Below are 55785 nucleotides of genomic sequence, written 5' to 3' on the forward strand. Positions count from 1 at the left end.
GTAATCGATGTCGAAGCCCAGAGTTTTCGCCGTCGCGTAGAGATTGGCTCCATCGATGAAGAGCGCGATCTTGTCGGAAGAGGAAGGTGACATTCAGTTTGCTCGCGTAGAGTTCGTGATTGATCGTTTATTGTTGGCGCGGCGACAGCAAGCCGCGCACTTCTAAAGTCCCGCCGAAACCCGTCGAAACCGCAAATCCGGAGAAGTCGGGGCAATCAAGGTATAGTTATGGCCAACTTGCACACTCCCGGCGCCGCCGTCGCCGGCAGCCCGGGAAACCACCCATCTCAGCCCCAATGTGGGGGTAGCAGAGCCGTTTGGCGAGGCCAAATCACAAATTGGCCTTGCGAAACCCTGCCGGCCCCTATAACTACCGCCATTCATCCACATATTTCGTCCCACCCACAACGGAGCGACAGTCGATGGCTCGCGTCACCGTAGAAGATTGTATCGACAAGGTCGACAACCGGTTTGACCTGGTCCTGCTGGCCGCCCACCGCGCCCGCATGATTTCGTCTGGTTCACAACTAACGGTTGATCGCGATAACGACAAGAACCCTGTTGTGTCTTTGCGCGAAATTGCTGAGACCACCATTTCGCCGGAGGACCTCCGCGAGGAGCTGGTGCACTCGCTGCAGAAGTTCGTCGAGGTCGACGAGCCTGAGCCGGACACCGTGCCGCTGATCGGTTCCGCCGGTGCAAGCGTGGATGCAGACGATACCGAAGTCGCCGTTGAGCGCATGACGGAAGAAGAGCTCCTGAAGGGTCTCGAAGGCCTGGCGCCGCCCGAGGAGCAGCCCGAGGAGGACGAGTAATCGTCCCATCGCGCTCATCGACTTCTTTGTGATCTTATCAAAGGCCCGAACCGTTGTTCGGGCCTTTGCTTTTGTTGGCGTTTTCGTGGTTACCATAGCGTGGTCGGTTCGCGCCTGTTCCTGTCACTGAATTGATCGGACACGCGCGCGATCGGAGCTAAGATGTATACAACGGGCTGTGTCGTGGCCCGTTTGAAGGCAGGACGGCATGGTATATCGACGCCGCACACCAGCGCAGATGCAGGCCGCAACCGAATCGGTTGCCGTGGCCCCGACTGCGCCGGTGGCGCGCCCGGCGAAGCCTCGCGCACGCATGATGCGTCAATATGACCTCGTCGAGCGCGTCAGGTCCTACAATCCCAACACCGACGAAGATTTGCTGAACCGCGCCTATGTCTACGCGATGAAGGCGCACGGCTCGCAGACCCGCGCCTCGGGCGACCCGTACTTCTCCCATCCGCTCGAAGTGGCGGCGATTCTGACCGACCTGAAGCTCGACGACGCCACCATCGTGGCTGCGCTGCTCCACGACACGATCGAGGACACCGAAGCGACGCGGGCCGAGATCGACCAGATCTTCGGGCCCGAGATCGGCGCGCTGGTCGAGGGCCTGACCAAGCTGAAGCGGCTGGAGCTGGTGTCGCGGGAGGCCAAGCAGGCCGAGAATCTGCGCAAATTGTTGCTGGCCATTGCCGACGACGTCCGCGTGCTCCTGGTGAAGCTCGCCGACCGCCTGCACAACATGCGCACGCTGGACTTCGTGCCGACGGAATCGCGACGGCGCATTGCCGAGGAGACGCTCGATATCTATGCGCCGCTGGCGGGGCGCATGGGCATGCAGGAAATGCGCGAGGAGCTGGAGGACCTGTCGTTCCGGACCCTCGATCCGGAAGCCTACTCGGTGGTGATGCAGCGGCTCGATGCGCTGGCCGAGCGCAACCGCAATCTGATCGGCGAAATCGAGGACCAGCTCTCCAACAATCTGCGGCACCGGGGCCTGGGGGCGCGGGTCTATGGGCGCCGCAAGAAGCCATTCTCGATCTGGACCAAGATGGAGCGCAAGTCGGTCGGCTTCGAGCAATTGTCCGACATCTTCGGCTTCCGCGTTGTGGTCAACGACATTGAGGCCTGCTACCGTGCGCTCGGCATCGTCCACACGAACTGGCCGGTCGTGCCCGGGCGGTTCAAGGACTACATCTCGACGCCGAAGCAGAACGACTACCGCTCAATCCACACCACCGTGATCGGCCCCGGCAATCAGCGGGTCGAGTTGCAGATCCGCACCGAGGCGATGGATCAGATCGCCGAGCGCGGCATCGCCGCGCACGTGTTCTACAAGGAAGGCGTGGGCTCGCCGACCGAATTTCTCAAGCGCGAGTCCAATGCGTTCGCCTGGTTGCGCCACACCATAGGCATCCTCTCGGAGAGCGCCAACCCCGAGGAATTCCTCGAGCATACCAAGCTCGAGCTGTTCCACGACCAGGTGTTCTGCTTCACCCCCAAGGGCAAGCTGATCGCGCTGCCGCGCCATGCCAACGTGATCGACTTCGCCTATGCCGTACACACCGACGTCGGCAACAGCGCGGTAGGCTGCAAGATCAACGGCCAGTTCGCGCCGCTGTCCTCGGAGCTTCAGAACGGCGACGAAGTCGAGGTGCTAACCTCGGAAGCGCAAGCGGCGCCGCCGTCGGCCTGGGAAACGCTCGCGGTCACCGGCAAGGCGCGCGCTGCGATCCGTCGCGCCACCAGGACCGCGGTGCGAGATCAATATGTCGGTCTCGGCCGGCGCATCGTCGAGCGCCTGTTCGAGCGCGCCAAGATCGAATACGCCGACGACAAGCTCAAGGGCGCGCTGCCGCGACTCGCGCGGACCTCGATCGAGGACGTCATGGCGGCTGTGGGACGCGGCGAGATCAAGGCCTCCCACGTCGCGCGTGCGATGTATCCCGACTACAAGGAGGAGCGCATCGCGCGCTACGGCGTCAAGAAGGGGCTTGCCGGCAAGCTCAAGGAGAAGTCGTCCGAACCGCCGCGCAGCCCGGTCGCGATCCCGATCCGCGGCATCAATTCCGACCTGCCAGTGAAGTTCGCGCCGAACGGTGGCGCAGTGCCTGGTGACCGCATCATCGGCATCGTCACGCCGGGCGAGGGCATCACCATCTACCCGATCCAGGCCCCGGCCCTGAAGGATTTCGAGGAGGAGCCGGAGCGCTGGCTCGACGTGCGCTGGGACATCGAGGACTCCACGCCACAGCGCTTCCCGGCCCGCATCAAGGTCGAGAATGTCAACGAGCCTGGCGCGCTGGCGCAGATCGCGACCGTGATCGCCGAGCACGACGGCAACATCGACAACATCAGCATGCAGCGCCGCTCACCGGATTTCACGGAGACGACGATCGATCTCGAAGTCTACGATCTCAAGCATTTGAGCGCGATCCTGGCCCAGCTGCGCGCGAAGGCGGTCGTCGCCCGCGCCGAACGTGTTAATGGATAGACCCCTTCCGTCCTGGTCTATCCCTGTGATTCCGTGAGTCCTGAAATGCCTGCACCTCCGCTCCGCCTCGGCGTTAATGTCGACCATGTCGCGACCCTGCGTAACGCGCGCGGCGGCCGCAATCCCGATCCGGTGCGCGCGGCGCTGCTGGCGATCGAGGCCGGTGCCGACGGCATCACCGCCCATTTGCGCGAGGATCGCCGGCACATCCGCGACGAGGACATGGCGCGGCTGAAAGCCGAGATCTCCAAGCCGCTCAATTTCGAGATGGCGGCGACCGACGACATGATGCGCATTTCGCTCGCCACCAGGCCGCACGCGGTGTGCCTCGTGCCGGAGCGGCGCCAGGAGGTGACGACCGAAGGCGGGCTCGACGTCGTCGGCCAGCACAATGCGCTGGCGCCCTATATCGCGCGGCTGAACGATGCCGGCATCCGGGTGTCGCTGTTCATCGCGGCAGATCCCGCCCAGATCGAGATGGCGGCGCGGCTGCGCGCCCCCGTGATCGAGATCCACACCGGCGCCTGGTGCGACGCCGTCGTCGACGGTCACACTGATAAGGCCGAGGCCGAATGGCGGCGGATCGTGGCGGGGGCGAAGCTCGCGAAGGAAGCGGGGCTGGAGGTTCACGCCGGACACGGGCTGGACTATGCGACGGCGGAGACGATCGCAGGCTTGCCGGACATCATGGAGCTCAACATCGGTTACTACATGATCGGCGAAGCCCTGTTCGTGGGTCTCGCCGAGACGGTTCGCAGCATGCGCGCAGCGATGGACCGCGGCCGGAGCCGGGCATGATCATCGGCATCGGCTCCGATCTGATCGACATCACCCGTGTCGGCAAGGTGATCGACCGCCATGGCGAGCGCTTTCTCGACCGCATCTTCACCGCGGCCGAGCGGGCCAAGGCGGAGCGGCGCGCCAAGAACGAGAAGATGGTGGTCGCGACCTACGCCAAGCGCTTCGCCGCCAAGGAGGCTTGCTCCAAGGCCCTTGGCACCGGCATCAGGCGCGGCGTGTGGTGGCGCGACATGGGTGTGGTCAACCTGCCGGGAGGGCGGCCAACCATGCAATTGACGGGCGGGGCGCTGGCCCGGCTTCAGGCCCTGACGCCGGAGGGGTTCGCGGCGCAGATCGACCTGTCGATCACCGATGACTGGCCGTTGGCACAGGCCTTCGTCATCATTTCCGCCGTGCCGCTGGCCAAACCCTGACGGTACTCCGATCATTTTATAATTCGCATTCAAAATCAAACGCTTATGCAGTTTTGATGCGATCCTTGATTGCGTGGCCTCCGACAACCGTCTAAAAGTCCGCGGACGCAAATCAGGCTGGGCGAATTCGGCTTTACGCCGGAATTGGCCCTCATTATCAGAATCAGGACAATCTCCTTGGGCCGCGAGCGATGGGCTGCTCGCGCGAGGAGGGCGCTCTGTGACCGCCGGCCGAATTGAGAGAGCAATGAGCGTGACTTCAGGAACGAAAACTGAGAGCGGCGTCGGCGAAACGATCCGGGTCGTGATCCACGCTCTCCTGATCGCGCTGGTGATCCGCACCTTCCTGTTCCAGCCGTTCAACATCCCATCCGGCTCGATGAAGGCGACACTGCTGGTCGGCGACTATCTGTTCGTCTCGAAATATTCCTACGGCTACAGCCACTATTCGATCCCGTTCTCGCCGCCGCTGTTCTCGGGGCGGATCTGGGGCTCGGACCCGAACCGAGGCGACATCGTCGTATTCCGCCTGCCGAAGGACGATTCCACCGACTACATCAAGCGCGTGATCGGCCTGCCCGGCGACCGCATCCAGATGCGGGACGGGCTGCTCTACATCAACGACACGCCGGTCGAGCGGCAGCGCATGAGCGAATTTGTCGGCGAGGACCCCTGCGGCGCTGAAGGCAGCGGCGTCTCCCGGGTGAAGCGCTGGAAGGAAACGCTGCCGAACGGGGTGTCCTACGAGACGCTGGACTGCGCCGACAACGGCTACGTCGACAACACCAATGTCTACACCGTGCCGACCGGCCACTTCTTCATGATGGGCGACAACCGCGACAATTCCACCGACAGCCGCTTCCTCGGCCAGGTCGGCTACGTCCCACAGGAGAATTTGATCGGGCGCGCCCAGATGATCTTCTTCTCGATCGCCGAGGGCGAGCATGCCTGGATGTTCTGGCGCTGGCCGTGGGCGGTGCGCTGGAATCGCTTCTTCAAAATCGTCCGATGAAAGACGAAGCCAAGGACATCGCGACCCTACCGACCGAGGCGCAAGCGGGCCCCGACGGCGAAGCTGCGACCAAGACTCTTGAGAGCAAGACTCTTGAGAGCAAGGCGCTTGAGATCAAGGCGCCTGCAAAGAAGAAGCGGGTGCGGAGCAGCAAGGCCAGGAGCTCGGATGCGAATGCGGGGCTCGAGGCACGCATCGGCTACAGCTTTGCCGATCCGAATCTCTTGATGCAAGGCATCACGCATGTCTCTGCGCTGAAGTCCGGGCGCAAGCGCGGCGACAGCTATCAGCGGCTGGAATTCCTCGGCGACCACGTGCTCGGGCTCGTCGTCTCCGACATGCTCTATCACGCCTTCCCCAACGCCGATGAAGGCGAGATGTCCAAGCGACTTGCCGAACTGGTGCGCAAGGAGAGCTGCGCCGATGTCGCCAAGTCGCTCGGTCTGCTCGACGACATCAAGCTCGGCTCGGTCGGCCCCAGCGCCGACGCGCGCCTGCGCAAGAGCGTGCTCGGCGACATCTGCGAGGCCGTGATCGGCGCCGTCTTCCTCGACGGCGGCTACGCGGCGGCGGCCGACTTCGTCAAGCGCAACTGGACCGAGCGCATGCACAAGCCGCGGCGTCCGTTGCGCGATCCCAAGACAGTTCTTCAGGAATGGGCGCAGGGCAAGGGATTGCCGACGCCCGTTTATCGCGAGGTCGAGCGCACCGGCCCGCATCATGATCCGCAATTCCGCGTCGCGGTCGATCTTCCGGGACTAGCTCCGGCGGAAGGCATCGGCGGCAGCAAGCGCGCGGCAGAGAAGGTAGCAGCTTCAGTGATGATCGAACGTGAAGGCGTTGGCGGCGGCAATGACGGTTGAAGCAAGCGGCGAGGCGCCCACTGCCACGCGCTGCGGCTTCGTCGCGCTGATCGGCGCGCCGAACGTCGGCAAATCCACGCTGGTCAATGCGCTGGTCGGGGCCAAGGTCACGATCGTCTCGCGCAAGGTGCAGACCACGCGCGCGCTGATCCGCGGCATCGTGATCGAGAACAACGCGCAGATCATCCTGGTCGATACGCCGGGCATCTTCCTGCCCAAGCGCCGGCTCGACCGCGCCATGGTCTCGACCGCCTGGAGCGGCGCGCATGACGCCGACCTCGTCTGCGTGCTGCTGGATGCCAAGGCCGGCATCGACGAGGAAGCCGAGGCGATCCTCACCAAGGTCGCCAGCGTCAAGCACGAGAAGATTTTGGTCATCAACAAGGTCGACCTGGTCCAGCGCGAGAAGCTGCTGGCGCTGGCGCAGGCCGCCAACGAGCGCATGGCCTTCGCAAAGACCTTCATGATCGCGGCGATCTCCGGCGACGGCGTCGACGACCTCAGGCATACACTGGCCGAGATCGTGCCGCCGGGGCCGTTCCTCTATCCCGAAGACCAGATGTCGGACGCGCCGATGCGGCAGCTTGCGGCCGAGATCACGCGCGAGAAGATCTTTCGCAAGCTGCACCAGGAATTGCCCTACCAGTCCACGGTCGAGACCGACAAGTGGGAGGAGCGCAAGGACAAATCGGTGCGCATTGAGCAGACGATTTTCGTCGAGCGCGAAAGCCAGCGCAAGATCGTGCTCGGCGCGGGCGGCGCCACCATCAAGTCGATCGGCGCGGACTCGCGCAAGGAGATCGGCGAGATCCTGGGCGTGCCGGTGCACCTGTTCCTGTTCGTCAAGGTGCGCGAGAACTGGAGCGACGATCCCGATCGCTACCGCGAGATGGGCCTGGAATTTCCCAAAGAATAACCAAGAAAAAGATCGGTCAGCGATGAGCGTACCCAGCAACGTACGGCGCTTCGAAGCGTTGCTCTATGCATCGTTGATGCTGGATGCCTTGTCGGTGGCGGTGCAGGACCGCACGCCCAATGCCGAGATGACCGAGCAGATGATCACGACGTCGACGCTGCTTGCCGGCGGCATGATCCTGCTGCTGGTGTATTTCGTCAGGCTGGCCGCGCACGGGCGCAAGAACTGGCCGCGCTGGGTGCTGGCGGCGGCGCTCGTACTGTCGGTGATCTCGCTCGGCCAGATCATCGGCGAGAAAGGCATGGAACTCGACAGCGCCATCGAGATCGTCTCCTGCGTGCTGACGGCAATGGGATTGTATTTCTCGTTCCGCGGCGACGCGCAGGGCTGGTTCAACGCGTAAGGCGTCAGGTGGATTGGCGGCGCGCAATCCCGCCAATCCGCCCTACGATTGAAGACCGGAATCCGCTAGACTTCACCCATGGAATGGACCGACGAAGGCATCGTGCTGGGGGTGCGGCGGCATGGCGAGAGCAGCGCCATCGTCGAGCTGCTGACCCGTGCGCACGGCCGCCATCTCGGTCTCGTCCGCGGCGGCGCCGGCTCGCGGATGCGGCCCTTGCTGCAGCCCGGCAACAGCCTCAGCGTGGTATGGCGGGCGCGGCTCGACGAGCATCTCGGCACCTATGCCATCGAGGGCCTCAAGCTGCGGGCGGCGACGCTGCTGGGATCATCCCACGGCGTCTACGGCATCACCCATCTCGCCTCGATCGCGCGGTTGCTGCCGGAACGCGATCCGCACGAAAACCTCCTGGCGCTGCTCGAACATGCGCTGGACGATTTCGACGACATCGGCAGCGCCGCCGTACACGTGATCCATTTCGAGCTGGCGATGCTCACCGAGCTCGGCTTCGGGCTGGCGCTGGAAAACTGCGCGGTGACCGGAGAAACCAACGACCTGATCTATGTCTCGCCCAAATCCGGCGGCGCAGTGTCACGCGGGGCGGGCGAACCGTGGCGCGACCGCCTGTTGCGACTGCCGCCGTTCCTGCGCCAAGGCGAGGTGCAGGGCGACCTCACCGACGAGGATCTCCAGGATGGCTTTCGACTGACCGGCCTTTTCCTGTTGCGGCACGTGCTGGAGCCGCGCGGGCAGGGCCATTCCGACGCGCGGGCAGGCTTCATCAACGCGCTGGCGCGACAGCAGGCAAAGGGCGCGATTCCCGCGCCATGAACCTGGCGCGGCTCTGCATTGCCCTGGTGGGACAACCCTTGCTGGAACAAAACGGGGTTCCCCGGACTTGCCGTTTTGGGTTCCAACCGGGGATAGCCTCATGCTGATCAAGGGACTTGTGATATCGGCAGCGCTGATCGCGCTGGCGCCGGACGCCCACGCGGGTGAGCAGCCGGGCGTGTTTCGCCGTGCCTCCTGTACCGTCGTCAGATTCTATGTGGCCAAATATTCCGCTGCGGCCGCAGAGGCATGGGCGAGGTCCAAGGGCGCGACGGAGGCCGAGATCGAGACGGCGCGGCGGTGCCTGCCCAATGCCCCGGCCACCACGCAGGCCAAAAACACCCAACCCACCCAGACCTTCACCGCAGGCTGGGCCGGCCAGTAGGCCGCCCACAGGGAACCAATCGATCCTTGCCCGATTCGCTTCCACGGTTTAACCGGGCGGCATGGGAAAACGATTGATTCCGCCGGAGGAACCGGCCGAAATTCACGAGGTGCCGCTGCGTGAGGCGCTGGAAGAGCGCTATCTCGCGTACGCGCTCTCCACCATCATGCACCGCGCGCTGCCGGATGCCCGCGACGGCCTGAAGCCGGTACACCGGCGCATCCTCTATGGCATGCGCCTGCTACGGCTTGATCCGGGCACGGCTTTCAAGAAGTCCGCCAAAATCGTCGGCGACGTGATGGGCTCGTTCCATCCGCATGGCGACCAGGCGATCTACGACGCCATGGTGCGTCTGGCGCAGGATTTCTCCTCGCGCTACCCGCTGGTCGACGGCCAGGGCAATTTCGGCAATATCGACGGCGATAATCCGGCCGCCTATCGCTACACCGAAGCGCGCATGACCGACGTCGCGCGGCTTCTGCTCGACGGCATCGACGAGGACGGGGTCGAATTCCGCCCCAATTACGATGGCCAGTCGAAAGAGCCGATCGTGCTGCCCGGCGGCTTCCCGAACCTGCTCGCCAACGGTGCGCAGGGTATCGCGGTCGGCATGGCGACCTCGATCCCGCCGCACAACGCCGCCGAGCTCTGCGACGCCGCGCTGCATCTGATCGAGAAGCCCGACGCGAAATCCAGGGCGCTGCTGAAATGGGTCAAGGGTCCGGATTTCCCCACCGGCGGCATCTGCGTCGATTCCAAGCAGGCGATCGCTGAAGCCTACACCACCGGCCGCGGTTCGTTTCGCGTCCGCTCCCGATGGGAGCAGGAAGAGGGCGCGCGCGGCACCTGGGTCGTCGTCGTCACCGAGATTCCCTTTCTGGTGCAGAAGTCGCGGCTGATCGAGAAGATCGCCGAGCTGCTGGACCAGAAGAAGCTGCCGCTGGTCGGCGATATCAGGGACGAATCGGCCGAAGACGTTCGCATCGTGATCGAGCCGAAGTCGAAGAACGTCGATCCCGCGCTGATGATGGAATCGCTGTTCCGGCTGACCGAGCTCGAAAACAAGATTCCGCTGAACCTCAACGTGCTGATCAAGGGCCGCGTCCCCAAAGTCGTGGGGCTCGCGGAATGCTTGCGCGAATGGCTCGACCATCTGCGTGACGTGCTGATCCGTCGCACCAACCATCGCAAGGCCGAGATCGAGCGCCGGCTGGAGATTCTCGGCGGCTTGCTGATTGCCTATCTGAACATCGACGAGGTGATCAGGATCATCCGTAATGAGGACGAGCCGAAGCCGGCGCTGATCAAGGCGTTCAAGCTCACCGAGGTGCAGGCCGAAGCCATCCTCAACATGCGGCTGCGAAGCCTGCGCAAGCTCGAGGAGATGGAGATCCGCAGCGAGGACAAGGATCTTCGCAAGGAGCTGAAGGGCATCGAGGGGCTGCTGGCGTCAGAACCCGAGCAGTGGAAGAAGGTCGCCGAGCAGGTCGGCAAGGTCCGCGACATGTTCGGACCCAAGACCCCGCTCGGCAAGCGCCGCACCACCTTTGCGGACGCGCCCGAGCACGATCTGGCCGCGATCGAGGAAGCCCTGGTCGAGCGCGAGCCGGTGACGGTTGTCGTCTCCGACAAGGGCTGGATCCGCACCCTCAAGGGCCATGTCGAGGATCTCTCGGGGCTGGCTTTCAAGCAGGACGACAAGCTCGGGTTCGCGTTCTTCGCGGAAACGACCTCGAAGCTGCTGCTGTTCGCTACCAACGGAAAATTCTACTCGCTCGATGTCGCAAAACTTCCGGGCGGCCGCGGTCATGGCGAGCCGATCCGCCAATTCATCGATCTCGAGCCGGAGGCCGCGCCGGTCACGCTGTTCGTCAACAAGGGCGGACGCAAATTCCTGGTCGCGAGCCACGAGGGCCAGGGCTTCGTCGTCAACGAGGACGATTGCGTCGGCACCACCAAGAAGGGCAAGCAGGTCCTCAACGTCGATATGCCGAACGAGGCGCGCACGGTCACCGAGGTGCTCGGCGACACCGTCGCGGTCATCGGCGAGAACCGCAAGATGCTGATCTTCCCGCTCGACCAGGTGCCGGAGATGGCCCGCGGCCGCGGTGTGCGTCTGCAGAAGTACAAGGACGGCGGCCTCTCCGACATTGCCGTGTTCGACGCCAAGGCTGGCCTGACCTGGAAAGACTCTGCGGGCCGCGAATTCTCCGCGACCATGAAGGAGCTCGCCGAGTGGAAAGGCTCCCGCGCCGACGCCGGTCGTCTCCCGCCGAAGGGATTCCCGAAGTCGAACAAGTTCGGCAGGGTGATCGGGTAGTCCGCGGGCCGTCGCCATATCGACGGTGTCATGCCCCGCGTAGGCGGGGCATCCAGTACGCCGCGACCTCTCGGCTCAATCATAGCTTTCTCTGGAATACTGGATCGCCCGGTCAAGCCGGGCGACGACAGCGAGGGTGTGGCGCGCAAACGCGCGGCAGATAGCCGTGAGCGCATGAGTGCTTCGGCCCTCCGGGCATGAACATTGCTTTTTGTCTGGCGACTTTAACGTCTCCGTTAAAAGGCAAATCCATTCCATGTCCAAACTGAAGGCTTTCATTCCGGCGCTGTTCGCCTTGGCGCTGACCGCGCCGCCCGCGCATGCCGCAGGCAACCTCGTCGCGGTGCTCGAGGCCGAGATCGTCACGCTCGATCCGCATTTCTCCACAGCCTATATTACGCGCACGTTCGGCTACATGGTGTTCGACACGCTGTTTGCGAAGGATTCCAAAGGCGAGATCAAGCCGCAGATGGTGCAGGACTGGAAGGTCTCGGCCGATGGCCTGATCTACAGTTTCACGCTGCGCGAGGGCCTGAGATGGCATGACGGCCAGCCGGTCACGGCCGCCGATTGCGTCGCCTCGCTGCGCCGCTGGGGCACCCGCAGTGCGCTCGGCCGCCGCATCTTCGCGATCACGGCCTCGCTCGAACCGACCGACGTAAAAACCTTCGTGCTGACGCTGAAGGAGCCGTCTGGTCTCGTCATCGACGCGCTCGGCAATCCCGTCAGTCCGGTCGCTTTCATGATGCCCGAGCGCATTGCCAAAACGCCCGGCGACCAGCGCATCACCGAGATCGTCGGCTCCGGCCCGTTCGTCTACAGCAAGGCCGATCACCGCACCGGCGATCGCATGATCCTGAAGAAGTTCGCCGACTATGTGCCGCGTCCCGAGCCCGCCGATTTCCTCGCCGGCGGCAAGCGCGTCAACATCGACACGCTCGAGATCCGTGTCATCCCGGATGGCGCGACCGCAGCCTCCGCGCTGCAGGCCGGCGAGGTCGATTTCATGCAATACGCGCCGTTCGATCTGCTGCCGACCATGGAAAAGAACTCACGGGTCAAACTCGTCAATTTCACCGGCGGCAACATGTTCGCGGGCGCCTATCGCCTCAACGCCGCATCAAAGCCGTTCGACGATCCCGCCATCAGGCGCGTGCTGTGGAAGCTGGTCGATCAGCGCGAGGTACTGGACGCACTCGGCCTGGACGCCAAATACGCCGCTCCTTGCGCGACATACTTCACTTGCGGCACCACCTATGACAGCAAGGCTGGGACCGAAGCCGCCGCCAAGCCGTCGATCGAAGCGGCGAAGGCCGCACTGAAGGCGACGAAATATGCCGGCGAGCCGGTCGTCGTCATGGAGGCCAATGACCTCGAAGCCCCGCGCGTCTCGGCGCAGGTGCTGGCCGAGCGGCTGAAGCAGGCCGGCTTCAACGTCGACCTCCAGGTGATGGACTGGGCGAGCGTGCTGGCGCGTCGCGCCAAGAAGGAGGGCTGGAGCGTCTATGGCGTCCACGCCGGCGGTTTTGACCTCGGCTCGCCCTTGACCAACGTCATGGTCGCCTTCAACTGCGCCGATTTCACCGGCTGGCAATGCGATGCGCGCATCACACCGCTGATGGAGGCCTTTGCCAAGGCGCCCGCCGAGGAGGATCGCAAGAAGATCGCAGGCGAGATCCAGACCGTCATGTACGATCAGGCACCCGCGATACCGTGGGGCCAGTTCGCCCAGCCCGCCGCCTCTCGCGCCACCTTGCGCGGTCTGATACCGTCCGCCATCCCGGTTTTCTGGAACGTCGAGAAGTAGCGCGATGTACGATGTCATTGTTGTCGGCGGCGGCTCAGCCGGCGCCGCTGTTGCGGCACGGCTCTCGGAAGATCCCGCGCGGCGCGTCCTGCTGCTCGAGGCGGGCCTCGATTGGCGCGCCGACGAGGCGCCTTGGGAAGTGATGACGCCAAATCCCATCCCGATCATCCACAAGCGCGAGTACCAGGAGAAATGGCAATGGCCGGATCTTCTGACGCGCCGTGTGGCCGGCCAGGAGCCGCGCTTCTACTGGCGCGGCAAGGGGCTCGGCGGCTCCTCGATGATGAACGGTCAGATCGCGATCCGGGGCGTTGCGGACGCGTTCGACGAATGGGCCGCCAATGGCTGCACCGGCTGGTCGGCCAAGGACGTGATGCCGCTGTTCTCTGTGATCGAGGACGATCTGGAATTCGGCGACGAGGCCTGCCACGGACGCGGCGGACCGCTGCCGGTCTATCGCGCGCCGCCGGACAAATGGGGACCGATCGATCGCGGCTTGCGCGATGCGGCGCTGGCGAGCGGCTATCCCTGGTGCGCCGACGTCAACGGCCCGGACGGCGAGGGGGTCGCCTGCTATCCCATCAACAGCCGCAACAGCCGCCGCATCACCACCAACGAGGGTTATCTGGAGCCCGCGCGGGGCCGCGCCAATCTGGAAATTCGCGGGCATGCGCTGGTCGACCGCGTGCTGATCAGTAATGGACGGGCGACCGGCCTTCGCGTTCACATCGAGGGGCAGGGCACCAGCGAGATCAGCGCGCGCCAGATCGTGCTGTGTGCCGGCGCCATCCACAGTCCGGCAATCCTGCTGCGCTCGGGCATTGGACCTGCGGATGAGCTGAAGGCGATGGGGATCGCGGTCGAGCGCGACCTGCCGGTCGGCAAGCACTTCTTCGACCACCCGCTGTTTCGCGCCACGATCCAGCTCCGCGAAAATCTGCGGCCCACAGATCCCGACACCCGCCACACCAATTGCTGCGTGACCTATTCGTCAGGCCTCGCCGACGGCGGCAAGCGCGACATGATCCTGATCGCCTTCAACCACCGCGGCATCGGCGTGCCGGGCGCGATCGGCGCCGGGCTGTTCAATGCCTATTCGCGTGGCACGCTCAAGCTGGCCTCGACCGACCCCGCGATCGATCCTGTGGTCGAGGAGAACATGCTGGCCGATCCCCGCGACATGCTGCGTATGAAGGATGCGGTGAAACGGCTGGCCGTGATCACCGTCCAGCCGGCGCTATCGGGCATCACGGACTGGATCCGGCTCGCCGACACGGATTTGACGCTGCCGCAAGCTGCTGCTTTGCCCGATCACGAGCTCGAAACGCTGCTGCGCCGTGAGACCGGCGACATCCAACACGCCGCCGGCAGTTGCCGCATGACCGGAGTTAACGACGCCCACGGCGTGGTCAACCCTGACGGCACGGTGAAGGGCATCGCGGGCCTGCGCATCGCCGACGCCTCGATCATGCCGTCGGATTGCCGGGCCAACACCCACTTTACGACGGTGGTGATCGGCGAGGCGATCGCGCGGTTGATGATGCGTTAGAGGGCAGCATCGAGCGCCGGCGTGCGGACGAAGACCTACCGCTCGACGGCCAGGCCGAACAGCGGTCGGAGCTGTGTTCCCAGAATGTTGCCAACGAAAGCCGCGACCAGCCAGCACCAGCCGTGCAGGCTGCCCGATGCGATCCCGCTGAAATAAGCGCCGATATTGCAGCCATAGGCGAGCCGGGCGCCATACCCGAGAAGCAGGCCGCCGATGATGGCGGCGAGGAGCGAGGATGCGGAGATGCGCCATGTCGGATGGAATTTGCCGGCGAGGCCTGCGGCCAGCAAGGCTCCCAGGATGATGCCGAAATCCATGACGGACGTGATGTCGGCGAAGATACTTTGGTGCAGCGAGGCCACCCGAGCGCCCTGCCAATAGGGCCAAGACGCGACGTCGACGCCGAGGCTCATCAGGATCTTCGATCCCCAGAGCGCGAAAGCGGAGGTGATGCCCCAGGGACGTCCCGCGAGATACAGCGTGGCGAAAATTCCGATCGCGAGCAGGATCGCGCCCCACAGGAGCGGCCACGGCCCCTGCATGAAGCGGCGCGCGCCGCGCAGCTTCGTCCGCGCTCCCGGCTCAAGTTGGCCGTGCCGGCCGATCTCGGCCCTGAGCGTGATGAGGTAGATCGCAGCCATGACGGCCCAGCAGAGCACGAGCGCCGGCAGCCAGCCGAGCCGTTCGATCAACGAGACCGCGCCGATGTTCGGCAGCGCGCTCCACCACGGCAGATGCAATGCACCGAGCGTCGATCCGGCGATGAAGGCCGCCAGTGTCACCAGCATGCGGGTGTTGCCGCCGCCGGCGGTATAAAGCGTTCCCGACGCGCAGCCGCCGCCAAGCTGCATTCCAAGGCCGAACAGAAACGCCCCGGTCAGCATGCCCACGCCCACCGCGCCGAGCTCGCCATGCACGGCAACGCCGAACAGCGTGCCTTGCGCCAGGGCCGGAAAGAAGAGGGCGGTTGCCAGCGCCAGCATGACCATTTGCGCACGGAGGCCGGCGCCTCGTCGCGCGACAATGAAGACGCGCCAGGCCGAGGTGAACCCGAACAGCGCATGGTACAGCGTCAGGCCAAGTGCACCTCCGAGAAGAAACAACAATCCCTGCTGCCAGGAAATCGTGCCCGACAAGGCCGCGGCGCCCGCCAGAAGAATCGCCGCCGCGACAGCAACGACCGTGAGATTGGCGCCGTGCCGGTCATTGTCAGGGGCAAGCAGCCGCGCATCGATAGATAGATCGGTCATGGCTCATCCAAAAAGCGGATTTCCTCGCAGTGAGAGCTAACCGGGGCGAATTCTCCCCGTTCCAATCTTTCCACCTTGGAACTGATGCGATAGCGCTAGGAAACGTCTGTCATGCCCCGGCTCGACCGGGGCATCCAGTACGCCGCGGCTTCTCTTCTCAGTCACGATCGTCTCGGAGTACTGGGTCGCCCGGTCAAAGCCGGGCGACGACATCGAGGGTGAGGCAAGACTAGTCGTCGCACCGATATACGTTTCAAACAGCGGACGAAAGTTCGCGATCTCGCGGCGCGTTCGGCCCGAGTTTTGCGTCGTCGCATCGCCCTCGTAGAGACAAGGGCGCAGCGAAGGCCGGGCGCCGGCTGGCACCCGCAGATCCGTGGGCGATAGAAATGCACACGGGGTGGATCACAGGTTCGCCGGATCGCCCGGCCTTCCCTGCGCAATGGTTTTAACGTGTCCTTCGTGCTCTCCCCGGGGAGCGATGCACTATTGCCCCCGTCGCCATGCAGATGACTGACGCGCGCGCCCGGTCGGGCCGCACATCACCGCAGGACTTGACGCGCAGACCGCGGGCGTCAGGACCACACGACTTGTTCGTCCGCGCACGTCCTCGCTGGGACTTCGAGTGCTGGCGTGTGCTCATAACCCGAAGCATGCCAAGGCGCTGGCGGCATCGTGTCGTAGGCACGAAGGCATTGCTCACCGCCGAAGCGCCCTGCAATGCCTGTTATGCCCGACGCCGTCGCGTCCATCGCTGCCCGGCCCGCGGTCGTGACGATCGCGATCCGCCCCTTGTCTCGGGCCGGGGGTGTGTCGTTTGTACGTCGAATCCGAATTTCGGTAAAGTAGAATGTTTTGCGAGGGTTTGAGAGGCGGTGTGGCGTAGGCTCTTCAGCGCAACTTCGGCGACCCGGCACCTGATAGGACAAAGTTATGACCGAAAGCGAAAAGAAGCTCCTGATCCACTCGGACATGGATCGCGCGGCTCGTCTGACGTCGGCTTACGCCAGTAGACGCACTAGCTTCAACCGAACTGGAACAATCTCGAAGCGATCTGATTGAAGTTTGTTACGGCTTAGCTGGGATAGACACGGAGTATTCCTGGAGAAGCGTGTTGTTTAAGGGAAGGTGCTTCACATGGATGACAAACGAAAATCATCAACAGCTGGGGAACGGGCCGCTGAAGGCTTGCGCGAGGCGACTGCTAAGGAAGAAGCGAAAAACGAGAGCAAGACGGGACACGATTTAGCTAAGGGCGCTGATCGCTTCGAAGAACGTTCTGAAAGCTCCGATGGAAGAAGCGCAAAAGAGAAGCAAAAAGGGTGAATGTATGCAGCAGATCCGGCGCTGCGTTTCCGTGGATGACCTCAAGCGGGCGAACCGGACCCCATAGCTAGCTGAGATGACCAACTGGCCCACTGGCTCGGGCGAGGATGTCTGAGGTTCGCCATGCAACCCTGACGGCTTAGTGACGCCTTCCATTGGCAAACCGGACGTGACGAACCAATTAGTCCATGTTCTAAATCACCCCCGCCAACCTTAGCGCCACGCCCGCAGCGCAGCTGCCGGCGAGCGCGGTGAGCATGCCGAGCTTGAACCGGAAGATCGCGGTTGCCGCCGCGATCGACAGCACGAGCGCGGAGAGCTCGACGCTGGTCAGCACCGGCATGTCGAAGGCAAACGGGAAGCTGTGCACCGGCACGGTCTCGCGGAATAGCGTGTGCAGCGCGAACCAGATCGAGAGGTTGAGGATCACGCCGACGACGGCAGCCGTGATCGCACTGAGCGCACCGCCGAGACCCTTGTTGCCGCGCAGCCGTTCGACGTAGGGGGCGCCGACGAAGATCCAGAGGAAGCAGGGTGTGAAGGTGACCCAGGTCGCGAGCAGTCCGCCGAGCGTGGCCGCGAGCATCGGCGACAGGCCGCTGGCGTCGCGGTAGGCGGCCATGAAGCCCACGAACTGGAGGACCATGATCAAAGGGCCGGGCGTGGTCTCGGCCATGCCAAGACCGTCGAGCATCTCGTGCGGCTTGAGCCAGTGATAGTGCTCGACCGCCTGCTGGGCGACATAGGCCAGCACCGCATAGGCGCCACCGAAGGTGACCATCGCCATTTTTGAGAAGAACAGCGCGATGTGACTGAAGACATTGTCTTGTCCGACAGCGAGCAACAGCGCGATCACCGGCACCAGCCAGAGCGCAAGCCACAACACGCCCACGCGAATTGTGCGGACGGTGTTGGGGCGGACATGCTCGGGCACGGCGTCGCCGAGCATGCTGTCGATCACGGCGCTGCTGCCGGCAGGGCCGTGACCGGCCGGCGCGAATTCCGGACGGCCCTGTTTGGCGCCGATATATCCGACGACGCCGGCGGCGATGATGATGATCGGGAAGGGGATCGCGAAGAAGAAAATCGCGACGAAGGCGATCGCGGCAAGCGCGATCATGATGCGGTTCTTCAGCGCGCGCTTGCCGACGCGCACCACGGCTTCGACGACGATGGCGAGCACGGCGGCCTTCAAGCCGAAGAACAGCGCCTCGACGAAGCTGACATTGCCGTAGGCGGCGTAGACGTAGCTCAGGCCCATGATGGCAATGATGCCGGGCAGAATGAACAGCCCGCCCGCCATCAGCCCGCCGGCGGTGCGATGCATCAGCCAGCCGACATAGGTCGCAAGCTGCTGCGCCTCCGGGCCCGGCAGCAGCATGCAGTAGTTCAGGGCGTGGAGGAAACGGGCTTCCGAGATCCAGTTCTTCTCCTCGACCAGGATGCGGTGCATGACCGCGATCTGGCCCGCGGGCCCGCCAAAACTCAGGCAGGCGACGCGGAGCCAGACGCGAAAGGCTTCGCTGAAGCTGACGCCGTGACCGGCATCAGCTCCTGCTTCGATCGTACGGGTATCCATCAAGCCTTCGCCTTGTTGGTCGGCCAGTTGTGGGTCTCGGACGTGGCGTCACGGCACCAGCGATAGAAGGCGTCGTAGAGCAGCATGCCGGCCTCGAGCTGTTCGAGGTCGTCATCATACATCCGCGACAGCCCGAGCGAAGCTGCGAGCAGGCCGGAGGCCTCCGGCGCGAGGTCGGGCCGCCCGGTGTCGGCGCCGCGCACCAGCGTTGCGAGCCGGAGCAGCGCCGGCGCGGCAATCCCAAACTCCTCGATCATCACGTCGAAGGTGCAGAGCTCGCCACGGTGGCTCCAGAACACGTTCTCGATGTCGAAGGGGGCTGCGTTGAAGCGTTGCCCGACCGCCACCACTTCCGAAGGCGCCACGAACAGGAATACGGCCGTGGGGTCGACGAAGCGGCGGATCAGCCAGGGGCAGGCGATGCGGTCGACCTTGGGCCGCGCCCGCGTTACCCAGACGGTGCGTCCCTTGGCGTCGCGCGGCGGCAGCTTGCGGGTATCGAGCAGCGGCAGCTTTGCGTCCTTCCAGCCCTCGAATCCGCCTTCCAGCGTCTCGGCCTGGACCCCAAGCTGCCTGAGCCATGCCGCCGTGCCCTGCGGCAGCTTTGCGCCGCGCAGGCAGGAGACGATGGCGGTGCGGCCGGCGAATTCGGCACCCCATTCCGGAACATTGTCGTGGCTGAGCTTGATCGAACCTGGGATCAGCCGCCGGTCGGCGGCAAAATCCTCGTCGGTGCGCACGTCGATCAGGGCAGGGGCGTTTGCCGTGCCGATCAACCGTGCCAGTTTGTCAGATGATATCGTCGTGTAGGAAGACATGATGCGCCCTCGTGAAAAACAACGGGACGCGATACTTGGGCATGTCGCCTCGTGGGGAGATCGCTCAAATCCCCATGACCTTCATTACACCGAAACGGCACCTACCTGTCAATCGGCTCATTCCGGGGATTTTGCCCAGAAGACTCGCAGGTCTATATTAGGGGTTAACGGCCCGGGCCTTTCGGAGACTTCGCGATGCATTCCCATTCCATCGAACAATGGACCCATGACCACGCCTTTCTGGGCGACAAGCACGACGAGAACGAGCGGCGCACCTGGCTCGTCGTCATCCTGACGCTGGTCATGATGGTCGGCGAGATCGTCGCGGGCACGCTGTTCGGCTCGATGGCGCTGCTCGCCGACGGCTGGCACATGGGAACGCATGCGGCGGCGCTGGGAATTGCCGCGTTCGCCTATCGCTTTGCGCGACGACATCTGGGGAGCTCGCATTTCAGCTTCGGGACCGGCAAGTTCGGCGATCTTGCCGCCTTCGCCAGCGCGATCATCCTCGGCCTGATCGCGGTCGAGATCGCCTATGAGAGCGTGCTGCGGCTGATCAATCCGGTGCCGATCGTCTATGGCGAGGCCATCGTAGTCGCTGCCCTCGGCCTGTGCGTCAATCTCGCCAGTGCCTGGCTGCTCCGCGATAACCATGGTCATCACCATCACGGCCATGCGCATGATGATCACGACGATCATGACCATGATCACCACCATCACGACAACAATCTCCGCGCGGCCTATGTCCACGTCATGGCGGACGCGGCGACCTCGGTGCTGGCGATCGCCGCGCTCGTGGTCGCCATGTATTCGGGATGGGCCTGGGCCGATCCGGCGGTCGGCCTGATCGGCAGTGCCGTGATCGCAAGCTGGGCGTTCGGTCTGATCAAGACATCAGGCGCGGTGCTGCTCGACGTCCGCGCCGACGAGAAGCTGGAGCGCGTGATCCGGGCGCGCATGGAGATCGGCGACGACCGCGTCACCGATCTGCATCTGTGGCAGGTCGGCCCCGGCCATTGCGCTGTGCTGGTCTCGGTGGTGTCGGACCAACCGAAGCAGCCGGCCGTCTACAAGAGGCGGCTCGCCGGGTTGAGGGGGTTGAGCCACGTCACGGTCGAGGTCGAGACCTGCCCGCATTGAGGCGGGAATTCTGCGAACTGGCCGGGGTTGACCCTCGGTCACAGCCGACAATGGCTGCAAGGGAGGAACGAATGACGCCAAGGATCACGCTCGCTCTCGCCGTCGCCGCGCTTGCTCTGTGCGGCCATGCGGCGCTGGCGCAATCGGAAAAGACCGGTGTCGAAAAGCTCTACGTGCTCAATTGCGGGGAGGGCACCGCCGGCGACATCTCGCGCTGGACGCCCGGCCTCAACGAGGGCAAGACGATGGACTTCGTCGACAGCTGCTATCTCGTCAAGCACGCCAAGGGCTGGTTCCTGTGGGACACCGGCATCGCCGACGCAGTCGCCGCGATGCCGAACGGCCTTACGCCCGCCGATCCCAAGGCCGTAACCTGGCGCCGGCCGAAGACGCTTGCCGCCCAGCTCGAACAGCTCGGCCTCAAGCCCGGTGACGTCAAGATGATGGCCGTCTCGCACACCCATCCCGACCACACCGGCAATGTCGAGCTATTCCCGCAGGCCACGCTCTACGTGCAGAAGGCCGAGTATGACTGGCCCGGCGCCAACAACGAGCCGCGATTCAAGCCCTCGCACCCGGTCGAGCTGCTTGCGGGCGACAAGGATGTGTTCGGCGACGGCAGCGTGACCATCCTGTCGACGCCCGGCCATACGCCGGGACATCAATCGCTGCTGGTGAAGCTGCCGAAGACCGGCGCCGTCGTACTGTCGGGCGACGCCGTGCATTTCAAGGACAATTGGGACAACCGCCGCGTGCCCAGCATGAACGCCAACAAGGACCAGAGCGCGGCCTCGATGCAGAAGATCGCCGACACGCTCAGTAAGGAGAAGGCGCAGCTCTGGATCAACCACGACAAGGTCCAGCGCGACAGCCAGAAGATGGCGCCTGAGTTTTACGACTAGCTTCCCGCGACGCCCCTGTTGCCACTACGGTGGCAGCAGGGGCGTGCTAGCGCCCTCAACAAGCTCCGCAACGGGAGACGATTGTGGGTGAGTGGGCCGGGGTTGCGATCGCGCTGGCGTCGAGCAGCCTTGGCGGCACTGCCGCGGCGATCACCCGCTATCTGGTCGGCGGCGCCGATCCGATCCTGCTCGCGATCCTGCGCTGGGGGATCGGCTTTCTCTGCCTCCTGCCGTGCGCGGTTCTGTTCGGCGTGCGCTGGCCGCAGCGGTCCGATTGGCCGGCCGTGGCGCTGCTCGGCATCTGCTTTTTCGGCCTGTTCTTCATCCTCTACAACATCGCGGTCTCCTACACGACCGCCGCGCGCTCCAGTCTCGCGCTTGCGACGCTGCCGCTCCACACCATGGTGGTCGGCGCCATGCTCGGCGTCGAGCGGCTGACGGCGCGCAAGATCATTGGTGTCGGCATCGCCGTGCTCGGCGTGGCGGCGGCGCTGGCGGCGGGCCTGGCGCAAAGCCCGCCGGGCGCCTGGCGCGGCGAGCTGATCATGAGCGGTGCCGTGTTCTGCATGGCGTTCTACAACGTGCTGTCGCGGCCGCTGATGCAGCGCTCCAGCCCGCTCGGTTTTCTCACGGTCGGCATGGGTGCGGGCGCCGCCGTGCTGGTGCTCGCGGGTTTCGTGAAGGGCAGCTTTGCAGCGCTTGATCATTTCACGATGGGGCAGTGGATTGCCGGCGTCTATCTCGGCATCGGCGGCGGTGCGCTCGCCTTCATCCTCTGGGTCATGGCGCTGGCGCGGGCAACGCCGACCCGGGTCGCCAATACGATGACGGTCAACCCGATCGCCGCCACCTTGCTGGCCGCGCTGCTGATCGGCGAGCCGATCACGCCCAACCTTCTGATCGGGCTGGTCGCCGTGTTCGCCGGCATCTGGATCGCGACCGGCGAAACGAAGCCGGCCTAGTTGCGCGGTGCGGTCACGGGGGGCGGGCTCGCTTCCGGCGCCTTCTTCGGCTTCAGCGAGCCGGCGTAGAAGGAGATCAGCCAGACCAGGATGATGGCGAGGAGATAGACACCCCAGGCCTGTGGCGGCGTGGTCGCCCAGCGCAGGAGGCCCTTGAATGTGCGGGGCGGGCGCGTGTCTTCGGTCATGCTTCGCTTGTGCGCGAAAGCTCCGGCCCGGTCAATCCGGCCGCGGTTGCGCGCGGATCATGAACAGCGCGGCCAGCGCCGAGAGGCTGAGCGCGGATGAGACGATCAGCACCTTGGCGCCCATGACGTCGATGAGCAGGCCAAAGGCCAGCGGCGCCACGGCTTGCGCCATCCGTGCCGGCGCGCCGATGATGCCGAGGCGATAGCCGAAATCCTTGGGGCCGAAGATCGACAGCGGCAGCGTGCCGCGCGCGATGGTCAGGATGCCGTTGCCGGAGCCGTGGAACAGCGCAAACGCACTGGCCGCGGCGCCGCCGAAGATCGCAACGACCACGGCGCCGATCGGGTGGGTGAGGCAGGCGAGCCGCGTCGACCACAGCGGATGAAAGCGGCTGAGGAAGCCTGCCTCCAGAACCCGCGCGGCGACTTGTGCGGGGCCGATCAGCGCACCGGCCGCGATCGCCTCGACCGGCGTCGCGCCGGTGGTCTCCAGGATGCGCGGGAAATGCGCGGCCATCGCGCCGGTGACGGTCCAGACTGCCGCAAAGATGAAGGCGAGCAGCACCATGGTGCGGTCGAGCGGCAGATGCGGCTTCACCGCTGTCGCCGCAGCCTGCCTGGCGCCCTTGATCGTCGGCAGCAAGAAGAAGTTGAGCGGCAGGCCGATCAGGATATTGGCAGCGGCCCAGGCAAAGCAGGTGTCGCGCCAGCCGATATGGGCGAGGCCCCAGGCGGTGAGCGGCCAGCCGACGGTCGATGCAAAGCCCGCCATCAGCGTGATGCCGGTGATCGGCCTGCGCGCCTCCGTGCCGTAGATACGGCCGAGCGCGGCGAAGGCGGCGTCGTAGAGCCCCATCGCCATGCCGATGCCGAGCACGAGCCAGGCCATCGCCATCACCGCCACCGATTGCGAGAGGCCGAGCAGAACGAGGCCGGCGGCGATGGTCAGGTTCGACACCGAGAGGACCTGCCGGCCGCCGACCAGATCGATCTGTCGGCCGATGCGCGGCCCGAGCAGCGCCGAGATCACCAGCGAGGCCGAGAACGCGCCAAACACCCAGTTGGAGGAGATGCCGAGATCGCGCGCCATGGGATCGGCGAGCAGCGCCGGCAGATAGTAGCTCGAGGCCCAGGCCAGGGTCTGCGTGGTACCGAGCGCCAGGATGATCGGAAGCTGGCGCTGGCTCATATCCCCGAATTTCTGATCGGCGGTGTCATCATTCGCATTTGCGGCCCGAGGCGGCAGCGCGTCAACAGCGTCAACGACATATGCGACCTGCCGCGGGTGGGAGCCTTGGCTGCGGGCGGGAGCCTTGACGTCGCAAGGTCCGCGCGCCGCCTTTCGCTCGTCACGAATGCACGGCATAATGGCGCATGCAATTGACCTCGCGCCTTGCGCTGATGAACTGGTTGGCCGGCCAGGGGCTCACCGGCCTGCCCGAACCCGAACTGCTGCGCGGCTTCTGCGAGCGCTGCCGCGCCGAGGGGCTGGAACTCTCGCGTGGGCTTGTCGTGATTGATACGCTGCACCCGATCTACGAGGGTCGCGCCTTCCGCTGGAGCGATACACCGACCAACGAGAGCGACGTCGTCGAATACGGCTCGACGGCCGAGGGCGACGCGGCCAACAATTGGCGCCGGTCAGTGTTCTATCATTTGCTCGAGCATGGTCACGACGAGATGGTGATCGATCTCGCCGACGCGCCCTCGCTCGATTTTTCGCAAATCGGCGAGCTCGCCGAAACCGGTCACCGCCATTTCCTGGCCTTTGTGCACCGCTTCGGGGAGACCGGAGCGCTCGGGCAGATGGACTGCCTCTACTCCTCCTGGACAACGCGACGCGACAGCGGCTTCGCCGAAGGCGAGCTCGCGGCGCTGCGCGACCTCGTGCCGGTGCTGGGGCTCGCGATCAAGTCGGCGCAGCAGGTCGACATCGCGCGCACGCTCGGCCGCGTCTATCTCGGACGCGATGCATCAGAGCAGGTCTTGAGCGGACGTATCTCGCGCGGCGTCACCGAGCGCATCAACGCCGTGCTGTGGTATTCGGATCTGCGCGGCTCGACCGGAATCAGCGAGAGCATCGGCCCCGACGAGATCATCCCGTTCCTGAACGACTATGCGCAAGCCGTGATCGATGCGATCCACGACGCCGGCGGCGACGTGCTGAAGTTGATCGGCGACGGCGTGCTCGCAATGTTCACCGGTGAAGACATGGCGCATGCCCGGCGCGCCGCGCTGCGCGCCGAGCATTTGTTCCGGAAGAACGTTGCAGCGCTGAACCTGAGGCGGGGCGCCGAAGGCCGTCCCACCACGTCCGCCTATATCGGCCTGCATGTCGGCGAGGTCTTCTACGGCAATATCGGCAGCGAGGACCGGCTTGATTTCACCGTGGTCGGTCCGACGGTGAACGAGGTCAGCCGCATCGCCTCGATGAGCCGTTCGGTCGATCGCGAACTGCTGGCCTCGGCGGAGTTCTACAAGGGCCTCGACGCCGCCGGCCGCCGCTACCTCGTCTCCACCGGCCGCTACGCGCTGCGTGGCATCGGCCGCGCGCAGGATCTCTACACGCTCGATCCGGAGGTGGACGCGAACGAGCCGGTGACGGGGAGCTACGAGCGGTATCTGGCGGGATAGGCTAGCTGTTACAACATACTCCGTCATTGCGAGGAGCGCTTGCGACGAAGCAATCCAGACTGTCTCCGCGGACGGATTCTGGATTGCTTCGCTTCGCTCGCAATGACGGTGCAGCTAACACCGCGCCGCCACCTCATCGCCCACCATGTCCGGCTGCCGGTCCAGCGCCACGGCGGGCGAGAGCCAGATCACTAGCGCCTGCACGCCGAATACGGCGGCGGCGAGATAGAGGCACGCTTCCGCGCTCCAGAGGCCGCCGACGACCGCACCCAGCGCCGAGCCGACCGGGCGGGCGCCGTAGCTCATGATGTTGATGGCGGAGACGCGGCCGAGCAGGCGCGGCGGCGTTACCGATTGACGCAACGTCGTGGTTGAGATCACCCACAGGATCGGCCCGACGCCGAGCAGGAAGAAGCTCAAGGCCGCAAGCCAGGGCGAGGGGACCAGCACCGTCAGCGCCATCACCACTGCCGCGACGAAGCCGGTGACGGGGCCGAGGCCGACGACCGTGCCGAACGCGATGCGCTTCATCACGCGCGTGGCCAACAGCGCGCCGATCACCATGCCGACACCGTACATCGTCAGCACGGTGCCGATGCCGGCGGCGGTCAGGCCGAGGTGACGAACGGCGTAAGGCACGAACACCGCGATCTGCAGGAACCATCCGGTGTTGAAGATGAACTGGGTGATGAACACCGGCCGCAGCAGCGGATGATGAAACACGAAGGCCGCGCCCTCGCGGATGTCCTGGAACGGATGCCGCCGTGGCGCCGGCGTGCGGGCGGGCTCGTAGATGCCGGAGAGCAGCACGACGGCGATAGCCGAGAGCGCGGCCGCGAAGCCGAAGGCCGGGCTCGCGCCCCACCACCCCACCAGCGCGCCGCCAAGCGCAGGCCCGCTGGCGAAGGCGATGGTGCGTGCGAGCTCGATCCGCGCATTGGCCGCCGGCAACAGGTCCGAACTCACCAGCGAGGGCACCAGCGCCGGCGCGGCCACGCTGTAGACGACGGTGCCGCAAACGGCGGCAAAGCCGAGCAGCGCCAGCAGCGGCAGGTTGAGCGCGCCGAGTGCGAGCAGCAACACGATCGCTGCAAGGGCCGCGGCCCGCAGCGCCTCGGCGCCCGCCATCAGCGAACGGCGGGAGATGCGGTCGGCCAGCAGGCCGGCGGGGATGGCGAACAGGACGAAGGGCAGGGTCAGCGCGGTCTGGAGCAGGCCGGTCTGGCCTTCGGCGACGCCGAGCGTCAGCACCGCGACGATGGGGGCCGCGGCCAGCGCGATCTGTTCGGCCGACTGTGCCGCCAAATTGGACCAAGCGAGGCGGTTGAATGTCTCGGGGAGGCGCGGGGGATTTGACATGGCTCATTTCCTGCAAAGTCGAGTCGGCGCCACTATCCGCCTCTGATGACGGCCAAACCCACCCGCTTCCCGACAGGGGCGACACATAGCGACCGCCCAGAGACCGATGCGGCTAGATGCAGTTGCAAATGAGTTGCAATAAGGCTCGACTTCGGTATTCTCGCTCCATGGATGCTCGCTCTCCCGATCTGACCCGAGACGCCGCCGGCTGGCGCAATGACGCGCCTGCGACCAAGAGCCTTGCCGAGGTGAATGCCTCGGTCGCCCTTCCCATCGCGGGGGTGTGGTGGCGGCGCCTGCTCGCCTTCGTCGGCCCGGGCTATCTGGTCTCGGTCGGCTACATGGACCCCGGCAATTGGGCGACCGACCTCGCCGGCGGGTCCAAGTTCGGCTACACGCTGCTCTCGGTCATCCTGCTCTCGAATTTGATGGCGATCCTGCTGCAATCACTGGCGGCACGGCTCGGCATCGTCACCGACCGCGACCTCGCGCAGGCCTGCCGCGGGACCTATTCGCCGGCCGTGAATTTTCTGCTCTGGCTTGCCTGCGAGGCGGCGATCATCGCCTGCGATCTCGCCGAGGTCATCGGCACGGCGATCGCCCTGAAGCTGCTGTTCGGCATTCCCCTGATCGGCGGCGCGCTGATCGCCGCACTGGATGCCTTCTTGCTGCTCATCCTGATGAACCGTGGCTTCCGTTTCCTCGAAGCTTTCGTCATCGCACTGCTCGTTGTGATCGCGGTCTGCTTCACGGTCCAGCTTGCCGCGGCCGCACCACCGGTGGCCGAGATGCTGAGGGGATTTGTGCCGAAGACCGAGATCTTCACCAACCCGGAGATGCTCTACATCGCGATCGGCATCATCGGCGCCACCGTGATGCCGCATAATCTCTATCTGCATTCCTCGATCGTGCAGACGCGCGCCTATGAGCGCAACGACGAAGGCCGGCGCGAGGCGATCAAATGGGCGACGACGGATTCCACCATCGCCCTGATGCTGGCGCTGTTCATCAACGCCGCGATCCTGGTCGTGGCTGCCGCAACCTTCCACAAGAGCGGCCATTCTGACGTTGCCGAGATCGGCCAGGCCTTCGAGCTGCTGTCTCCGCTGCTCGGGCTCGGCATTGCCTCGACACTGTTCGCGGTGGCGCTGCTCGCCTCGGGCCTGAATTCAACGGTGACGGCGACGCTTGCCGGCCAGATCGTGATGGAAGGCTTTCTCGATTTGCGCCTGCCGAGCTGGGCGCGCCGGTTGCTGACGCGCGGCATCGCGATCATTCCCGTGATCGTCGTCACCGCGATCTATGGCGAGCGCGGCACGGCTGATCTGCTGGTATTCAGCCAGGTCGTGTTGTCGATGCAGCTGCCTTTCGCCGTGATCCCGCTGGTGCGGTTCGTCTCGGACCGCCGCAAGATGGGCAAGTTCGTAATCCCGGCGTGGGTCGCGGCGATCGCTTGGATCGTTGCCGGCATCATCGTGGTTTTGAACCTGAAGCTGCTCGCGGATACGCTGTTCGGGTGATGAATCAGGGCCGTGACGGCGTTTCGGCTTGTATGGGCTGAGCGGATTGAAGTCGAGGTCGACCTCTTTCACGCATTGCTGACTTTCGCGATGACTCGAGCCGGCGTGCCACTTGCCTGAACGAAGCTCGACCTTCCTCATCTCGGCGATCTTTAGGCACTTCCAGTCGCCTGCGCGAGGAAGTCCTTTGCTGGAGCCGCCAGAGAATTGGAAGGCAAGTGTGTATTCCTCGCCGTTCGTATGGCCAAGCAACGCGGGACAAATGGCGCGCGGGTGACCCTGATACGAGCAGTGCACCTGAAGTCGTTCGATAATGGCCTGTGCGATTAAATCGTAAGTCCGGGACAAGGATGCCTCCGTAGTCTCTTCTGCTTACGGCCCTTGCATATTGGTCGCCCGCAGGCGAACGGCTATGCCGATCAATCCTGCGGCTCGGACGTCGCATCGCCTTGCGCGTCAATGCGCAGCCAGCCTGACGGCGCGAGGCGCTGCTGGGGCAGGAAGCGGGCCTTGTAGTCCATCTTCTTGGAGCCCTCGATCCAGTAGCCGAGATAGACGTAAGGCAATCCCTGCCGGCGCGCCCGAGCGATGTGGTCGAGGATCATGAAGGTGCCCATCGAGCGGCTGACTTCGCCGGGCTCGAAGAACGAATAGACCATCGACAGGCCGTCGCTGAGCACGTCGGTCAGCGCGACCGCAATCAGCTCTTCGCCCCGGCCGGTGATGCCGCTGTCGGGACCGCGCTTGCGGTACTCGATGATACGGGTCTCGACGTGGCTGTCCTCGACCATCATGGCGTAGTCGAGCACGGTCATGTCGGCCATGCCGCCATGGCGGTGACGGGAATCGAGATAGGCGCGGAACACAGAATATTGCTCGGAGGTCGGCACCGCGCTGCGCTGCTCGCCGATGATGTCGGCGTTGCGCGCGATCACTTTGCGGAAGTTGCGGGAGGGGCGGAACTCGTTGGCGATCACCCGGACCGAGACGCAGGCGCGACACTGGTCGCAGGCGGGACGGTAGGCGATCGACTGGCTGCGACGGAAGCCGCCGTGGGTCAGGAGGTCGTTGAGGTCACCGGCGCGCTCACCTACGAGGTGCGTAAACACCTTGCGCTCGTGCCGGCCCGGCAGATAGGGGCAGGGGGAGGGCGCCGTGAGGTAAAATTGTGGGGTGTCGCGCGAGTGCTGGGTCAAGGGACGTCGTGGGCCTCCAAAATGTGCATCAGCATCGCGCTACGAAAGCCCCCGGTCAATCGGTCTACTCGGCAGGTCAGATCGGACAGCATAGCGGGTCCAGGTTGATAGGTTCTTGATCCAGGTTGGTTGATCAGTAGGTCCTTGATCGAAAGGTCGCTGATCAGTAGGTCCTGGCGCCTTGAGGCACCGGCGCACGAACGGAATTGTTGATCACGACCGTTCCCAACACGAAATCCTGCAGCAAGCGCCTGCGGCCGTTGAAGAGGCCGACCAGGACGACGAAAGGCGACAGGAACGAGACGGTCACCCAGAACAGCACGGCGTGGGTGGCCCCGAGCACGAAATAGCCGGGCGCGCCGTACCAGGTGCGCAATTCAAGATCCATCACGCGCATGCCGATGGTCGCGGACGACGGACCCCCGATGCAGGCGCCGTAATAGACGATGGCCCAGATCACGGAGGCCGGCCAGGCCAGCCAGAACAGCGCCCAGCCGATGCCGAGCGTGACCACGCCGAACACCGCGATGAAGAGGTAGCCGAGGATCACCGGCACCGAGATCACGACCATGTCGATCAAGAAGGCGAACACCCGCCGCGTCGCAACGCCGCGGAACAGTTCCGGGTGCAGATAGGGATCGTAGGCGTGCGGCTGCGCCCCACCGTCATTGCGCCAGGCATTGCCCGAGTCCGAATACGACATGACCATTCTCCCGAGGGAAACTCCCGTGGCAGGACTCCCGTGGCAGGACATGGGAACAGGCCATCCGCGTGCCAAGGGCGCCGGGATTAACAAGCCGAAATATTCCGGCGATTCGGGGGCGGCGGAGGTGGTCGTGGCACACCCTCGGTGTCGTCCTGGCGAAAGCCAGGACCCATTACCCCAAGGAGATGTTTGGCGAAGATTGATCGTCGGTACTGCGACCGATCGGAATCGAGAGATCACGCGGTATGGGTCCTGGCTTTCGCCAGGACGACGATGAAGAGACACATGTGCCGGCCTTCGCCGGGACGACCTTGGGATCTACCCCTGAGCGCGCAGCTTCTCCGCCGCCTTCGGTGCGAAATAACTCAGCACACCGTCGGCGCCGGCGCGCTTGAAGGCGAGCAGGCTCTCCATCATGGCGCGGTCGCCGTCGAGCCAGCCGTTGTTGGCGGCTGCCGCGATCATCGCGTATTCGCCGGACACCTGGTAGGCGAAGGTCGGCATTGCGAACGTGTCCTTCACGCGGCGGACGACGTCGAGATAGGGCATGCCGGGCTTGACCATCACCATGTCGGCGCCCTCGGCGATGTCGAGCTCGACCTCGCGCAACGCCTCGTCGGTGTTGGCGCTGTCCATCTGGTAGGTGCGCTTGTCGCCAGTGAGCGTCTTGGCCGAGCCGATCGCGTCGCGGAACGGGCCGTAGAAGGCGGAGGCGTATTTTGCGGCATAGGCCATGATCTGCACGTCAAGCAGGCCGGTGCGATCCAGACCCTCGCGGATCGCGGCGACGCGGCCGTCCATCATGTCGGAGGGCGCGATGATGTCGCAGCCGGCTTCGGCCTGCACCAGGGCCTGACGCACCAGCACGGCGACCGTCTCGTCGTTCAGGATCTTGCCGTCGGAGATCAGGCCGTCATGGCCGTGACTGGTGAAGGGATCGAGCGCGACGTCGCAGAGAATGCCGATCTCCGGAAACTCCTTCTTGATCGCGCGCACCGCCTGGCAAACCAGATTGTTCGGGTTAGTGGCTTCCGAGCCCTCCTCGTCGCGAAGGGACGGGTCGGTGTAGGGAAACAGCGCGAGACAGGGAATGGTGAGCTTCATCGCGCGCTCGGCGTCGCGCACGGCCTGGTCGACGCTGAGACGCTCGACGCCCGGCATCGAGGCAATCTGCTCGCGCTTGTTGTTGCCGTCGATCAGGAACAGCGGCCAGATCAGATCGTCCGTCGTGAGCACGTTCTCGCGCACCATGCGCCGGGCCCATTCGGCCTTGCGGTTGCGGCGCGGGCGGACGGTCAGATCGAGGGCAGGAGAGGCCCCAGTGCCATCCCGGCGCGAGACTTCGCGCAATTCGATCGGACGCCCGTATTTGATCGCCATCACTCTTCCTCCGGCTGGAATTATTCTTATACCAGCTCACATGGTTCCCGTCACCGCGGCTTGACGTGCCGCAAGGTAAAGAACTGGCTTGGGCAGCCGATTGATTTTGCGGGGCAAAGCAGCCAGAAGGGGGCATGTCCGAGATCTCCACCCGCGATGCGGCCCGCGACAGTGCCAGGGACGCCGTCCGAGACAATGCCAGAGACAGCGCAATGTCGGTGGCGGCGATCTCGTCGGAGCGAGCTGAGTCCGACGACAATGTCTGGACGCGCCGGCTCGTGCTGTTCCTGCGGGTGATGGCGCTGCTCTCGATCCTCAAGGGCCTCTACCATTGGGCGCAGGTGACGGGCTTCGTCGGCGGTGAGGACGAGGCGTTCGAGAACCAGTCGATGGCCTGGCAGGCCTCGACCATCTACTTCGCCGTGATCGAACTCGTTGCTGCGGTCGGGCTGTGGCTGGCGACGCCTTGGGGCGCCGTGGTGTGGCTGACGACCGTGGTGTCGATGGCGGTGATCGAACTGATGTTCCCGGGCATCTACGGCGGCAGCCTGATTGTGGTCGGCGTCGAAGCCTTCATGCTGGCGGCCTATCTCGCACTCGCCTGGATGGCCGCACGCGAACGGCCGCCATAGCAAACTCTCGTGTCCCGGCTCTGCGCTCCGCTTCGCTGTGCTGGTCCGGGACAGGAGAATGTCGCGCTTGGTTGACGGTTGGTTGCGTAAAATTCGACGTAAGTTTTCGCTAACCAGCGTGTTCCGCCACAGCTCTTACGCGGCCGTTTCGAAACGGGGCGGGGCTGTTCTGGAATGCGACAATCGGGGCGGACGGAGGGTGAACAGGACCTTGCGAGAGTCAACAGAGAGTTGCGAAAAGTGCTTGTGGCACAGGCTTAATCCGCAATTCACTGTCTTAAATTCATGATCTCTTTATTCTCTTATTTAAGCCGATCTTCAAACGAGCCCCTTAAGTTGCACCTATCAGACGGGACACAAGTTTCGTCGAATGAGTGTCGATAAAAACGACAACAGGGGAAGTGTCATGATGAAAGCCGTCGCAACTGCGGCAGATACCGCAGAGCGCGTCTCCGGCCAGCAGGGTTCGGTGCAGACGCTCTATCTGGAAGCTTTGACTCTGGTGGAGCGGCTGCATCGCCGGTTGCTCGACGTCATCAAGGACGAGTTTGATCGCCGCGGCCGTGCGGACATCAACTCGGTGCAGGCGCTGCTGCTCTACAACATCGGCGACAAGGAACTGACCGCGGGCGAACTGCGCACGCGCGGTTATTATCTCGGCTCCAACGTCTCCTACAATCTGAAGAAGCTCGTCGAGCTCGGCTTCCTCGATCATCAGCGCTCGCGCGTCGATCGCCGCTCGGTGCGCATCCGCCTGACGCCGCAGGGCCAGGAAGTTCGCCGTATCGTCGACTCGCTCTACCAGAAGCACGTCAAGACGGTGGAGCAGGTCGGTGGCATCTCGGGCGAGGAGTTCTCGACCCTCAACAAGTCGCTGCACCGCCTCGAGCGGTTCTGGACCGACCAGATCCTGTATCGTCTCTGAGCTCTTTCGACGGGACTTGGCCAAGCCGGCCCACAACAAGACCGGCAAGCCTCCCTAACGTGCCTGAGCTTCCCCAAGCGCGCCGGCCCGGCTGTGTCCGGACCGGTGCGTTTTTCCATTTCGCGGTTGCGAAAAAAATCCCCGATTCCATGGAACGAGTTCCCGGTTCGGCACTTATCTCCTCCGGATCGGAGGCTGACGATGCTGGTCGAGCGTGGCGTGGGGGTGATGAACGTGGAACTCGTGAGCGAGGCCTATGCCATCGCCGCGAACTATCTTCGCCGCTCCGGCGCGATCCGCGACACCCTCGTCACCGACGAAAGCCTGCTCGAGATCGTCATCCAGCTGCTCCAGCACGGCGAATTCAACAAGATCAGGTTGGCCAACAAGGCCATCGTCAGGTTCGAGGCGCAGTCCGAGGCCAAAGCGGTTGCCTGATCTCAACCCCCAAACGCGGCAAAAACCAGAGGGTGCCATGGAAGCTGCCATTGACCGGATCATGCATACCTACGATTTGCTCGCCAACCGCACGTCTGCGGCGAGCGCGGAGGCGCGGGAAAAGGTCACCAACTATCTCAATACGTTGATGGAAGCCGGCGAGAAAGACACCCACAGGTTGACGGTTTGCGGCCTCACCTATCTGCGGCAGCTCGACGGCAGCGTGGATCCCGTGAAGGCGGGGTATACCGGGCTTTAGAGGCTGGCTCGCACCCGCGCGGCCTTTCAAGCCCAAAGGAGGTCTTTCAGGACACGGACGACCGGATACCGCCCCGTCGTCCAAATCCTCTAATCCCACTATATCTTGCATAAATCACCGGTCCGACCCGCAACTACTTGGCCTGTTGCGGGCGATGTGGTAGATCGCGCTCGCCGCTTCCGATCGCCACACCAGACCCGCCCGTAGCCCGCCAAAAGGCTGCGGCGGTGGAGATATTCGCAAGATGACCTTCGCCAAAACCGCCTCCGCGCCCGATTCGTTTTTCACCGCCTCGCTCGAGCAGGCTGACCCGGAAATCGCAGCCGCCATCAAGGGCGAGCTCGGCCGCCAGCGTCACGAGGTCGAGCTGATCGCCTCCGAGAACATCGTCAGCCGTGCCGTGCTGGAAGCGCAGGGTTCGGTGATGACCAACAAATATGCGGAAGGCTATCCGGGCGCGCGCTACTACGGCGGTTGTGAGTGGGTCGACGTCGCCGAGAACCTCGCGATCGATCGCGCCAAGAAGCTGTTCGGCGCCAACTTCGCCAACGTGCAGCCGAACTCCGGCAGCCAGATGAACCAGGCGGTGTTTCTGGCGCTGCTTCAGCCCGGCGACACCTTCATGGGCCTCGATCTCGCGGCCGGCGGCCATCTCACCCACGGCTCCCCCGTCAACATGAGCGGCAAGTGGTTCAAGGCCGCGCACTACACCGTGCGCCGCGAGGACCAGATCATCGACATGGACGCCGTCGCCAAGCAGGCCGAGGAGGTCAAGCCGAAGCTGATCGTGGCCGGCGGCTCGGCCTATTCGCGCGCCTGGGACTTCAAGCGCTTCCGCGAGATCGCGGACAGCGTCGGCGCGTATCTCCTGGTCGACATGGCGCACTTCGCCGGTCTCGTCGCCGGCGGCGTGCATGCCTCGCCGGTGCCGCATGCTCACATCACCACCACCACGACCCACAAATCGCTGCGCGGTCCGCGCGGCGGCCTGATGCTGTGGAATGACGAGGCGCTGACCAAGAAATTCAACTCGGCGATCTTCCCGGGCCTGCAGGGCGGCCCCCTGATGCATGTGATCGCGGCGAAGGCAGTCGCCTTTGCCGAGGCACTGCGGCCGGACTTCAAGGTCTATGCCAAGAACGTCGTCGAGAACGCCAAGGCGCTGGCCGAGGCGATGAAGGGCCACGGGTTCGATATTGTCTCCGGTGGCACCGATAACCATCTGATGCTGGTTGACCTCCGGCCGAAGGGCCTGAAGGGCAACGCCTCGGAGAAGGCGCTGGTTCGCGCTGCCATCACCTGCAACAAGAACGGTATTCCTTTCGACCCCGAGTCGCCGTTTGTCACCTCCGGTATTCGGCTGGGCACGCCTGCGGCAACCACCCGCGGCTTCGGAGTCGCTGAATTCCAGCAGGTCGCCGGTATGATCGCCGAAGTCCTCAACGCGATCGCGCAGTCCTCCGACGGCAAGGCGCCGCTGGTGGAAGCCGCGATCAAGGAACGGGTCAAGGCGCTCACCGACCGTTTCCCGATCTATCAGTAAGGTCCAAGAAAACCGGTCAAGGTCAACGGATGCGCTGCCCGAACTGCAACAGTCTCGATACGCAGGTGAAGGACTCGCGTCCGACCGAGGACTCTTCCGTGATCCGCAGGCGACGCGTGTGCGTCGCCTGCAATTTCCGCTTCACCACCTTCGAGCGCGTGCAGCTGCGCGAGCTCACGGTGATCAAGCGCAACGGCCGCCGCGTGCCGTTCGACCGCGACAAGCTGATGCGCTCGGTGTCGATCAGCTTGCGCAAGCGGCAGGTCGAGCCGGAGCGGGTGGAGAAGATGGTCTCCACCATCGTGCGCGAGCTCGAGACCGGGGGCGAGGCTGAAATCTCCTCCGAAGTGATCGGCGAGACCGTGATGGAGCATCTGCGCACGCTCGACGATGTTGCCTATGTCCGCTTCGCCTCGGTCTACCGCAATTTCCGCGAGGCCAAGGATTTCGCCGACGTGCTCGGCGAGCTCTCCGGTGAGGAGGAAGCGCGGCTCGCCGCGATCCGCAAATGATCTTCCGCATCCTGGAGGATCAATTCGCGCAGAAGGCGCGCGAGTCCAGGGATGCCGACCGGCGCTTCATGGAGCTTGCGCTGGCGCTCGGCAGGCGCGGGCAGGGACGTACCTGGCCCAATCCCGCCGTCGGTGCCGTCATCGTCAAGGACGGCGTGATCGTCGGCCGCGGCTGGACCCAACCAGGCGGACGACCGCATGGCGAGCCTGAGGCGCTGCGGCGCGCAGGCGAGGCCGCGCGCGGCGCCACGCTCTACGTCACGCTGGAGCCGTGCTCGCATTTCGGCAAATCGCCACCGTGCGCCGACGCCGTGATTGCCGCCGGCATCAAGCGTGTGGTGGCCGCGATCGAGGATCCCAATCCGGAAGTCGCCGGTCAGGGCCATGCGCGCCTGCGCGCCGCCGGAATCACGGTGGATGTAGGTCTGTGCGCGCGCGAAGCCGCCTTCGACCACGCCGGGCATTTCCGTCGCATCAGGGATCATCGCCCGCATGTGATCCTGAAGCTGGCGGTCTCGCCCGACGGCAAGATCGGCGCGGCCGGGGGCAAGCCGGTCGCGATCACCGGCGAGGCGGCGCGCAACCGGGTGCATCTCCTGCGCGCGCAAAGCGACGCCATCCTGGTCGGCATCGGCACGGTGCTGGCGGACGATCCGCAGCTCGACTGCCGCCTGCCGGGCATGGCAGCGCGCTCACCGGTGCGCGTGGTGCTCGATCAGAGCCTGCGCATTCCCGGCGCGAGCAAGCTCGTGGGCTCCGCGCGCGAGATTCCGCTGTGGGTGATGGGTTCTGAGCTCGCGGAGGCCGCGGCCGCCACGCGGCTCGGTGCTGCCGGCGCGCAGGTGATCCGCGTGCCGCCCGGCAACGCCTCGGGACTCGATCTTGCGGCAGTGCTGCATGCATTGGCCGGGAAGGGCATCACGCGGCTGATGGTCGAGGGCGGCAGCCGCGTTGCGGCGTCCTTCATCGCCGCTGACCTCGTTGACGAGATCTGGCTGTTCCGCGGTGCAGAGGCGGTGGGCGCCGACGGGGTGGATGCGCTCGCTGCATTGCCGCTGTCGAAAATCACGCAGTCGCAGGCCTACAAGGTTCATGCTAGCGAGACCTTCGACAAGGATACTCTCACCATCTACGAGCGCGCGTAATGTTCACCGGCATTGTCACCGATATCGGCGAGATCGTCGGCTTCACGCCGACGGCGCAGGGCCAGCTGCACCGGCTGCGCATCGCCTGCCGCTACGACCAGACCACCATTGCGGACGGCGCCTCGATCGCCTGCAATGGCGTCTGCCTGACGGTGGTTGCTTCTGGTGTCGAAGGCGGCAAGGACTCTGCTCAGAGGTCCTGGTTCGACGTCGATGCCGCGGCCGAGACGCTGGCGCTGACGACCGCCAAGCACTGGAGGGTCGGCACCAGGCTCAATCTCGAGCGTGCGCTCAAGATCGGCGACGAGCTTGGCGGGCATATCGTCGCCGGCCATGCCGATGGCATCGCGACCCTCGTCAGCCGCGAGGACCTGCCCGAGATGGCGCGGTTCGAGCTCTCCACGACGCGCGAGCTGGCGCGGTTCATCGCGACCAAGGGCTCGATCACGCTCGACGGCGTCTCGCTGACGGTTAATACGGTGAAGGACGTGACCTTTTCCGTGCTGATCATCCCGCACACCCTGACGGTCACGACGATCGGCGGCTGGAAGGCGGGGGATGAGGTCAATATCGAGGTTGATTTGATGGCCCGCTACGCGGCGCGGCTGACGGAAATGAAGTGACGGCGTCTTTAAACTTGGCTTACCCGCTGGTGGCGACTACATAGCGCCAACCCCTGTGGAACGGATTTGACGATGGCAGACGCGCGGCGCGCACCCCTGAAGGACCAGACCGACATTTCCGGCGCACGCGCGCTGATTGTCGAGGCACGGTTCTATGATGATCTCCAGGACGCGATGCTCGAAGGCGCGGTGGCCGAGCTGAAGGCGGCCGGTCTGACCCACGACGTCATCACGGTTCCCGGCGCACTGGAGATTCCTGCGGCGATCGCCATCGCGGTTGATGCCGCGGCCGCCAATGGCAAGCCCTACGATGCCGCGATCGCGCTCGGCTGCGTGATCCGTGGCGACACCATCCATTTCGAGATCGTTTCGCAGGAATCCTCCCGCGCGCTGATGGACTTGGCGGTGGCCCGCAAGCTGCCGCTCGGCAACGGCATCCTCACCGTCAACACCGAGGCGCAGGCCTGGGCGCGGGCGCGTGCCAGCGAGTTGAACAAGGGCGGCGATGCCGCGCGGGCCGCGATTGCGATGCTGCGCATAAAGCGCCGGCTGGCGCGGGCTTGATCATGGCCGACAACAGCAAGAAGCCGCCGGCTGGCACGGAGAAGAAAGCGAACCGGCGCGGTGCGGCGCGGCTCGCAGCCGTGCAGGCGCTGTACCAGATGGATATCGGTGGTGCCGGCATCAACGACATTTTTGCGGAGTTCGAGAGCCACTGGCTCGGCAACGAGGTCGAGGGCGATACATATTTACCGGCGGAAGCGGCGTTCTTCCGCGACGTCGTCTCCGGCGTCGTGCGCGACCAGAAGAAGCTCGATCCGCTGATCGACGAGGCGCTGTCGAAGGGCTGGCCGTTGAAGCGCATCGAAGCGATCCTGCGCGCGGTGCTGCGGGCAGGGGCCTACGAATTGGAACATCGCAAGGACGTGCCGGGCCGCGTCGTCGTGTCCGAATATGTCGACGTCGCCAATGCCTTCGTCGACCGCGAGGAGACCGGCATGGTCAACGCTGTGCTCGACCAGATCGGCCGCCAGTTTCGCGGCGACGAGTTCGGGCGGGGGTAGATATCCGCGAGGGCGGTGAAGTGATGCGATACGGCTGCCCCATATTCCGCTGTCATCACCCGCGAAGGCGGGTGATCCAGTACGCCGCGGCCTATCGATGTCCCACGATCGTCTCTGGAATACTGGATCGCCCGGTCAAGCCGGGCGATGACAGCGATGTGTGTGGCTAACGCTAATGACCAGCCCGCACGATCCCTCCGCCGAAGACTCCCTCATCGCGCGCTATTTCAAGCCGCTGGCGACTGATCCCGGCGCGTTGGGGCTGGTCGACGATGCCGCCATCCTGCAGGCGCTCGGCAGCGACATCGTCGTCACCACAGACGCGGTGGTCGAGGGTGTGCATTATCTTGCCACCGATCCGCCCGACACCATCGCGCGCAAGGCGCTGCGGGTGAACCTGTCCGATCTCGCTGCCAAGGGGGCCGTGCCGGCCGGCTTCGTGCTGACACTGGCGCTGCGCAGCAGGGAAGACGGCTGGCTCAGGCCGTTCGCGGACGCGCTCGGCGAGGATGCGAAAACCTTCGCTTGTCCACTGCTCGGCGGCGATACGGTGTCGACGCCGGGGCCGCAGATGATCTCGATCACCGCCTTTGGCCGCGTGCCGCAGGGGCGGATGGTCGGCCGCGCCGGCGCCCAGCCGGGCGACCGTATTCTGGTGACGGGGACGATCGGCGACGCCGCGCTTGGCCTCGATGTGCTCAAGGGCGGCGCGGTGGCGAATGCGCTGGCCTCCGATCCGCACGCGCGCGAGACGCTGATCTCGCGCTATCGCGTGCCGCAGCCGCGCAATGCTCTCGCGCACGGCGTGCGTGACCATGCAACGGCTGCGATGGATGTCTCCGACGGGCTTGCAGGAGACCTGACCAAGCTCTGTGCGGCGTCAGGCGTCTCGGCCACGATCGAGGTGACCAGCGTGCCGCTCTCGGCCGCTGCCGCCGGCCTGATCGCGGGCAACGTCGTTTCCGTTGAGACGCTGCTGGCCGGGGGGGACGATTACGAGGTGCTGTGCACCGTTCCGCCGGCGCAAGGCGACGCACTGATTGCCTTGGGGCGGGCGGCCGGCCTTGCCGTCACGGCCATCGGCACGATCGTCGCGGGCCATGAGCGGCCGCGCTTCCTGGACGGGCAGGGCCAGCAGCTGGTCTTGAAGCGACTGTCCTACAGCCACTTCTAGGAATTGCTCCAAACCGGCGTCCGGGCTGCCAAGACTGGCTAAATACCTGCCGAGATCGGCTTTTCGGGCTTATCTGGCGTTGCACCCTCAATTTGATTTTGGCAAGGTCGTGACCGACTAGGGCCGCGCCTTCGGGCAAGGGGCGGCCCTTTTCAAATCAAGGCGCCGCACCGCACGACGGAAAAACAAAAGGCGCCGGGGGTACGTTCATCAAGGATCTGAGGCAAAAAATCACATGACAGCATTATGGTTGATTGTGCTCTGCGGAGTGCTTTCCGTCGTCTACGCGATCTGGGCGACGTCTTCGGTGTTGAGCGCGGATGCGGGGTCTCCGCGCATGCAGGAAATCGCGGCGGCGGTGGCCGAGGGCGCGCAGGCCTATCTCAAGCGACAGTACATGACGATCGGCATGGTCGGCGTCGTGATTTTCGCCCTGCTGGCCTACTTCCTCGGCATGCTGGTTGCGATCGGCTTCCTGATCGGTGCGGTGTTGTCGGGCGCGGCGGGCTTCATCGGTATGAACGTCTCGGTTCGCGCCAATGTGCGGACCGCGCAGGCGGCGACGACGTCGCTTGCCGGCGGCCTCGAGCTCGCCTTCAAGGCGGGCGCCATCACCGGCATGCTAGTCGCGGGTCTCGCACTGCTCGGCGTTACCATCTATTTCGCCTATCTCACGCACGGCATGGGGCTGAAGGCCAACGACCGTGTCGTCGTCGATGCGCTGGTGGCGCTCGGCTTCGGCGCCTCGCTGATCTCGATCTTCGCCCGTCTCGGCGGCGGCATCTTCACCAAGGGTGCTGACGTCGGCGGCGATCTCGTCGGAAAGGTCGAGGCCGGCATTCCTGAGGACGATCCGCGCAACCCGGCGACCATCGCCGACAACGTCGGTGACAATGTCGGTGACTGCGCCGGCATGGCGGCCGACCTGTTTGAGACCTATGCGGTGACTGCGGTCGCCACCATGGTGCTCGCCGCGATCTTCTTCGCGACCTCGCCGCTGCTGGTGAACATGATGACCCTGCCGCTCGCCATTGGCGGCGTCTGCATCATCACCTCGATCATCGGCACCTTCTTCGTCAAGCTCGGCGCCAGCCAGTCGATCATGGGTGCGCTCTACAAGGGCCTGATCGCGACCGGCGTGCTGTCGATCGTGGGCGTTGCCGGCGTCATCTACTGGCTGATCGGTTTCGGCCCGCTGGAAGGCGTGAAGTATACCGGCATGGCGCTGTTCGAGTGCGGCGTCGTCGGCCTCGTCGTTACCGGGCTGATCATCGTGATCACCGAATACTATACCGGCACCGATTATCGTCCGGTCAAGTCGATCGCGGCGTCGTCGGTTACCGGTCACGGCACCAACGTGATCCAGGGCCTGGCGATCTCGATGGAATCCACCGCTGGTCCGGCGCTGGTGATCATCGCCGGCATTCTCGTCACTTACAGCCTTGCCGGCTTGTTCGGCATTGCGATTGCGACCGCCACCATGCTGGCGCTGGCTGGGATGGTCGTGGCGCTCGACGCTTTCGGCCCGGTCACCGACAATGCCGGCGGCATAGCCGAAATGGCCGGTCTTCCGAAGGAAGTCCGCAAGTCCACCGACGCGCTCGACGCGGTCGGCAACACCACCAAGGCGGTCACCAAGGGCTATGCGATCGGCTCCGCCGGTCTCGGCGCGCTGGTGCTGTTCGCGGCTTACAATGAAGACCTCAAATTCTTCATCGCCAACGCCGCGAAGTATCCGTACTTCCAAGGCGTACTGCCCGACTTCTCGCTCAACAATCCTTACGTCGTCGTCGGCCTCTTGTTTGGCGGCCTGCTGCCGTATCTGTTCGGCGCGATGGGCATGACCGCCGTGGGCCGTGCGGCCAGCGCGATCGTCGAGGAAGTGCGGCGCCAGTTCCGCGAGAAGCCCGGCATCATGCAGGGCACCGACAAGCCGGACTACGGCAGGGCCGTCGACCTGCTGACCAAGGCGGCGATCAAAGAAATGATCATTCCGTCGCTGCTGCCGGTGCTGTCGCCGATCTTCGTCTATTTCGTGATCTACGCGATCGCAGGTGGCGGTGCCGTCGGCAAGTCGGCCGCGTTCTCCGCCGTCGGCGCCATGCTGCTCGGCGTGATTGTGACGGGCCTGTTCGTCGCAATCTCCATGACCTCGGGCGGCGGTGCCTGGGACAACGCCAAGAAGTACATCGAGGACGGCCATTACGGCGGCAAGGGCAGTGATGCCCACAAGGCGGCCGTGACCGGTGACACCGTCGGCGATCCCTACAAGGACACGGCAGGTCCCGCGGTGAACCCGATGATCAAGATCACGAACATCGTGGCGCTGCTGCTGCTGGCGATCCTCGCGCACTGAACCAGAGGCAGCTTTCCTGCGACAAACCCGCGGTGCAAACCGCGGGTTTTTGTTATCCGCTTTGCGGGAGCGTCGCCATGAAGTTCGAGACGACCAGATGTATCCGGTGCGGCTGCGACATGTTGGCGGCCGACAGTGTTTGTCCAACTTGCGGCAAGACGCAAAGGGGCTCCCGGCAATCCGGGCCTCGCACAATGTTGGCAGTCGCGCTGGCGGCGGCCGTCCTCTTAGCCTTCAACTGGTTCAAATCCCCAGCGCCACAAGCAGGGCCTACTGCACGTCCATCTGCAGCCCTTCCTTCTGGATGACGCCGGCGAACTTCTTCGTCTCGGCGTCCACGAAGGCGGCAAACTGGTCGGGCGTGCCGTAGTCGGCGCGGGCGCCCATGGCCACGATGTTCTTCTTGATGTCGTCGCGCTCGAGCATCGCCTTCACTTGAAGGTTGAGCGCTTCGACAACGGCGGGCTGCACACCCTTCGGCAGGAACACCGAGAACCACGACGAGACGTCGAAAGCCGCAAGCTCCGGCGCGCTCTCGCGCATGGTCGGCAGGTTCGGCGCAAGGTCGCTACGCTCGGTCGTGGTGACGCAGAGGCCGGTCAGGGTGCCGTTCTGCACCTGCGGCAGGCTCGGATAGAGATTGTCGAACAGGATCTGGATGTCGCCGGCGAGCGCCGCCTGGAGCGCGGGACCGGCGCCGCGGAACGGGATATGCGTCATCTTCAGGCCGGTGAGCTGCAGGAACCAGGCGCCTGTGAGGTGAGGGCTCTGGCCGACGCCGGAGGAGGCGTAGCTGAGCTTGTCCGGATTGGCCTTGAGATAGGCGACCAGCTCGGCGATCGACTTGATGCCGGTCTTGGGATGAGCCGAGACGATGTTCGGGATCCGGATCATGTTGGAGACCGGCTGGAGCTGGTCCGGCTTGTAGGTGAGGTTCTTGAAGATGCTGTAGGCGATCGCGTTCGGACCGGGATTGCCGATCAGGATGGTGTGGCCGTCCGGCTTGGCGCGGACCACCTCGGCCGTGCCGATCGTGCCGCCGCCGCCGGAGCGATTTTCCACCACGGCCGATTGGCCCCAGGCGGTTTGCAGGTGCGCGGCCAGAAGCCGCCCCATCACGTCGGTCGAACCGCCGGCGGCAGCCGGCACGACGAGGCGGACGTTCTCGGTGGGCTTCCAGTCCGCCAGGCTCGATCGCGGCAGGATCGCTGCGGCCGAGAGGGCGGCAGCACCCGTGAGCACGCGACGGCGGGACAGCAATTGTTTGGGCACGAATCCACTCCCTGCATCTTGTTTTGCAGGGAGCGTATGGAACAGGACGCGCAACGGCAAGCCGCACGAAGCCGCAGGCTGAAGGCTCAGTTAAAGCTGAGCAGCTTGAAGATCGGCGTGAGGTAGCTCATCTCCTGGCCCGACGTCGGCGTGGTGCGGCTGATGAAGTCGAAGATCTTGCCGTCCTGCAGGCCGTAATTCGCAAGCCGGCGCACGCGCCGGTTCTTGTCGAAATAGACCGCGATGACGCGCTGATCGACCACCTTCTGATTCATGAAGGCGACCATGCGCTCCGAGCGCTGCGAGATGTAATAGAACACCTCGCCGTCGAGGGTTGCGACGGTGGAGGGGGTGCCCATCACGATCAGCACCTGGTCCTGGCTCGCGCCAATCGGGATCTGCTCCAGCGCGTTGGGCGGCAGGATGTAACCCTTCTGGAACTGCTCGCCGGTGCAGCCCGCAAGCGCAGCCCCAACCAGGGCCGCGGCCGCGAACAGGCGCAAGCCGCGCCAACGTGCTTGAAGGCCGCGCCGCTTGTCTGCACGCAGGCTGGTCTGGTTCGTTATCGTCATAGCGGAACTGATTCCGTCCCCTTGCGTCGCGCGAGGCGCTGAAGTACCGGGCGGAGGCTCTGAATGCAACACGCGCGCGCCCGCTTGCGGAAACCACAATGCTTTGGCCGTTCAATCACTTCAGGAAACCCCGCCTAGCCTCGCCGGGCACCATTGAAGCCATCTATGGCATGATCGTGACGCAGGCGCGAGAACCCATATTTTACCGAGACTTGGGCGTGCCGGATAGCGTTAACGGGCGTTTCGATCTGTTGCTGCTGCACCTCTGGCTGCTGCTGCGCCGTCTGCGCACGGTTCAGGGCGCCACCGAGCTGTCGCAGGCGCTGTTCGACCGCTTCTGCGAGGATATGGACGACAATCTGCGCGAGATGGGGATAGGCGACCAGACCGTGCCGAAGCGGATGCGGGCCTTCGGCGAGGCATTTTACGGCCGGGTCCAGGCCTACGATCAGGCCATGGAAAGCGGAGGCGAGGCGCTAGCATCGGCGATCTGCAAGAATATCTTGAATGGGGCCGGCATGGACCAGGCGCAGCGGCTCGCGGCCTATGCCAGGGCTGCCGAGGCCGACCTCGGCCGGACCGGCGAGGCCGCATTGTTGGCCGCGTCTTTCAAGTTTCCCCCAGCGCTCCCTGAGGATGTCACGCCATGAGCCGACCGATTACCGCATCCGGGCCCGATCCCTGGCAGGTGCCCGTCATCGTTGCACAGATCCCGGATACCGGCCTGCATCGCAAGCTCGAGGCCTCGGCCGCCGAGCGGCAGGCTATGGCCGAGACGGCAGGCTTGCGCGAGGTTGTCTCTGCCCAGGCCACCTTCGATGTCGTGCCGAGAAGCGGCAACCAGATCCAGGTCACGGGGCACGTCCGCGCCCGGATCGGCCAGACCTGTGTGGTCACGCTTGACCCGATGGAGAGCGAGATCGACGAGGAGGTGGACCTGATATTTGCCCCCGAGGCCGAAGTCCGCCGCCTGGCCGAGCTGATGGAGGAGGGGCACGACGATCAGGAGCAGGTCGCCGACCCCCCGGAGGCGATCGTCAATGGCATCATCGACCTCGGCCGGCTCGCCACCGACGCCCTATTCCTGGCGGTGGATCCCTATCCGCGGAAGCCGGGGGTGGTGTTTGAGCCCGAGGTCACCGCCCCCGATCCGGAGGACCATCCCTTCGCGGTCCTGAAGGCACTCCAGGACAAGAAGAAAGACCAATAGGTGCCGTCTTTCCCAGAGACCGCTTTGCTACCGGGCGCGAGGTGTTTGCGATCGTGGTTTGAAAGGTCGAATTATCTGTTTGATTTTGATGTACTTCTCGTGAATTCCGCCGTCTGCGGCCGGATCGTCCCGAATGCAAAAGGCTGGGGGCAAGAGGTTGTTTCGGGATAACAAAACGCTATTGTCGCGCCCCGGTCCGGGTGCGGCGTGGCGCTTGACCGACCGCCATGTTCGTGGCGAACCCATTTGCGGCCCCGCTCGTTCAAGACCGCACCAGACCAGGTTTCCAGGACTTTTATGCCAAGCAAGGTTCGCATCGCGCTTGACGCCATGGGGGGCGACGCCGGCGCCGCGGTGGTCATCCCAGGCGCCGCCATCTCGCTTGCCAGGCATCGCGAGATCGAATTCCTGCTGATCGGGGACCGCGCCAAGATCGAGCCCGAGCTCGACCGCCACCCCGCGCTGAAGGCCGCCTCGAAGATCATCCATACCGATGTCGCGGTCAGCGGCGAGGACAAGCCGAGCCAGGCGCTGCGGCGCGGCCGCAGGACCTCCTCCATGTGGCTTGCCATCGATGCTGTGAAAAAGGGCGAGGCGGATGTCGCGGTCTCCGCCGGGAATACCGGCGCGCTGATGGCGATGTCGCGCTTCCACCTGCGCACGCTGCCGGGCGTCGATCGTCCGGCCATCGCCGGCATGTGGCCGACCAGGCGCGGCGATTCCGTGGTCCTCGACCTCGGCGCCAGCATCGGCGGCGATACCCACCATCTGGTGTCGCTCGCCATCATGGGCGCGGCGATGGCCAGCGTGTTGTTCAACAAGAAGCGTCCCACGGTCGGCCTGCTCAATATCGGGGTCGAGGAGATCAAGGGGCACGAGGAGATTCGCGAGGCCGGCGAAATCCTGCGCGCCAGGAACCTCCCCGAGCTCGACTATCTCGGCTTCGTCGAGGGCGACGGCATCGGCAAGGGAGTGGCGGACGTCATCGTCACCGAAGGCTACAGCGGCAACATCGCGCTGAAGGCCGCGGAGGGAACCGCACGGCAGATGGCGGAATTGCTCCGGGACGAGATGAAACGGGGCTGGCTGTCAAAGCTCGGCTATCTCTTTGCGCGCAACGCCTTCCAGGCCCTGCGGAACAAGATGGACCCGAACAAATCCAACGGCGGCGTGTTGCTGGGGTTGAACGGGATCGTGGTCAAGAGCCATGGCGGAATCGCCGCCGAAGGCTTTGCCTATGCGATTGATGTTGGCTATGAGATGGTCAAATTCGATCTCCTCAACAAGATCAATCAGATGCTCAACCGCGAAGGTGGTGCACTCAATTCCGTGCAAGCCGCGCAGGAGGCTGTTTCGTGACTCAAATTCGTTCGGTCGTGCTGGGCTGCGGCTCTTATTTGCCGGAGCAGGTGGTGACCAACGCCCAATTGGCGGCGCGCATTGACACGTCCGACGAGTGGATCGTGCAGCGCACCGGCATTCGCGAGCGGCACATCGCGGCCGAGGGCGAGTTCACCTCGCATCTGGCGCTCAAGGCGGCGCAGGCTGCGCTCGCCGATGCCGGCGTGGACGCGCAGTCGATCGACCTGATCGTGCTCGCGACCTCGACCCCTGACAACACTTTCCCCGCCAGCGCGGTCGCCGTGCAGCATGGGCTCGGCATCAACCATGGCGCGGCCTTCGACCTTCAGGCGGTGTGCTCGGGCTTCGTGTTCGGGCTCGCCACCGCCGATAATTTCCTGCGCACGGGCGCCTTCAAGCGCGCGCTGGTGATCGGCGCGGAAACCTTCTCGCGCATCCTCGACTGGACCGATCGCGGCACCTGCGTGCTGTTCGGCGACGGCGCCGGCGCGGTGGTGCTGGAGGCGCAGGAGCAGCCGGGCAATGCCGCGACCGACCGGGGGATCGTGACCACGCATTTGCGCTCCGACGGCCGCCACAAGGCGAAGCTGTTCGTCGACGGCGGCCCGTCCTCGACCCAGACTGTCGGCCATCTGCGCATGGAGGGCCGCGAGGTCTTCAAGCACGCGGTCGGCATGATCACCGATGTGATCGTCGATGCCTTCAAGGCGACCGGGCTCAATGCCGACAGCATCGACTGGTTCGTGCCGCACCAGGCCAACAAGCGAATCATCGACGCGTCCGCGCACAAGCTCCACATCGCGCCGGAAAAGGTGGTGCTGACGGTGGACCTTCACGGCAACACCTCGGCGGCCTCGATCCCGCTGGCGCTGTCGGTGGCGCGCAAGGACGGCCGCATCAAGCGCGGCGACCTGGTTCTGCTCGAAGCCATGGGCGGCGGCTTCACCTGGGGCTCCGCGCTGGTGCGCTGGTAAGCCACAGTCGATAAAATTTTGCCCGAATCAGATCGGATTATCGATGCGCCTGCATTGATGAGCGCTGTTGACCGCCGTATCGTAAGCTCATAATTTCAGACAACAATTGTTCGCCGTGATGTGGGGCAGGGCGATGACCGATCAAAGTAAAACCGTAACGCGTGTCGATCTGTGCGAAGCCGTCTACCAGAAGGTGGGGCTGTCGCGCACGGAATCGTCTGCCTTCGTGGAACTCGTGCTGAAGGAGATCACCGATTGCCTTGAGAAAGGCGAGACGGTGAAGCTGTCCTCGTTCGGCTCCTTCATGGTCCGCAAGAAGGGGCAGCGCATCGGTCGCAACCCGAAGACCGGCACCGAGGTGCCGATCTCGCCGCGCCGGGTCATGGTGTTCAAGCCGTCCGCAATCCTGAAGCAGCGGATCAACGCCCAGCACCGCACCAATGGCGACGCCAGCAAGGCGCAACCCGAGGCGTAATCCGCCTTCCGGATAAGGATTTGGCATTTGGACAAGGCGCCGGATGCGTTCCGAACCATCAGCGAAGTAGCGCAGGAACTCGACATTCCGCAGCACGTGCTGCGGTTCTGGGAGACGCGTTTCTCCCAGATCAAGCCGATGAAGCGCAGCGGCGGCCGCCGCTATTATCGCCCCGACGACGTCGACCTGCTCAAGGGTATCCGCCGTCTCCTCTACGGCGAGGGCTACACCATCCGCGGCGTGCAGCGGATCCTCAAGGAGCACGGCGTCAAATCGGTGCAGGGCCTCGCCGACAGCGCGGCCGCGGTCTCGTTCGGGGCTATCGAGGACGCCGTCGGCGCCAGCCTGATGGAGCCCGAGGAGGAGACCGGCGTCCGCGGCGCCCGCGATAGTGACGACGACGATTACCAGGGCGAGGAGGAGGAGGGCATCGACTTCCGCTTCTCCGAGACCGACGACGAGGAAATCCTCACCACCTTCCGCAAGGGCGGCACCCCCGCCGCGCCCGCAGGCCCCAGCGCCATCGACCGGGAGCGCCTCGGACGGGTGCTCGCCGAACTCATCGCCTGCCGCGAAATGCTGGATCAGGCGCTCAAGGACGCCTGACGCCGGATCTCCTCGGCTTTGGGGGCAGTTCCGGTGCCTTTCGGCAGAGGCACCAAAATCCAAAATGGTGTGACCTCGCCTTGCGCAAACCGGCGATCCTAGCTAATGGAACGACGTTCGGAGCGTGGCGCAGCCCGGTTAGCGCACTAGTCTGGGAGACTAGGGGTCGGAGGTTCAAATCCTCTCGCTCCGACCAATACTTAGCCGGAATTCAGGGCATCCGGATTTCTTAAAAGGTAACGTGCGGGGTAACGGCGTTTTCCGCGAGGGGGCTTTGAATGAGCTGGTTGGATCGGTGGAAGCGACCAAGCACTCAACCGCCCCCGTTGGACAGCCAACGCGGCCTGGATTTCCATCTCACCCAAATCGAGTTCTCAGATGGAAGAAGCATCTCGCTGCGGCACGATTCGATTTTGGTGCTGACGGGTGCAAACAACGTCGGCAAAAGCTCAACGTTGACAGAAATTTTCGATCACGTGGTTGATGGACACGCTCTTGGCCCGCTCTTGCGTTCGGTTTCAGTCCGAGCGAAGGGCCCGACTAACGCATTTGTCGAGTACGTAAACTTGAAATCTCTTCCAGCCGACATGGGCTATGTGAACTTAGATGGAAGACCCTACCGCATTTCTGATTTTGAAGATGATATAAAGAGGAGTTTTGTCGGTTCACGCGCAGCTATTTCTTTCTTTAACCACCTCACCGCCATCAAGCGACTCGAGGCCGCAAATCCTTCGACACGTGAAAATCGGCCGGAGCAATCTAAGAAGCCGATTCAGTGGCTGGAATTTGATAGCGAGACTGAGAGCAAGATCAGTTCGCTATTCGAACGCATATTCGGGGTTCACCTAGTTCTAAACCGGTTAGCCGGGGATAGACTAAAGCTTCATATTAGCAAAAATGGTCCGCACACAAATACCCCTAGCTTCACCCGGGAGAGTGTAGCGCGGCTCGCTCAACTCCCGCAGCTTGAGCGGCAAGGCGACGGGATGCGGAGCTTTGCAGGAATGATGCTCAGTCTGTTAGTGAACCCAAAAAAGGTGGTTCTAATCGACGAGCCAGAGGCGTTTTTGCACCCGCCGCAGATACGTAAACTGGCTGACGTCATCGCGCGAGAGACACCGGAACAAACTCAAATAATCGTCGCGACGCACAACGACGAATTTATAAGAGGTCTGCTTGATGTCTCGGGCGACCGTGTAACGGTTGCGAGAATAGTTCGCAAAAAAGATGATGCCACTGCCGTATCTGTGTTGGACTCCACTCAAATAACAAATCTTTGGACAGACCCGCTGTTACGAACCTCTGATGTCCTCTCCGCCCTGTTTCACGAAGCGGCCATCATTTGTGAGGGAGAATCAGATGCCCGATTTTTCAGGGCTCTAATTGATGCGATCACGACGGAACAGCGGCGGCCTGACATTCGATTTTATCATTTCGGCGGAAAAGATAAAGTGACCAGCATCGCCAAGGCTTTGAAGCTTGTGAGCGTCCCCGTCGTCGCGGTGGTTGACATTGATGTACTCTCGGACAAAGCAAAATTTTTAGCGCTTTTTTCTACGATGGGCGGAAATGCTGCCGAGATAGAAAAAGATTTGACGCTTCTTGTTAGTCGAGTTCAGTCGAAACGAAAAGATCCGACCAGCATAGAAGTCGCGCTGGAGCTGGAGAGGATCGCAAATGAACTGCGCAATACCTCTTCGATTACGGATCAATCTCGGAAACAAATAGCGGATATCGGAAAGACACCATCTCCATGGCAGCGCATCAAAGAAGATGGCTACCGAGGATTCGCCGACGCCACCCTCATCAATGCGTTTCAGAGGATATCTGCGGCTTCGGAGGCGGTCGGTCTACTGATTTTGAAGGAGGGCGAATTAGAGGGCTTCTGCAGGAGCTTTTCCCGGAAACACAAATCCGAGTGGTTAGCGTCGGTACTGCAACTCAATCTAGAAGAAGACGAAAAGCTCGCTGAGGCTCGGAGTTTTGCAACGAACCTATTAACCGTCGTTTCTCACGTGATCGACGACCTCCCCCAGCCTAAAGCCTCAACTCTTCCCGGTGCCACGTCGGCCTGTTCGTCGCGATGAACAGCGCGATGCAGATCGCTAGGATCAGGTCGTCATGGGCGCCGGACCGTGCGTTGTAGGTGACGCGTCCACTTTCGGAGACCTTGCGTCCAAAGTCCCGCAATTCCTCCTTGAGCGCCGTCGACTCCATCAGATCAGCAGCGATCTTTAGCTCTCCCGAGTGCATGCGCGATTCTAGGCCAGAGACGAGAAATCCTTTCGGCACATGGTGCGTGTTGCCGCCGTTCATCGTCACTTCGTTGCCGGCGGTGATCAAGACCTTTTGCGGGCGCAAGCCGGCCCGTTCGAATTGATCAGCGACGGGGCGGCCGCAACCGGTGAAGTCGAGCGCGAACGTCGCGCCGACCAAGGGTTCACGTCCCAACAGATTCGCCACATGCTCAATTTGCTGCGGGTACGGCATGCCCAGCGGCAGGCGCTCCAAATGCCGCACCAGAAAACGTTCGGTCTTGGTTTGGCGCAACACGCGGTTCTTATCGTCGCGCACGTGCTCACCGGGGATAACCTTGTAATTGAGCGCGCAGATCGCGCTTGGATCGATGGACTGGCCGACGTCGAGACCCACGATCCATTCGTCGCGCGGGCGCACGTCGGCGCGTCGCCATCCAGACGGGTCCACCATCGTCATCATTTCCATAGCGGCCTCACCTCAGGGTCAAACATCATTTCCACTAGGCTCGAGTTGAACGCTGCGATGTCCGAGTCTAGGAATTCGCAAAGGTATTCTTCGCGGAATTTCGTCTCACCGAGATTCTTCCTCTCACGGGCCAAGAATTCGGGCGTGATGCGGTCGCACGATCCCAACTCGACGTGGATGCGATGCCAGTCCGGGTCATTGCTGGTCCACGTCTCGTAAAAAACGCCGCGCTTGCCTTTGGGCGTGGACAAATAGACGAGCTGGCCGCGGGTGTTCGTGGCGAGCATGGGCCGGACGGCGGTAATTAGCGCGTCCGAGCACCGACTCGTTTCGTCGATAATCGCGAGGCGCACGTTGGCCAGGCCGCGGAGCGTGTCGCCGTCATTGTCGCCGGGCAGCGCCAGGATGCGGCTCCTGTTCTCGAGTTCGATGCGGCGCGCGGCGTCGCCGATCAGCGCGGGGGCATTCGCGATACGACCGTAGGCGGAGCGCGCCCGTCGCACGAATTCATCGGACAAGCGTTGCGCCGGCGAAACGATCAGAACCAGGCTGTCGGGCTCTGCCGTGGCCACCGAAAGCGCCTTCATCACGGCCGCCTCAGTTTTCCCGTGCTGCCGGGGTATCAGCATTGCGACCTGCGGCGCATTGGAACGCACAAAGTCGGCCTGCCACTGGTCTAGATCAATGTCCGCGTCCTGTGCGAGCAGCGCAGGATCCAAGGCGCGGGCGAAGTCCGTGGCCATCAACATGGCGGCGGCACTGGACAGGGCGGGGGCGTGATCGCCTGGGCATCGATTACCAAGAGGGGCTTGCCGGCGCGCCGCGTGATGTCGTGGGCAGCGTCGCTTTCCAGCCGATGCAGGGCCGCACCGACTGCCTGCGAGGCCGCGGGGAAGGGGCGCAGGGCGTTGACGATCGCCTGGCGCACCGCCAGGTAATCGGCGCTGATCAGGAGCGACGTCGACCGCACGTCGTGGCGCTGCACGATCATGCCGAGCAGCTTCCCGACCAAGGCCAGGTTCGCCGTAATGGCCCCCTCCGCACTGATGGCCGCTTTGATGTCGGCGAAGTCTATTGCGGTGGCCACGTGCTGTTGCAGGCGCGCGCGCTGGTGCACGAGCTGCGACAGCAAGCCTTCCTGCTCGCTCGTCTGTAGCGCCTCGAGGTCAATCTCGGTGGGCTTCTGCGCCGTCAGGATCGCCGCCCGCATAGCCGGGCTGACGTGGTTGGCAGCATGGCGACCGACTGCATCGGCGCTCACATTGAAGCGGCGGGCGAGCGCGTTGTGCGCGATGCCATGCGCGAGCCCAATCTCGATCTGGTGCCGAGACTTGTGGGAGCAGATAGAACACTTCGGGCCGGTTTTGCCCATTACTCAACTCACCTGCGATCTGGCCACGCGAATTCGCGTTTCGATACCCTGATGTTTACCCCGGATAAGGAAAAAATCAGTGAATTATCGAAAGTGCTGCAACTGTAGTAACGAAGGCTAACAGAGCACTAGTCAGTAGAACTAAAGCTCATCGCATCCAACGAACAATGCGACGCGAACTGGTGCCAGAGAGCACGCGAATTAACAAAAGCGTCCGCATAAGGACACTTCAACTTGTAAGTGCTCCCGGATAGAATTCCTTTCCTGCGTTGACTGAGGAAATTGCCAGCCGCGGAGACCGCAATGCTCTCAAAAGAAATCGTTCAGACGCTTGGCGGCTATCTCAGTTATGGAGCCATTGGCCTTGGCCTCGCTGTCGCGGTATTGGCAACGATCCTGCTAATTTCGAAAAGCGCCGCCGCTGGCCGCTTCATGCAGTTTGCGCTCGTCCTTGTAGTAATTGGATCAGGTGTCGAGCTGTTGAGAATCTACGCCGCGAATGCCGCGACGTGGCGGGTCTTCGTCGCTTCGCAAAATCTGCCCGATGAGTTCTGGAACGATTTCCTTCTCTCCAGACAACAAAAGATGTTTGGACTCGCAGAGCCGACTGACGAATACACAAGCGGCTCCTTTAAGGAGGGGGACACGAAGACGGTGCAAATCCACATTCCGAAGGGAGAATGTCGGTACTATTTCGCAGCCGTTCGGCCGCCCGCTAAAGTAAGTGTTCAAATCAGTGATAACGAAAGCAACGCGAGGACCCTGAGGGCGACCGACTATTATCGAACGGGAAAGATCTGCGTACCCAGCGCAAGCTCGACACATGAGATTGGCGTACAGGTCCAAATGACTGATAGTGATGGCCAGTTCTCGATATCAGCGTTCAAGGCTCCTCCGGAGGAAGAGGCGCCGCCAGCTTCCGCGTCGACAACGTCTCAAACAACTCCCCAAGCCAATCCGTCACCCGTTCCAACCCCAACTCCTACGCCAGCTCCGCAGACGAAAGTTGCGAGGCGAGTGGTCTGTACGGGAGAATTCGAAGCCAATTGCGCGGGGCCGCACGACGCATTCTTCACATGCGGTTTTTTCGGGGGCGACGATCAGATCGCATCGCAAATGTGCAAAGGGTCGCCATCTAATGGCGTACGTATCAACACAAAAGGCGGGAATAAGTGCGGATACTCCTTAATTGAGGTGACTTGCGGTTAGCCAAGTTCACTTTTCCAGTTCATTTCCATGTTGACGACGCGCGTTGGTTCACTGGTTCACCTATAGGGATATGACTGAACCGAACCAGACGATGATGGGGCAGAAATGCCCCCCATCGTGTCGTCCGTGGTTCACGGAGTGGTTCAGGCGAACCAGCTTGAATCCAGGGCTTTTGGCTCTCATGGTTCGGTTTTGGTTCGCCCCGTGGTTCGTTCAATTTGGACCTGGAAAACGCGCCGGCGGTAGCGGTGGTTGGTTCACCCCTGAACCACGCGAATCCATGCTGTTTAGCTCCCGCTGGCCGACGGCCGTCAACGTCCAGCCATTGCGCTCCGAGCGGATCAGTTTCTGTTGTTCGAGCTTTTGCGCCAAGCGGTACACGCGGCTGTCGCTCATTCCGAGCAACTTCGCCACTTCCCGGCGGCTTTTGCGGGCATGCTGATCGATGGTCCGCAAGAGCGCGTCCTCGTCCCGCTCATTCGCTCGCTCGCGCTCCACGAGGCCCATGTCCGAGACGGGCCGAGCGACAACGGTCGGGATTGGGCGCCCTTTGGTGTCCCGCAGCTTCGGGTGCTGCACGACCACCAGTTCGAAGTGTACGGGCTCGAACGATGGTCCGCGAAACTTCCCAAGGGCTTCGAAGGCAATCAGTTGACCGTTCCGGCGCAAGGCAACGTTGCCGTCCACCTCGTTCAAGAACGCCCCGCCGCCCTTCGGGATCAGGTCGTCGTCGGCCGCGCGCTTAGTCGGATGCGCTAGGGCGAGCACGCATGGCCCACCAGGAAGGTTTGTCATAGAGCGCAGTAGGCGGGCGTAGTTGCCCATTTGGACGTTGTCATTGTCGTCGTCGCCCTCGAAATACGCGGCTACGGTGTCGACGATGATCAGGGTTGGCTTTAGGCCCTTGGCAACCACTTCAGTTTCGATGTTCGCAACGTTCTCCGAAATCTTCACTACGCCGTTGATGAAATGGACGTCCACGGCGTCGGGGTCGATGCCCATCTCTTGGGTCACCCCCAGCCATCGCGCTTGGACGTCGGTGGGATTTTCGCCGGCCGCGTATATCACGGTCCCTTTCTCGACCTCGATGCCCCCGATCGAACGACCTGTCGCCACGTGTGCAGCGAGGCGCATAGCTGCCGCGGTCTTGCCGCCGCCCGTTTTGGCGGTCATCGAGTAGCAAAAGCGCCGCTGGAAGATCCGGTCGACAACGTAGTCTGGCGGCACGAAATCGCAAACGAACTGACCCGACGACTGAATCAGGTTGGTGGGTGCAGCCGGCTTCGGAAACGGGATCACGGGCATCGCTTTGGTTTTCTCCAGCAGTTCGCGGAAGTGGCGATCCCGCCAACGTTCGAATTTCAGCCCATCGCCCCAAGGGCGCGTGTCCGCTTGCCACTGGGCATAGCCGGCGTCGTCGAGATCGAAAAATTTCTGAACCCGCTTCCGGTGGCGCTCAACTCGGGCATCTCGTTCTGCTTGATCGGCCGCGCGCTTCGCCCCCACCTTGGCGGCCAAGTCGTTCAGGATTTTCTCCGTGCGCTCCCACGCGTCGCCGCATGGCTCGTAACCACGCTCGCGTTCGTAGTGCATCACGTCGATAATGAGTTGATCTAACCAATGCTTGGGGCGGTCGTAGGCTGCCCACTCGTCGACTAGGGCCGCTTCGTATTGCTCTATGGTCACGGGCTGGCGCGGGTCGCCGGGGCCTAGCAGATGCTCGGCGAGCAGTGGCGATTCGTACTCATGCATGAGATCACGCCAGATCT

54 protein-coding genes, 1 tRNA gene and 1 pseudogene (1 of these 56 only partly in view) are annotated in these 55785 nt (G+C 63.8%); 40 read left to right on the top strand and 16 right to left on the bottom strand.

What is annotated here, in order from left to right; translation table 11 throughout:
- Window positions 1–93: pseudogene (locus IVA75_RS25120) on the bottom strand (NYN domain-containing protein); the annotation flags it as partial.
- A 329-nt stretch (window positions 94–422) separates the two neighbouring features.
- Between IVA75_RS25120 and rpoZ the strand changes: the two are divergent.
- From rpoZ to IVA75_RS25185, 13 genes are all read left to right on the top strand, one after another.
- The gene (rpoZ, locus tag IVA75_RS25125) at window positions 423–815 is read left to right on the top strand and encodes a DNA-directed RNA polymerase subunit omega (RefSeq protein WP_007603391.1); all 393 of its coding nucleotides are present in this window, start codon (window positions 423–425) and stop codon (window positions 813–815) included.
- A gap of 208 nt (window positions 816–1023) precedes the next feature.
- Window positions 1024–3309: a bifunctional (p)ppGpp synthetase/guanosine-3',5'-bis(diphosphate) 3'-pyrophosphohydrolase gene (locus tag IVA75_RS25130; RefSeq protein ID WP_247289315.1), complete on the top strand. Its 2286-nt coding sequence runs from the start codon at window positions 1024–1026 to the stop codon at window positions 3307–3309.
- Between the two features lie 45 nt (window positions 3310–3354).
- Entirely contained in the window at window positions 3355–4107 is a 753-nt protein-coding gene (locus tag IVA75_RS25135) for a pyridoxine 5'-phosphate synthase (protein WP_247289317.1), read from the top strand.
- Complete coding sequence (gene acpS / locus IVA75_RS25140; RefSeq protein ID WP_007611179.1) at window positions 4104–4523, top strand: holo-ACP synthase; 420 nt, start codon at window positions 4104–4106, stop codon at window positions 4521–4523. Before IVA75_RS25135 ends, acpS begins: the two co-directional genes overlap by 4 nt.
- A 247-nt stretch (window positions 4524–4770) precedes the next feature.
- Window positions 4771–5535, top strand: a complete 765-nt coding sequence (gene lepB / locus IVA75_RS25145; protein WP_007603395.1) for a signal peptidase I — start codon at window positions 4771–4773, stop codon at window positions 5533–5535.
- Window positions 5532–6398: a ribonuclease III gene (gene rnc / locus IVA75_RS25150; RefSeq protein WP_247289319.1), complete on the top strand. Its 867-nt coding sequence runs from the start codon at window positions 5532–5534 to the stop codon at window positions 6396–6398. Before lepB ends, rnc begins: the two co-directional genes overlap by 4 nt.
- Entirely contained in the window at window positions 6388–7314 is a 927-nt protein-coding gene (gene era, locus IVA75_RS25155) for a GTPase Era (RefSeq protein ID WP_007611165.1), read from the top strand. Before rnc ends, era begins: the two co-directional genes overlap by 11 nt.
- 22 nt (window positions 7315–7336) lie before the next feature.
- Window positions 7337–7717 (top strand): hypothetical protein, encoded by a 381-nt coding sequence (locus tag IVA75_RS25160; protein ID WP_027567284.1) that lies wholly within the window; start codon window positions 7337–7339, stop codon window positions 7715–7717.
- Between the two features lie 78 nt (window positions 7718–7795).
- Window positions 7796–8548 carry a DNA repair protein RecO gene (gene recO, locus IVA75_RS25165; RefSeq protein ID WP_247289321.1) on the top strand — a complete coding sequence of 251 codons (753 nt, stop codon included), beginning with the start codon at window positions 7796–7798 and terminating at the stop codon, window positions 8546–8548.
- A gap of 100 nt (window positions 8549–8648) precedes the next feature.
- Complete coding sequence (locus tag IVA75_RS25170; RefSeq protein ID WP_247289323.1) at window positions 8649–8933, top strand: hypothetical protein; 285 nt, start codon at window positions 8649–8651, stop codon at window positions 8931–8933.
- A 61-nt stretch (window positions 8934–8994) separates the two neighbouring features.
- Window positions 8995–11253, top strand: coding sequence for a DNA topoisomerase IV subunit A (gene parC, locus IVA75_RS25175; RefSeq protein ID WP_247289325.1), 2259 nt, complete (start codon window positions 8995–8997; stop codon window positions 11251–11253).
- A 256-nt stretch (window positions 11254–11509) separates the two neighbouring features.
- Complete coding sequence (locus IVA75_RS25180; RefSeq protein WP_247289327.1) at window positions 11510–13060, top strand: ABC transporter substrate-binding protein; 1551 nt, start codon at window positions 11510–11512, stop codon at window positions 13058–13060.
- 4 nt (window positions 13061–13064) lie between these two features.
- Window positions 13065–14609, top strand: coding sequence for a GMC family oxidoreductase N-terminal domain-containing protein (locus IVA75_RS25185; RefSeq protein ID WP_247289329.1), 1545 nt, complete (start codon window positions 13065–13067; stop codon window positions 14607–14609).
- A gap of 35 nt (window positions 14610–14644) precedes the next feature.
- On the opposite strand, the gene IVA75_RS25190 is transcribed toward IVA75_RS25185, so the two are convergent.
- Window positions 14645–15859, bottom strand: a complete 1215-nt coding sequence (locus IVA75_RS25190; RefSeq protein ID WP_247289331.1) for a YeeE/YedE family protein — start codon at window positions 15857–15859, stop codon at window positions 14645–14647.
- 1137 nt (window positions 15860–16996) lie between these two features.
- On the opposite strand from IVA75_RS25190, the gene IVA75_RS25195 reads away from it, so the two are divergent.
- A complete protein-coding gene (locus tag IVA75_RS25195; RefSeq protein ID WP_247289333.1) occupies window positions 16997–17185 on the top strand; it encodes a hypothetical protein in 189 nt (62 codons plus the stop codon).
- 193 nt (window positions 17186–17378) lie between these two features.
- On the opposite strand, the gene chrA is transcribed toward IVA75_RS25195, so the two are convergent.
- Window positions 17379–18764, bottom strand: coding sequence for a chromate efflux transporter (gene chrA / locus IVA75_RS25200; RefSeq protein ID WP_247289335.1), 1386 nt, complete (start codon window positions 18762–18764; stop codon window positions 17379–17381).
- The gene (locus tag IVA75_RS25205; RefSeq protein ID WP_247289336.1) at window positions 18764–19582 is read right to left on the bottom strand and encodes a chromate resistance protein ChrB domain-containing protein; all 819 of its coding nucleotides are present in this window, start codon (window positions 19580–19582) and stop codon (window positions 18764–18766) included. Before IVA75_RS25205 ends, chrA begins: the two co-directional genes overlap by 1 nt.
- Before the next feature lie 195 nt (window positions 19583–19777).
- On the opposite strand from IVA75_RS25205, the gene dmeF reads away from it, so the two are divergent.
- The 3 genes from dmeF (at window position 19778) to IVA75_RS25220 (ending at window position 22586) form a co-directional block, all read left to right on the top strand.
- Window positions 19778–20722 (top strand): CDF family Co(II)/Ni(II) efflux transporter DmeF, encoded by a 945-nt coding sequence (gene dmeF, locus IVA75_RS25210; protein ID WP_247289339.1) that lies wholly within the window; start codon window positions 19778–19780, stop codon window positions 20720–20722.
- Between the two features lie 71 nt (window positions 20723–20793).
- Window positions 20794–21624: an N-acyl homoserine lactonase family protein gene (locus tag IVA75_RS25215; protein ID WP_027567274.1), complete on the top strand. Its 831-nt coding sequence runs from the start codon at window positions 20794–20796 to the stop codon at window positions 21622–21624.
- Window positions 21625–21707: 83 nt separating this feature from the next.
- Complete coding sequence (locus tag IVA75_RS25220) at window positions 21708–22586, top strand: DMT family transporter (protein ID WP_247289341.1); 879 nt, start codon at window positions 21708–21710, stop codon at window positions 22584–22586.
- On the opposite strand, the gene IVA75_RS25225 is transcribed toward IVA75_RS25220, so the two are convergent.
- Window positions 22583–22774 (bottom strand): hypothetical protein, encoded by a 192-nt coding sequence (locus tag IVA75_RS25225; RefSeq protein ID WP_247289343.1) that lies wholly within the window; start codon window positions 22772–22774, stop codon window positions 22583–22585. The genes IVA75_RS25220 and IVA75_RS25225 overlap by 4 nt on opposite strands.
- A 31-nt stretch (window positions 22775–22805) precedes the next feature.
- Window positions 22806–23963 carry an MFS transporter gene (locus IVA75_RS25230; protein ID WP_027518338.1) on the bottom strand — a complete coding sequence of 386 codons (1158 nt, stop codon included), beginning with the start codon at window positions 23961–23963 and terminating at the stop codon, window positions 22806–22808.
- Between the two features lie 185 nt (window positions 23964–24148).
- On the opposite strand from IVA75_RS25230, the gene IVA75_RS25235 reads away from it, so the two are divergent.
- The gene (locus IVA75_RS25235; RefSeq protein WP_247289344.1) at window positions 24149–25408 is read left to right on the top strand and encodes an adenylate/guanylate cyclase domain-containing protein; all 1260 of its coding nucleotides are present in this window, start codon (window positions 24149–24151) and stop codon (window positions 25406–25408) included.
- A 114-nt stretch (window positions 25409–25522) separates the two neighbouring features.
- Here IVA75_RS25235 and IVA75_RS25240 read toward each other — a convergent pair whose 3' ends face one another.
- Window positions 25523–26767 (bottom strand): MFS transporter, encoded by a 1245-nt coding sequence (locus IVA75_RS25240; RefSeq protein WP_247289346.1) that lies wholly within the window; start codon window positions 26765–26767, stop codon window positions 25523–25525.
- Between the two features lie 167 nt (window positions 26768–26934).
- Here IVA75_RS25240 and IVA75_RS25245 point away from each other — a divergent pair, with 167 nt between their 5' ends.
- Window positions 26935–28287: an Nramp family divalent metal transporter gene (locus IVA75_RS25245; protein WP_247289349.1), complete on the top strand. Its 1353-nt coding sequence runs from the start codon at window positions 26935–26937 to the stop codon at window positions 28285–28287.
- A 419-nt stretch (window positions 28288–28706) separates the two neighbouring features.
- Here the strand turns inward: IVA75_RS25245 and IVA75_RS25250 are convergent, their stop codons facing one another.
- The 3 genes from IVA75_RS25250 to hemB all read right to left on the bottom strand — a co-directional run bounded on the left by IVA75_RS25250 (window position 28707) and on the right by hemB (window position 31569).
- On the bottom strand, window positions 28707–29483 hold the full coding sequence (locus IVA75_RS25250; protein WP_018458387.1) for an arginyltransferase: 777 nt from the start codon (window positions 29481–29483) through the stop codon (window positions 28707–28709).
- Between the two features lie 163 nt (window positions 29484–29646).
- Window positions 29647–30186 carry an RDD family protein gene (locus IVA75_RS25255; RefSeq protein ID WP_007611123.1) on the bottom strand — a complete coding sequence of 180 codons (540 nt, stop codon included), beginning with the start codon at window positions 30184–30186 and terminating at the stop codon, window positions 29647–29649.
- 321 nt (window positions 30187–30507) lie between these two features.
- The gene (gene hemB / locus IVA75_RS25260; RefSeq protein ID WP_247289350.1) at window positions 30508–31569 is read right to left on the bottom strand and encodes a porphobilinogen synthase; all 1062 of its coding nucleotides are present in this window, start codon (window positions 31567–31569) and stop codon (window positions 30508–30510) included.
- A gap of 134 nt (window positions 31570–31703) precedes the next feature.
- On the opposite strand from hemB, the gene IVA75_RS25265 reads away from it, so the two are divergent.
- From IVA75_RS25265 to IVA75_RS25320, 12 genes are all read left to right on the top strand, one after another.
- The gene (locus tag IVA75_RS25265; protein WP_027518332.1) at window positions 31704–32201 is read left to right on the top strand and encodes a DUF6163 family protein; all 498 of its coding nucleotides are present in this window, start codon (window positions 31704–31706) and stop codon (window positions 32199–32201) included.
- A gap of 406 nt (window positions 32202–32607) precedes the next feature.
- Complete coding sequence (locus IVA75_RS25270) at window positions 32608–33126, top strand: MarR family winged helix-turn-helix transcriptional regulator (protein ID WP_007603420.1); 519 nt, start codon at window positions 32608–32610, stop codon at window positions 33124–33126.
- Window positions 33127–33327: 201 nt separating this feature from the next.
- The gene (locus tag IVA75_RS25275; protein ID WP_247289352.1) at window positions 33328–33564 is read left to right on the top strand and encodes a hypothetical protein; all 237 of its coding nucleotides are present in this window, start codon (window positions 33328–33330) and stop codon (window positions 33562–33564) included.
- Between the two features lie 37 nt (window positions 33565–33601).
- Window positions 33602–33823, top strand: a complete 222-nt coding sequence (locus IVA75_RS25280) for a hypothetical protein (protein ID WP_007603423.1) — start codon at window positions 33602–33604, stop codon at window positions 33821–33823.
- Between the two features lie 244 nt (window positions 33824–34067).
- On the top strand, window positions 34068–35366 hold the full coding sequence (gene glyA / locus IVA75_RS25285) for a serine hydroxymethyltransferase (RefSeq protein WP_247289354.1): 1299 nt from the start codon (window positions 34068–34070) through the stop codon (window positions 35364–35366).
- 29 nt (window positions 35367–35395) lie between these two features.
- Window positions 35396–35878 carry a transcriptional regulator NrdR gene (nrdR, locus tag IVA75_RS25290; RefSeq protein WP_007603426.1) on the top strand — a complete coding sequence of 161 codons (483 nt, stop codon included), beginning with the start codon at window positions 35396–35398 and terminating at the stop codon, window positions 35876–35878.
- Window positions 35875–37023 (top strand): bifunctional diaminohydroxyphosphoribosylaminopyrimidine deaminase/5-amino-6-(5-phosphoribosylamino)uracil reductase RibD, encoded by a 1149-nt coding sequence (ribD, locus tag IVA75_RS25295; RefSeq protein ID WP_247289356.1) that lies wholly within the window; start codon window positions 35875–35877, stop codon window positions 37021–37023. Before nrdR ends, ribD begins: the two co-directional genes overlap by 4 nt.
- Window positions 37023–37646 (top strand): riboflavin synthase, encoded by a 624-nt coding sequence (locus IVA75_RS25300; protein ID WP_247289358.1) that lies wholly within the window; start codon window positions 37023–37025, stop codon window positions 37644–37646. Before ribD ends, IVA75_RS25300 begins: the two co-directional genes overlap by 1 nt.
- 72 nt (window positions 37647–37718) lie before the next feature.
- Window positions 37719–38210 carry a 6,7-dimethyl-8-ribityllumazine synthase gene (ribH, locus tag IVA75_RS25305; RefSeq protein WP_007611095.1) on the top strand — a complete coding sequence of 164 codons (492 nt, stop codon included), beginning with the start codon at window positions 37719–37721 and terminating at the stop codon, window positions 38208–38210.
- A 2-nt stretch (window positions 38211–38212) separates the two neighbouring features.
- Complete coding sequence (gene nusB, locus IVA75_RS25310; RefSeq protein ID WP_027567260.1) at window positions 38213–38710, top strand: transcription antitermination factor NusB; 498 nt, start codon at window positions 38213–38215, stop codon at window positions 38708–38710.
- Window positions 38711–38885: 175 nt separating this feature from the next.
- Window positions 38886–39884 carry a thiamine-phosphate kinase gene (thiL, locus tag IVA75_RS25315; RefSeq protein WP_247289360.1) on the top strand — a complete coding sequence of 333 codons (999 nt, stop codon included), beginning with the start codon at window positions 38886–38888 and terminating at the stop codon, window positions 39882–39884.
- Between the two features lie 235 nt (window positions 39885–40119).
- Entirely contained in the window at window positions 40120–42240 is a 2121-nt protein-coding gene (locus IVA75_RS25320; RefSeq protein ID WP_027567258.1) for a sodium-translocating pyrophosphatase, read from the top strand.
- 270 nt (window positions 42241–42510) lie between these two features.
- Here the strand turns inward: IVA75_RS25320 and IVA75_RS25325 are convergent, their stop codons facing one another.
- Both IVA75_RS25325 and IVA75_RS25330 read right to left on the bottom strand, forming a co-directional pair.
- Window positions 42511–43512 carry a tripartite tricarboxylate transporter substrate binding protein gene (locus IVA75_RS25325; protein ID WP_247289361.1) on the bottom strand — a complete coding sequence of 334 codons (1002 nt, stop codon included), beginning with the start codon at window positions 43510–43512 and terminating at the stop codon, window positions 42511–42513.
- A gap of 86 nt (window positions 43513–43598) precedes the next feature.
- The gene (locus IVA75_RS25330) at window positions 43599–44084 is read right to left on the bottom strand and encodes an outer membrane protein assembly factor BamE (protein WP_027567256.1); all 486 of its coding nucleotides are present in this window, start codon (window positions 44082–44084) and stop codon (window positions 43599–43601) included.
- A 98-nt stretch (window positions 44085–44182) separates the two neighbouring features.
- On the opposite strand from IVA75_RS25330, the gene IVA75_RS25335 reads away from it, so the two are divergent.
- From IVA75_RS25335 to IVA75_RS25370, 8 genes are all read left to right on the top strand, one after another.
- Window positions 44183–44734 (top strand): ubiquinol-cytochrome C chaperone family protein, encoded by a 552-nt coding sequence (locus IVA75_RS25335; protein WP_247289363.1) that lies wholly within the window; start codon window positions 44183–44185, stop codon window positions 44732–44734.
- Complete coding sequence (locus IVA75_RS25340; RefSeq protein WP_247289365.1) at window positions 44731–45294, top strand: DUF177 domain-containing protein; 564 nt, start codon at window positions 44731–44733, stop codon at window positions 45292–45294. Before IVA75_RS25335 ends, IVA75_RS25340 begins: the two co-directional genes overlap by 4 nt.
- 297 nt (window positions 45295–45591) lie before the next feature.
- On the top strand, window positions 45592–46653 hold the full coding sequence (gene plsX, locus IVA75_RS25345) for a phosphate acyltransferase PlsX (protein ID WP_247289367.1): 1062 nt from the start codon (window positions 45592–45594) through the stop codon (window positions 46651–46653).
- The gene (locus IVA75_RS25350) at window positions 46650–47630 is read left to right on the top strand and encodes a beta-ketoacyl-ACP synthase III (protein WP_026233249.1); all 981 of its coding nucleotides are present in this window, start codon (window positions 46650–46652) and stop codon (window positions 47628–47630) included. Before plsX ends, IVA75_RS25350 begins: the two co-directional genes overlap by 4 nt.
- Window positions 47631–47763: 133 nt before the next feature.
- Complete coding sequence (locus IVA75_RS25355) at window positions 47764–48105, top strand: integration host factor subunit alpha (protein WP_018456841.1); 342 nt, start codon at window positions 47764–47766, stop codon at window positions 48103–48105.
- A 27-nt stretch (window positions 48106–48132) separates the two neighbouring features.
- Window positions 48133–48711 (top strand): MerR family transcriptional regulator, encoded by a 579-nt coding sequence (locus IVA75_RS25360; protein ID WP_007611070.1) that lies wholly within the window; start codon window positions 48133–48135, stop codon window positions 48709–48711.
- A gap of 118 nt (window positions 48712–48829) precedes the next feature.
- A tRNA-Pro gene (locus IVA75_RS25365) sits at window positions 48830–48907 on the top strand.
- Between the two features lie 82 nt (window positions 48908–48989).
- Window positions 48990–50798, top strand: a complete 1809-nt coding sequence (locus tag IVA75_RS25370; protein WP_247289369.1) for an AAA family ATPase — start codon at window positions 48990–48992, stop codon at window positions 50796–50798.
- Here the strand turns inward: IVA75_RS25370 and IVA75_RS25375 are convergent.
- From IVA75_RS25375 to IVA75_RS25385, 3 genes are read right to left on the bottom strand one after another with little or no spacing between them, the layout of a single operon-like run.
- Window positions 50749–51435: a hypothetical protein gene (locus IVA75_RS25375; RefSeq protein ID WP_247289371.1), complete on the bottom strand. Its 687-nt coding sequence runs from the start codon at window positions 51433–51435 to the stop codon at window positions 50749–50751. The two genes, IVA75_RS25370 and IVA75_RS25375, sit on opposite strands and share 50 nt — an antisense overlap.
- Complete coding sequence (locus tag IVA75_RS25380) at window positions 51426–52184, bottom strand: terminase family protein (RefSeq protein ID WP_247289373.1); 759 nt, start codon at window positions 52182–52184, stop codon at window positions 51426–51428. Before IVA75_RS25380 ends, IVA75_RS25375 begins: the two co-directional genes overlap by 10 nt.
- Entirely contained in the window at window positions 52178–52807 is a 630-nt protein-coding gene (locus IVA75_RS25385) for a hypothetical protein (RefSeq protein WP_247289375.1), read from the bottom strand. The genes IVA75_RS25380 and IVA75_RS25385 overlap by 7 nt, the downstream gene beginning before the upstream one ends.
- Before the next feature lie 303 nt (window positions 52808–53110).
- Between IVA75_RS25385 and IVA75_RS25390 the strand changes: the two genes are divergently transcribed.
- Window positions 53111–54016, top strand: coding sequence for a hypothetical protein (locus IVA75_RS25390; RefSeq protein ID WP_247289377.1), 906 nt, complete (start codon window positions 53111–53113; stop codon window positions 54014–54016).
- A gap of 213 nt (window positions 54017–54229) precedes the next feature.
- Here the strand turns inward: IVA75_RS25390 and IVA75_RS25395 are convergent, their stop codons facing one another.
- Window positions 54230–55785 carry the 3' portion of an AAA family ATPase gene (locus tag IVA75_RS25395; RefSeq protein ID WP_247289378.1) on the bottom strand. The gene runs 178 nt beyond the window's last position, so 1556 of the gene's 1734 nt are visible here — the last part of the coding sequence; its start codon lies off the right edge, out of view; the stop codon is at window positions 54230–54232.

The sequence above is a fragment of the Bradyrhizobium sp. 134 genome, assembly GCF_023074155.1.
Taxonomy (GTDB): Bacteria; Pseudomonadota; Alphaproteobacteria; order Rhizobiales; family Xanthobacteraceae; genus Bradyrhizobium.

Coding starts and splice junctions, on each gene's coding strand:
- rpoZ (WP_007603391.1), top strand. CDS start 423: ATGGCTCGCGTCACCGTAGAAGATTGTATCGACAAGGTCGACAACCGG.
- IVA75_RS25130 (WP_247289315.1), top strand. CDS start 1,024: ATGGTATATCGACGCCGCACACCAGCGCAGATGCAGGCCGCAACCGAA.
- IVA75_RS25135 (WP_247289317.1), top strand. CDS start 3,355: ATGCCTGCACCTCCGCTCCGCCTCGGCGTTAATGTCGACCATGTCGCG.
- acpS (WP_007611179.1), top strand. CDS start 4,104: ATGATCATCGGCATCGGCTCCGATCTGATCGACATCACCCGTGTCGGC.
- lepB (WP_007603395.1), top strand. CDS start 4,771: ATGAGCGTGACTTCAGGAACGAAAACTGAGAGCGGCGTCGGCGAAACG.
- rnc (WP_247289319.1), top strand. CDS start 5,532: ATGAAAGACGAAGCCAAGGACATCGCGACCCTACCGACCGAGGCGCAA.
- era (WP_007611165.1), top strand. CDS start 6,388: ATGACGGTTGAAGCAAGCGGCGAGGCGCCCACTGCCACGCGCTGCGGC.
- IVA75_RS25160 (WP_027567284.1), top strand. CDS start 7,337: ATGAGCGTACCCAGCAACGTACGGCGCTTCGAAGCGTTGCTCTATGCA.
- recO (WP_247289321.1), top strand. CDS start 7,796: ATGGAATGGACCGACGAAGGCATCGTGCTGGGGGTGCGGCGGCATGGC.
- IVA75_RS25170 (WP_247289323.1), top strand. CDS start 8,649: ATGCTGATCAAGGGACTTGTGATATCGGCAGCGCTGATCGCGCTGGCG.
- parC (WP_247289325.1), top strand. CDS start 8,995: ATGGGAAAACGATTGATTCCGCCGGAGGAACCGGCCGAAATTCACGAG.
- IVA75_RS25180 (WP_247289327.1), top strand. CDS start 11,510: ATGTCCAAACTGAAGGCTTTCATTCCGGCGCTGTTCGCCTTGGCGCTG.
- IVA75_RS25185 (WP_247289329.1), top strand. CDS start 13,065: ATGTACGATGTCATTGTTGTCGGCGGCGGCTCAGCCGGCGCCGCTGTT.
- IVA75_RS25190 (WP_247289331.1), bottom strand. CDS start 15,859: ATGACCGATCTATCTATCGATGCGCGGCTGCTTGCCCCTGACAATGAC.
- IVA75_RS25195 (WP_247289333.1), top strand. CDS start 16,997: ATGGATGACAAACGAAAATCATCAACAGCTGGGGAACGGGCCGCTGAA.
- chrA (WP_247289335.1), bottom strand. CDS start 18,764: ATGGATACCCGTACGATCGAAGCAGGAGCTGATGCCGGTCACGGCGTC.
- IVA75_RS25205 (WP_247289336.1), bottom strand. CDS start 19,582: ATGTCTTCCTACACGACGATATCATCTGACAAACTGGCACGGTTGATC.
- dmeF (WP_247289339.1), top strand. CDS start 19,778: ATGCATTCCCATTCCATCGAACAATGGACCCATGACCACGCCTTTCTG.
- IVA75_RS25215 (WP_027567274.1), top strand. CDS start 20,794: ATGACGCCAAGGATCACGCTCGCTCTCGCCGTCGCCGCGCTTGCTCTG.
- IVA75_RS25225 (WP_247289343.1), bottom strand. CDS start 22,774: ATGACCGAAGACACGCGCCCGCCCCGCACATTCAAGGGCCTCCTGCGC.
- IVA75_RS25230 (WP_027518338.1), bottom strand. CDS start 23,963: ATGAGCCAGCGCCAGCTTCCGATCATCCTGGCGCTCGGTACCACGCAG.
- IVA75_RS25235 (WP_247289344.1), top strand. CDS start 24,149: ATGCAATTGACCTCGCGCCTTGCGCTGATGAACTGGTTGGCCGGCCAG.
- IVA75_RS25240 (WP_247289346.1), bottom strand. CDS start 26,767: ATGTCAAATCCCCCGCGCCTCCCCGAGACATTCAACCGCCTCGCTTGG.
- IVA75_RS25245 (WP_247289349.1), top strand. CDS start 26,935: ATGGATGCTCGCTCTCCCGATCTGACCCGAGACGCCGCCGGCTGGCGC.
- IVA75_RS25255 (WP_007611123.1), bottom strand. CDS start 30,186: ATGTCGTATTCGGACTCGGGCAATGCCTGGCGCAATGACGGTGGGGCG.
- hemB (WP_247289350.1), bottom strand. CDS start 31,569: ATGGCGATCAAATACGGGCGTCCGATCGAATTGCGCGAAGTCTCGCGC.
- IVA75_RS25265 (WP_027518332.1), top strand. CDS start 31,704: ATGTCCGAGATCTCCACCCGCGATGCGGCCCGCGACAGTGCCAGGGAC.
- IVA75_RS25270 (WP_007603420.1), top strand. CDS start 32,608: ATGATGAAAGCCGTCGCAACTGCGGCAGATACCGCAGAGCGCGTCTCC.
- IVA75_RS25275 (WP_247289352.1), top strand. CDS start 33,328: ATGCTGGTCGAGCGTGGCGTGGGGGTGATGAACGTGGAACTCGTGAGC.
- IVA75_RS25280 (WP_007603423.1), top strand. CDS start 33,602: ATGGAAGCTGCCATTGACCGGATCATGCATACCTACGATTTGCTCGCC.
- glyA (WP_247289354.1), top strand. CDS start 34,068: ATGACCTTCGCCAAAACCGCCTCCGCGCCCGATTCGTTTTTCACCGCC.
- nrdR (WP_007603426.1), top strand. CDS start 35,396: ATGCGCTGCCCGAACTGCAACAGTCTCGATACGCAGGTGAAGGACTCG.
- ribD (WP_247289356.1), top strand. CDS start 35,875: ATGATCTTCCGCATCCTGGAGGATCAATTCGCGCAGAAGGCGCGCGAG.
- IVA75_RS25300 (WP_247289358.1), top strand. CDS start 37,023: ATGTTCACCGGCATTGTCACCGATATCGGCGAGATCGTCGGCTTCACG.
- ribH (WP_007611095.1), top strand. CDS start 37,719: ATGGCAGACGCGCGGCGCGCACCCCTGAAGGACCAGACCGACATTTCC.
- nusB (WP_027567260.1), top strand. CDS start 38,213: ATGGCCGACAACAGCAAGAAGCCGCCGGCTGGCACGGAGAAGAAAGCG.
- thiL (WP_247289360.1), top strand. CDS start 38,886: ATGACCAGCCCGCACGATCCCTCCGCCGAAGACTCCCTCATCGCGCGC.
- IVA75_RS25320 (WP_027567258.1), top strand. CDS start 40,120: ATGACAGCATTATGGTTGATTGTGCTCTGCGGAGTGCTTTCCGTCGTC.
- IVA75_RS25330 (WP_027567256.1), bottom strand. CDS start 44,084: ATGACGATAACGAACCAGACCAGCCTGCGTGCAGACAAGCGGCGCGGC.
- IVA75_RS25335 (WP_247289363.1), top strand. CDS start 44,183: ATGCTTTGGCCGTTCAATCACTTCAGGAAACCCCGCCTAGCCTCGCCG.
- IVA75_RS25340 (WP_247289365.1), top strand. CDS start 44,731: ATGAGCCGACCGATTACCGCATCCGGGCCCGATCCCTGGCAGGTGCCC.
- plsX (WP_247289367.1), top strand. CDS start 45,592: ATGCCAAGCAAGGTTCGCATCGCGCTTGACGCCATGGGGGGCGACGCC.
- IVA75_RS25355 (WP_018456841.1), top strand. CDS start 47,764: ATGACCGATCAAAGTAAAACCGTAACGCGTGTCGATCTGTGCGAAGCC.
- IVA75_RS25370 (WP_247289369.1), top strand. CDS start 48,990: ATGAGCTGGTTGGATCGGTGGAAGCGACCAAGCACTCAACCGCCCCCG.
- IVA75_RS25375 (WP_247289371.1), bottom strand. CDS start 51,435: ATGGAAATGATGACGATGGTGGACCCGTCTGGATGGCGACGCGCCGAC.
- IVA75_RS25380 (WP_247289373.1), bottom strand. CDS start 52,184: ATGTTGATGGCCACGGACTTCGCCCGCGCCTTGGATCCTGCGCTGCTC.
- IVA75_RS25385 (WP_247289375.1), bottom strand. CDS start 52,807: ATGGGCAAAACCGGCCCGAAGTGTTCTATCTGCTCCCACAAGTCTCGG.
- IVA75_RS25390 (WP_247289377.1), top strand. CDS start 53,111: ATGCTCTCAAAAGAAATCGTTCAGACGCTTGGCGGCTATCTCAGTTAT.